Below are 57,671 nucleotides of genomic sequence, written 5' to 3'. Positions count from 1 at the left end.
ATAGCAATCGCCGCCCTTGCAGCATCGGCATACACACGCACGTCCACATACTCGTCGTTCACTTGGGTAACAGGCGCGATGATCAAGCGGCCTCCTGCCAGACCCGGGGCGAACAGTAATGTCGGGCTCTTACCTACGCGCTTATCCACGTGGGCACCGTGCTGAGCCAATAAACTGATCTCATCAAAACCTATGGTATCCAGATCTGGCGTTACCACCACAACCGCATCCCAGCCTTCACCATCAAAAATAGCATTTTCTGCTTTTACATCAACGAAGTTAACTTGAAACATGACCCATCCTTTTTCATTATTGTGTCTGCATTATTCCCGCTCTATCGCCTAATTACCAATCTAAAAGTGGTATCGAGACCCTCTGAAAAATCCGAACTGGAAACTTTGGCTGCCAGCGTAACAAAAGCCTGTGATGCTGAGATTAATTGGCTGCGCAGAATGTGCTAGAATGGCCGCAAATTTGCCCTATACCCACAAGACCTTATGAGGGACACTTCTGTGACAGCTTTAAGTCAGTTATACCCACAGCCATTATGGCAATGGTTTGAACAAATCTGCGCTATTCCCCACCCATCTAAGCATGAGCAAGCCTTAAGCCAGCACATTCAAGCGTGGGCAAAAAGCAAACAACTTGCCGTCGTTGAAGATGCCGTTGGCAACTTGATCATCCGCAAACCGGCTACGCCTGGAATGGAAGATCGTAAAATAGTAGTCATTCAAGCCCATATCGATATGGTGCCGCAGAAAAATGCCGACAAAGTACACGACTTCACCCAAGATCCTATCGAAGCTTATGTCGATGGTGATTGGGTTAAAGCCAAAGGCACGACCTTAGGTTCAGATAACGGTATCGGCATGGCATCGGCGCTGGCCATTTTGGGCTCTGATGACATCAAGCACGGTCCATTAGAAGTGCTACTGACCATCGATGAAGAGGCGGGCATGACGGGCGCCTTCGGTTTACAGGCGGGCATGTTAGACGCAGAGATCCTGATCAACACAGATTCTGAGCAAGAAGGTGAAATTTACATGGGCTGCGCCGGTGGCGTCGATGCTCAAATCACCCTGCCTATGGTGTGGCAAGCGTCTGAGCAAAGTTACTCTGCCTTTAGCCTGCATTTATCTGGCTTAAAAGGCGGTCACTCTGGAGTGAACATTCACTTAGGTCGCGGCAACGCCAACAAGTTATTGGCGCGTTTCCTATTTGAAAATGCAGATGATTTAGCGTTAGAGCTGACACAATTTAGCGGCGGTTCATTGCGTAATGCGATCCCACGTGAAGCCAACATCAGCTTTATGTTGCCAGAAGAAAACGTCAGTGCCTTAAACGAAAAAGTCGCTGAGTTTGAAGCGCTTATCCGCACTGAACTCGCCATTGCCGATCCTGATATGCGTTTAGTGTTAAACACTATCCCCACGCCGAAACGTGTGATGAGCGAAAACAGCCAAAATACCCTGATCGATTTGCTACATGTGTGCCCGAACGGCGTGATCCGCATGAGCGATGAAGTCGAAGGTGTCACTGAAACCTCACTCAACGTAGGCGTTATCAGCACTGATGATGAACAAGTCACTATCCTGTGTCTTATTCGCTCACTGATTGATTCTGGCCGTACTCAAGTCGAAGGCATGTTAACTGCGTTAACTAACTTAGCCGGAGCCGATATCGATTTAAGCGGCGCTTACCCAGGTTGGAAACCAGATAACAGCTCACCTGTGATGGCGATAGTACGCGAAACCTATCAAGACATTTACCAAAAAGAGCCAGTGATCATGGTTATCCATGCCGGTCTCGAGTGTGGTCTATTCAAGAAACCTTATCCAGAAATGGATATGGTCTCGATTGGCCCCACGATTCGGTATCCACACGGACCAGATGAGATGGTGAACATCACCACAGTCGGCCAATACTGGACCTTATTATTAGCCGTACTCGAGCGTATTCCAGTTAAGGCGTAACGCCCGAATGATAGCCTAGCTCACTCAATTGGCACTTAATTCAAGGCCACATCTGCTCAAGTCAGATGTGGCCTTATTTTTTATCGCACCTTCTATTTGTGTGCAGAAATGCCATTGATAAAATTTTTATGAAAGAACTGAATAACTTGAATTTTCTACTATAGTTGTTCTGTCTAACCCGAACGTATTTTTGCTTGTCGCGCTTTTAGAGATAGCCGCTTTCCCCTTCAATACAGTGACCTTAAGGAATAGAGATCATGAAATTTGGTAAAATCTTGTCAGCCGCCGCACTACTGCTCAGCAGTAACCTCAGTTTCGCCGAAGAAGTCCCCCAAGCCGTTATCGATCTAGCCGATTCACTGATGCCATTAGGTAAAGAAGTGGTGCTGGTGAATGCCGTTAAAGCGCAAAATGCTCAAGGCAAAAGTTTAGATTCGATCAAAACATTAGATGAAAAATGGATCGCCACCGCAGGGATTGATGACTTTATGTCGTCCTTGATGAACAACGAAGCGGCCAAGTTTCTCACCACCTTCGAAGCCAGCCAACCTTACTACCAAGAAATTTTTCTCATGGATAATCAAGGTGCTAACGTCGCCATGACCAGTAAAACCTCAGACTACTGGCAGGGTGACGAAGATAAATGGCAAAAATCCTTCGCCAATGGCAAAGGCGATAAGCACATAGGTCCAGTCAAATTTGACACTAGCTCCCAAGCTTATCTGGTACAAATTTCGATACCCGTCATGGATGGCGATGCCGCAATTGGTGCTATCACCATAGGGATCAACCTAGATCAATTCGGACTCTAATAGCCAGAGAACGCCAGTGATGGGCCGCATCCGCTTTTATTCAGTGGTTATCGCGGCCCTCACCTTTCAATGCATCAATCAAGGAGGGCGTGACTATGGAATGGTATAAAGATCTTTCCGTTAACCAGAAACTGACTTACCCGAGTCTGCTACTCGCTGGCGTAGTCATCTTCGCCTCTTCAACTGGCATCTTAGGGCTTAAAGCATTAAATAACAGCGCAAATACGCTCGCACTCGAATACTTACCGAGCCAATCTGAACTGCTGCAAGCTGATAAAGAGCTTTACCAAGCGCAAGTCGCCGAACGTAGCCTGATGTTCGTTAACGTGGGTACGGACTCCTATAATAGCCTTCTAAAACAGCACACTAATAGTATATCTCTGGTCAAAGAACACCTTAATCAGTTTGCTGGTGTGACCACTCGTCCCCTCGCAAAAGAAAAACTCAATGAATTAAATCGCAGTTTCGAGGTATGGCGAACCACTACCTCTGAAATCAGCAATCAGCGCACCCAAAATGGCCGTAACGGTCGTACGACCGCCATTGATCTGAGCTTTGGCCAAGCAGCGACGCAATTCGAGCAGCTGCATCAAAATATTAATCAGCTAATCGATGACTTAAACAGCAATACGGCAGCAGCTGTCACCCAAGTGGATGATGACGCCTATCGTGGGCAGCAGATGCAGTTAATTGCTTTAACGATTAGTATCCTGATCTGCATTCTGTTCATCGTTGCCTTGCCTAAACTCATCAGTAAGCCGCTCGCAGTTTTGCTGGCGAAAATCCACGATATTACCGATGGTGATGGTGATTTGACCGAGCGGGTCCAGCTAACCTCTAAGGACGAACTGGGCGACCTTGCCAATGCCTTTAATCATTTTCTCGATAACTTACATGGCATTATCTCGCAGTTTAAACAATCTACTTCGGAGCTTAATGTCGCCGCCGAAGGACTAGCCAAAACCAGCGCCACGGCAAAACATACCTTGATGGATCAACAGGCAGCCACCCACAGAATCGCCGATGCCAGTGATCACATTGCCGCCTCAGTGCAAGAAGTGTCAGTCAGCGCCAGTCATGCCGCCGATGCCGCGAAACAAGCCGATATCTTTACCGCAGATGGCCAAGAAAGAGTGAAAAAAACCATCAATGTAATTCGAGAACTTGCGGGGGATGTAGGCTCGGCAGAAATGCAAATCAACAAACTCGAACAAGAAGGCCAACATATCGGCCGCGTGCTTGAGGTGATCCAATCTATTGCCGAACAGACCAATCTATTAGCCCTTAACGCAGCAATTGAAGCGGCGCGAGCGGGCGAGCAAGGACGCGGCTTTGCTGTGGTTGCCGATGAAGTGCGATCTCTCGCCTCTAAGACCCACCAATCCACTGAAGAAATTAAATTGATGATCGCCAATGTGCAAAATGGCACCCAAAGCGCTGTGGCGGCAATTAATATCGGTAATGAAAAGGCCATTTCGAGCGTCGAAGCCGCCAGTAATGCCGGTGAAGCCCTAGCACATATTGCAGAAATGGTGAGTCAGATCAGCGAGATGAATAATCAAATCGCCCTCGCTGCCAAAGCGCAAACCACTATGGCCAATGAGAGTCATCAAAATATTCAACACATTGCCGAACAGTCGGAGGACAGTTTACGCAACACTGATGAAATCTACGCCGCAAGCGTACAACTCTCGTCAATGGCGGGTAACCTCACGGCGCTGGTCAGTCGTTTTAAACTGTAATTTGTCGAGAGTGAAAGTTTTTATATAAGTTACCTTTTGTAAATCTGTGATGTTTGAAAAGTCCCCTTTACCGAATAAGGGAGCATAAACCTGTCGCAGTGATTATCTGAATTCAGGTGCTCCCTTATATTTAAACAGCAAAGCTAGCATCGATTAGCAGCGCTTAACCACTAAGCCTCTTGTCGCTCGTAGATTGACCAACATAGGTAACATCAGCGCGAGGATCACTATCAGCATCCCCACCAATTGCATTTCCGTTACCGCCTGCCCCATGGTTAACGCCGTTAATGCCGCAAAAACGGGCACGAGATTAAAAAAGACCGATGCCTTAGCGGGGCCAAGCGCCTTAACCCCGTTAATCCAAAACAGATAACCGAGCACAGTGGCGAATAAACCTATATAGAGCACGCTAGAAAAAGCCGTTGCCGACAGTCCCATCAACTCCAGCCAAGGGTGAAACTCACCTCGGCCAAGCCCAATCACGGACATAGACACACTGGCAGCTATCATACTCAGCAAGGTAAATGGCAATACAGGCAACCAATGGCCGACCCGTTGCGAACAAATGGTATAACCACTCCACGCCAACATGCCGGCGGCAATCATCACATCACCTTGGTTAAAACTGAAATTGAGCAACTGCTGCACACTGCCGTTGGTGATCACTAGCAATACGCCCGCCAATCCGCCCACTAAGCTAAACACTTGTTGTCTGCTGAGCCATTCACGCTGTAATAGCGCGTTGACGATTGAAGTCACCAGCGGACTGAGCGCCATAATCAAGGCGCCATTGGCGGCAGAGGTGTGCTGCAGCCCATTAAATAACGCCAGATTTAAGCCGCCCACACCAATCACGCCCACCAGCGCTATGACAATGTATTGCACCAAACTCAATTTGGGCCAAGCCTGACGAGTAAAAACGATATATAACGCCAGAGTCACCGCCGCAATGGTAAAACGCCAGAATACGAGGGATTCCCCTGACATCTCCTCCAGCACTCGCTTAGCAATGGGAAACACACTGCCCCAGCTAAAAACGCAAATCAGTAGACAAACGAATGTCATGTAAGGTGTATGGGATTTCATATCGGACTCTAGGGAGGTAATTGGGATTGAGCTTAGTTTATAAGTTTCATATATTATTAAAACCTACAAGATTGAGAGCTTAAATTCCAAATATGAAACTTAATTATTCCTTAGACGATATGCGCTTATTTTGGGTGGTGGCACAACAAGGGAGCTTTAAGCTCGCGGCGCAACACTTAGGCATTCCACCTTCAACCTTAAGTCGTCGAATCAATCTGTTAGAACAATCATTAGGCCTGCGTTTACTGCACAGAGATGCCCATAGAGTCAACCTTACCGCTACAGGTCAGCGTTATCTCGAACGCTGCGGCCCGCTGTTTATCGAGTTAAACCAGGTCTCCGGTGAGTTGCATGCGGACAAACATCAAGCGGTTGGCAAACTGCGGATCTCGGCGCCCATCAATACAACCTATCGCTGGCTAGGTGAATCACTCAACGCCTTTCAACGGCATTATCCCAATATCGACATCGATTTAAGCCTGTCGAACATGAATATCGATGTCAGTGAAAACGCCATCGATATCGCCTTTCGAGTGGGTGAACCTAAAGATCCCGATTGGATTGCAAGGCCGCTCACCACGATTAGCTTTGTGCTTTGTGCCAGCACATCGGCAACCCAGTGGCATGCACTGCAAGCCATAGAAGCACTCGAACAACATCCAGTTATCATCGCAAAGCCCGTAAAAACATGGCGCTTACAGCACAATATCACAGGGCAAGATTTCGAGTTTGAGCCGAGGGGGAATATCAAATTAGCCGTCGATGATATGGCGATCGCCAGTCAGGCTGTGGTGGCGGGACTCGGTATTGGACTATTGCCCATCAGCATGGCGAGTGAACAGATACAAAGCGGCAAGCTCGTTCAAATACTGCCAGAATGGCAAGGTATTCCGCGCACCGCCTACTTGATGTATCGCGATCGGGACAACTTACCCTTGCGGGTCAGACTGTTAATTGATTTTATGTTGGCAAATCCACCCGAGGCTTATTGAGCCATTCAGGTATGAGTCTGCGGCGTATCGACTCAGTAAACGCCTAGAGCGCTAAATCAAGCTGAGTCTGGGCATTTGGGATTTCGGGCACTGCGAGGATAGAATCGGCGAGGCCGACCGAAATACCTAATAGGCGAATGCCGCGACCCTCTTGCCTTGCCATCGCCTGTGCGAGTAGATCATAAAACATCACAATCGAGACTTCATCGCTACGATGCTCGATAGTGGTTTGTTTGAAATCATTAAACTTGAGTTTGACCACTTGCTTGTGAATTTTGCGCTCTTTAGCGCTGCGGCTCAAACGTAGGGCTAATTCTTGGATCAATCCCGGCATTACTTGTTGGCACTGCTCTAGGCTATAAATATCCTTCGCCAGCGTAGTTTCAACACCCACTGATTTACGCTCTCTGTCGGCGGAAATGCCCCGCTCATCGATGCCTTGGGAACGCTCAATCAAGACGCCACCAAATTTTCCGAATCGCGCCAATAACTCAGGTTTAGAGTAGGCTTGCACATCACCACAGGTATTGAGCCCAAGCGAGGAGAGCTTTTCGGCGGTGACTTTGCCGACACCGGGAATTTTACGTAGCGATAAGGTTTTAACAAAATCAGGCAGTGTTTCTGGAGTAATCACATATTGGCCGTTTGGCTTATTCAGATCCGAGGCAACCTTAGCTAAAAACTTCACTGGTGCTATGCCAGCCGAAGCAGTTAACCCAGTTTCGACTAAGATATCGCGGCGAATAGCCTGCGCGATCAAGGTTGCCGAGCCCTTATATTGTTGGCACTCACTCACGTCTAAATAGGCTTCATCTAAAGAAAGCGGCTCAATCAATGGGGTATAGCGGGAGAAAATTTCACGAATTTGCAGCGACACATCTTTATAAACCTGCATCCGCCCAGGAACCAAAATGAGATCGGGACACAACTTAAAGGCATAAGCAGTCGCCATCGCCGAACGCACACCGAATTTACGTGCCTCGTAACTGCAAGTGCTAATAACACCACGACGATCGCTGCTACCGCCCACGGCTAAAGGCTTGCCACGATACTCGGGAAAGTCGCGCATTTCCACTGCCGCAAAATAGCAGTCCATATCGATGTGAATAATTTTTCGCACGTTGAATTCCTCCAACGCCAAAATACTGTATATAAAAACAGTAATCAAGTGTTCGTCATCAATTTAGCGAGGATCGTGCGGGAAACCTAAAATTAAAAGGAGCCTAAGCTCCTTTTGTGAGTGCACTATGAGTGATGCCGTGATTGAGCTGATGGTCAGTGAGCAAATAGTTCACTGACCAGCTCAGGCTTAAATCTTAAATTGGCCGATATTGCGAGTAAGTGCGCGGGTCATATCCTCAAAGCCTTGCAAGCTTTGCGATAAGTCCTGACTCGAAAGCAAAGACTGATCCGACAATCCCCGCACATTATCGACATTGAGCGCCACTTCCTCGGCCGCCACAGCTTGCTGATCGATTGCCACGGTTATTTCAACCGTTTGCTGTTGGATTGACATAATCGCCGTGGCAATATCATTCAGTGCCGCTTCGACTTGGGTCGTTAAGTCTTGCCCCGCTTTCGCTTGTTCGACGCCCGATTCCATCACTTGCTCAGCCTGCAATGCACTCTGTTGCAAAGTTTGAATAATACCTTGAATGTTGGCGGTAGAGTCTTGGGTACGCGATGCCAGCGTGCGCACTTCGTCGGCCACGACAGCAAAACCGCGACCTTGCTCACCCGCACGCGCCGCTTCAATCGCCGCATTCAATGCCAATAGATTGGTTTGCTCGGCAATATTACGGATCACACTCAAGACTTCACCGATTTGCTCTGAACTATTGCGTAAGTGTTTAATCACTTTCGCCGCGGAAATCACTTGCTCTGACAGCGCCTTCATCCCTTCGGTCGCACGGGAAACAATCTGTGTACCGTCGTGGGCTTGAGTTTGCGCCTTCTGGGCAAAATCATTGGCACGCTGGGCACTGACAGCCATTTCTTGGCTGGTTTGCGCCATTTGCGTCGCGGCGGTGGCAACCGAATCTATCTGCTGCTTTTGCGATGAGACCGACGACACGGCTAAATCACAGATTTGCCGCGCATCAATAACGCCCGAGCCCACCTCTTGGGTTAAACTGCGCGTATCCAACAACATGTGCTGCACTTTCTCGGCAAAGCGGTTAAAGGCATCGCCAAGTTTGCCTAACTCATCTTCTCGATCCATCAGGATACGTTTTGATAAATCACTGTCACCTTCGGCTATATCTTCCATCGCATCCAATAACTTAGCCAGTTGACGTCTAAAGGGTAGCAACATCAACCATACCGTCACGCCCATGAGCAGCATGATACCGATGGCGACCATACTGGCATTCCAGAACGCAGCGGTCACTGGCGCTTCAATCACTTCGTGGGGCAACATAAAGGCTAAGTGCCACTTTTGTTTGGGATAATCACCGCCCACAGTCACAAAGCTCACCCGCTGGGGCACGCCATTGAACGTGACGTTAGCAAACCCTTGCGCTTCCCTTTGCATCTGTTGTCTTAATGCCGAAAACCCTGAGGTCTGCTTAAACTGAGTGTCCACTTGATTTGCCAAAGAACCCGGCGGGAAACGTTCTGAAAAACCAGGGAAATACACCAACTTGCCTTCGTCTGTCATCAAGAAAGCTTGGCCAAAGTCACGGTATTTGATCGGTGCCAGCAGGGATTTACCAATAGTATCAATCAAGATATCCATGCCGCCGATGCCAATCAGCTCACCATTGACAGCATAAACAGGGGTTTTAACCGTGGCAGAAATTGAACCATCGTTCGCATCGACCGCAGGATCGCCAACAAACAAGCCACGCTGGTCAATCGCCTCCTGCCACCAAGGTCGTTTGTTGGTGTAGTAATCTGGGTCGCCATCGAAGCGGCCATTAAGGTCAAAGTACTCGAAGGTATTGGCCGAGCCAAAAAACACCGACTTAACATCGCTATCGCGATCGGAGAAAGACTTAAAGTAACCAATAATGTCTTGATACTGGCGATCAGCCGCGAGATGACTGCCACGGGCGTGATACTGAGTAAACCATTTGACTAAACCCGGCTCGGCAAATACTGAATGGATCACTTGGCCCTTAGCAATAAAGTAGCCGCTGATCTCATTGGCTTTTAAGGCAACCAGCGCCGAAATATCCGCATCGACTTGCTTTCGCGTGTTATCACTTTCTTTTGTCACCAACAAAGCGGCGACTAAGGTAAGCAGTACAGCAAGCGCACCAACGATAGTAACCACTAACTGCAAACTTAGAGAACGTTTCATATATCCCATCAATCTTCCCGTCTGGCTGACCAACAACTTAACAATATGGCTCGCAAAAATAGTTTTACACGGTAACAATTTTTACCTGTTAACAACAGATGAAATCGCCATAAAAAACGTAAATAAGTATTTGTAAAGAAAGGATATTGAACGTATAACAGGATTCGCTAAATTTAAGGCGGATTGCAGAGGATGAGTTTGTAGAGGCAAAGTTTTACAGTCAGATAGACTATATAGGGATTCGAAAAATAGGAAGCGGTAGAAATAAGATCAGCGAGTTAGCCTCGCTGATCTCGATTTAGCGATTACATCTTAGTTTGCATGTAGTTTTGCAGCCCGACACGGTCGATAAGTCCGAGTTGTTTTTCGAGCCAATACATGTGGTCCGACTCAGTATCGTCGAGTAACACTTCGAGGATTTCGCGGGTTTGGTAATCTTGCTTCTGCTCACACAGGGCAATCACTTGGCGCAAATCGTCCGCGACCTTGTACTCGTAGGCGAGATCATTACGCAGCATCTCTTCCACATCTTTACCTATGTTCAACGCCTCACGGGCGGCAACATTGGGCGTCCCTTCGAGGAATAAAATACGCTGTACTAATTTGGCCGCATGGGCTTTTTCATCATCGGACTCATGGGCGATGCGCTCATAGAGTTCATTCAAGCCCCAATCTTCGTACATATGGGCATGGACAAAATATTGATCCATTGCCGAGAGTTCTCCCGTTAGGAGTCGATTTAACGCATCGATGACGTCTTTATCGCCTTTCATATCCCGCTCCTATTGGTCGCTAATTTGCGATTGAAGATAATTTTGAATACCGGTTAGCGTAATGAGCTCTTGCTGCGACTCAAGCCAATCTAAATGCTCTTCCTCATCTTCGAGAATGTCTTCCAGCAGATCGCGGCTCACATAGTCTTGCTCGGTTTCACACAGGCTAATGGCATCACGCAGCAATGTAAGCTGCTCTTGCACCATGGCCAGATCGCAGTCGAGCATTTCTTGGCTATGTTCACCAATACGAAGTTTCTCGAGTTGCTGCAAATTTGGCAGGCCTTCCAAAAACAGTACGCGCTCGATGAGCTTATCGGCGTGCTTCATATCTTGGATGGATTTTTTGTATTCGACGTGATTTAGCTTCTCAAGGCCCCAGTGCTTAAACATGCGGGCATGGAGAAAATATTGATTGATGGCGGTCAACTCACAGGTAAGCACCCGATTCAGTTGCCCAACCACTTTAGGATGACCTTTCATAAGTTACTATCCTTGGTAAGCGTGAAAAGATTGATCTAAATCAAGCTTCTAGCCTAGTACAATTCAGCGGCCAACTCAAATTATCTTTATATTTCACCTACTTAATGATAACAACCATTCTCATTTCCGCTTAGATTAGCGCGCTATCTCCCTCATATCCCAAGGATAAATTTAAGTGAATCATCTAGGCTGATAAGTTTCAGGCAAAAAAATAGCCTCCAGATGGGAGGCTATTGTCAAAACAGACGATGTAGAGCATGTTAGATAATACGGTCTTTTGTTAACTTCTCACGACGCGCTTCTTCAGCGGCCATACGACGTTTACGTTTGTCACAAGGGTCATCACAATCGCACGCTTTCTCAATCCCTAGAACACCTAAACCGCCACAACTTCCTTCAACGGCTTTGCGCTTGATGAGATAACCAATCGACATGAGCAAAAAGAATAATAACAAAATCACAAATGCCGCGATAAAAGAGGTCATGGTTTACTCCAAAAACTAAATAAGGAAAGGCTTGAAGGCGTCGCTATAGTAGACCTTAAATCCGTCGCCTTGCTTTTCGATAAGCATTATCGCCAAGTGTTCCTTCTTGGCAAGCTCCAATGATGCTTCTGTGCCCAAAACCATCATAGCCGTCGCAAAACCGTCGGCCGTCATACAATTTTGATGCAATACGGTCACGGATGCTAGCTTATGATTGATTGGCAAACCGGTACGCGGATCAATTATATGGGTAAAACGTTGGCCGTCTTCCTCATAATAATTACGATAATCGCCTGAGGTCGCCATCGCCATCGTACCTGGTGAGATAACCTGCTGTACGGCTTCAGAACCGTCATCGGTCGGTTGCTCTATGGCAACGCGCCAAGAGCTGCCATCGCCTTTAGCACCTTTAATGCTGAGCTCACCACCAATTTCAACTAAATAACCAGTCGCGTGATATTTATCAAGAATGGAAGCCACTTTATCAACCCCAAACCCTTTGGCAATCGACGATAGGTCTACGTATAAATGGGCGTTGTGCTTAGTTAGACGGTTACCTTCAATGGAAAGTTCACTAATACCGGTTTTGGCTTTTGCCGCATCGATATCGGCCTGAGTCGGAACTTTCGTTGGACGCTTATCTGGCCCAAATCCCCACAGGTTAACTAAAGGACCTAAGGTAATATCAAGTGCCTTATCCGTCACTTGATATAAGCGTACTCCCTCTTGCACCACTTTGATGGTATCCGGTGAGACTTCAACGCTTTGCTCCAATGGCAACTGGTTGAAACGGGATAACTCTGAATCAGGGCGATACGTCGACATCTGGTCATTGACCAGCTCAAGGGCTAAATCAATTTCCGCTTGAAGTAACTGCGCTGTCGGCATCTGCTCATTCGGCACGACTTTAATATGGTAAGTCGTCCCCATAGTGCTGCCCGCTAACGAAATGACTTCGTTCTGCTTAGAACAGGCTGAAACAAAAAAGGCCAGCCCTACGAGGACTAGCCAGTTAAATGAATGCTTTAGTGCTGAGGTATTGATCTTTAAGGTCTGAAACATAGTGACCTACTACTCTTATTTGGGCCCTTAAATGCAAAAGTTGCAGATGAGAGATTATCCTCAACATCTGCAACTTTTCTATCTAGGACTAATGAACATTAGCCGCCGAAGTCATCCAACAAGATGTTTTCGTCTTCGACACCAAGATTTTTCAACATACCAATTACGGCAGCGTTCATCATTGGAGGTCCACACATGTAGAACTCACAATCTTCTGGTGCATCATGGTTTTTCAGATAGTTTTCATACAATACGTTATGAATAAAACCTGTGTAACCATCCCAGTTATCCTCTGGTTGAGGATCTGAAAGTGCCACATGCCATACGAAGTTATCATTCTCAGCCGCGAGGCCGTCGAAGTCTTCTACGTAGAACATTTCACGCTTAGAACGTGCACCGTACCAGAAGCTCATCTTACGTTTAGACTGAAGACGCTTCAGTTGGTCGAAGATATGTGAACGCATTGGCGCCATACCCGCACCACCGCCGATAAACACCATTTCTGCATCGGTATCTTTCGCGAAGAATTCACCGAATGGGCCAGAAATTGTCACTTTATCGCCAGCTTTTAAGCTCCAAATGTAAGATGACATCTTACCGCAAGGTAGAGTCAGGTTACGTGGTGGAGGCGTAGCAATACGCACGTTCAGCATGATAATACCGAACTCTTCTGGGTAGTTAGCCATTGAGTATGCACGGATAGTTTCTTCATCAACCTTAGATTCAAGATTGAAGAAACCGAAGTGTTCCCAGTCGCCACGGTATTGTGCAGGTACGTCGAAATCTGCATATTTAACATGGTGAGCAGGTGCTTCGATTTGAATATAACCGCCAGCACGGAATGGTACAGATTCGCCATCAGGAATTTGCAGCTTCAGTTCTTTAATGAAAGTGGCTTTGTTATCGTTAGAGATAACTTCACATTCCCATTTCTTGATACCGAAGATTTCTTCGTCAAGCTCGATTTCCATATCGTTCTTAACGTTAACCTGACAAGAAAGACGACAGCCTTTACGGGCATCACCTTTGCTAATGTGGTCAAGTTCTGTTGGCAGAATATCGCCGCCGCCAGACTTAATCACTACGCGACATTGGCCACATGAGCCACCGCCACCACACGCACTCGATACGAAGATACCGCTGTTAGCCAAAACGCCTAACAACTTACCGCCTGCACCGGTTGTAATAGCTTTTTCAGGATCGTCATTAATGCCGATCGTGATGTCACCGCTAGCCACTAACTTAGACTTAGCGAATAAAATCACTAATACCAAGATGAGGACGATAGCAGTAAACATACTCACACCGAGGTAAACCTCGAGCGGAGTAGATTTAAAAATACCAAGAATATCCATTAACTTATCCTTAGAAGGTCCAATTCAAGAAGCCGTTATGTGTCTCTTACAGAGACACACCAGAAAACGACATGAAACCTAAGGCCATCAAACCAGCGGTGATAAAGGTAATACCTAAACCACGTAGGCCGTTAGGCACGTCGGCATACTTCAGCTTCTCACGGATACCGGCCATCAATACGATAGCTAATGCCCAACCCACTCCTGAGCCGAAACCAAACACCACACTTTCGCCTAACTTGTAGTCACGCTCAACCATGAATGATACCGCACCGAAAATCGCGCAGTTCACTGTGATCAAAGGTAAGAAAATACCTAATGCGTTGTACAAAGGTGGAAAGTACTTGTCCAGTGCCATTTCCAGAATTTGAACCAAAGCCGCAATCACACCGATGAAGGTAATGAATTTCAAGAAGCTTAAGTCAGCTTCAGGTGCGCCAGCCCAAGCAAGTGCACCAGGAGCTAGCAGCCCTTGATAGATAACTTGGTTTGCTGGGACAGAGATAGTTAACACTACAACTACCGCAATCCCTAGGCCCATGGCTGTGGTGACTTTCTTAGACACAGCCAAGAAAGTACACATACCTAGGAAGAAGGCCAGTGCCATGTTTTCAATGAAAACAGAGCGAATTAACAGGCTAATATAATGTTCCATCGCACTTACCCTTTTGCTTCAACTTGCTCTGGCTTATAGGTACGAATAATCCAAATCAAAACACCGATCAGGAAGAACGCACTCGGAGGCAGTAGTAGCAGACCGTTTGGTTGGTACCAGCCGCCATCAGAGATCTTGTGCAGGATTTCAACACCGAACAGAGAACCGTTACCAAACAGTTCACGTACGAAACCAACAGCTAATAGAATTGCACCGTAACCTAAACCGTTACCGATACCATCCATAAAGCTCATCATTGGCGGTGTTTTCATCGCGTAAGCTTCGGCACGACCCATTACGATACAGTTCGTAATAATCAGACCGACGAATACCGACAGCTGCTTAGAGATCTGATAAGCATAAGCCTGCAGCAATTGGTCAACCACGATTACCAAAGAGGCAATAATGGTCATCTGTACGATAATACGCACACTGCTTGGAATATGATTACGGATCATTGAGATAAACAGGTTCGAAAACGCAGTTACCGCAGTTAACGCCAACGCCATTACCAGTGCAGTTTCGAGCTTGCTCGTTACCGCTAATGCACTACATACACCAAGTACTTGTAAAGCAATCGGGTTGTTGTTGACTATAGGTCCGGTCAGAACCTGTTTCAGTTCTTTAGCGTCAGACATTAGTTGAGACCTCCATTGCGTGCTTTTTCAATGAAACTCGCAAAACCTTCTTTCCCTAACCAGAATGTCAGTGAATGTTGCACACCGTTACTCGTTAAGGTTGCGCCAGATAATGCGTCTACACCGTATTCAGTGCTAGCAACAGCTGGGTTTTTCGTTACGCTGATAGCGAGTTTACCTTGCTCATCAAATAACTTTTTGCCATGCCATTTCGCTTTCCACTGAGCATTTTGCACTTCGCCACCTAAGCCCGGCGTTTCGCCTTGCTCGTAGTAGACTAAGCTTTGCACTGTGTTTAGGTCAGCATCCATAGCAAGGAAGGCATACATAGTAGACCAAAGGCCATAACCATGGATTGGCAGAATCACACTGGTCAATTTACCTTGTTCATCACGAACGAGGTAAACCACAGCGTTATCCGCTACGCGTTTCACAGAAGCAATGTCGTTCTCAGGTACAAATGAGGTTTTCACATCACGAGACGCTTTACGTTGATCATAAGTGTCAGCATCAACACCATCAACCCAAGCACCCGTTTTCAAATCGACCAGTTTAGCTTCGATGTGTTTGTCGTATGTATCCAGAATTTGCGCTTTGGTGACCTTGCCAGCTTTAGTATCGATAAGACCAGCGGCTTCCAGAATGTACTTTTGCTTATCGAGCAGTTTATTTTCTGCTTGAGTCGGTCTCAGTAACACTGCTGCAGTAGACACAAATATCGCACAAATTAGACATAGGCCAACGACGATAAATAAGGTTCTGCCGAACGAATCTTTATTACTAGCCACGGGCAATCCTCCGCTTGATATTTGCCTGAACCACGAAGTGGTCGAACAATGGCGCGAACAAGTTAGCAAACAAAATTGCCAACATCATGCCTTCAGGGAATGCAGGGTTAATCACGCGGATAAACACAGCCATTGCACCGATCAAGATACCGTATGCCCATTTAGCTTGGTTAGTGAATGACGCTGACACAGGGTCTGTCGCCATAAACATCATGCCAAACGCAAAACCACCTAACACTAAGTGCCAGTACCAAGGCATTGCAAACATTGGGTTAGTGTCGCTACCGACAACGTTCAGCAGAGTAGAAATGGCAATCATACCGACCATTACACCGCCAACGATGCGCCATGAAGCGATACGCGTGTAGATGATGACCAAACCACCTAACAGAATCGCTAATGTAGACACTTCACCCACTGAACCTGGAATGAAACCGAAGAACGAATCCCACCAGTTTTGGTTAATTGCATAATCTAATGTGCCCGCTGCTGCTTGGCTCAGTGCAGTCGCACCTGAGTAGCCGTCAGCCACAACCCATGAGGTATCACCCGACATGTTCAACGGATAAGCGAAGAACAGGAAGGCACGACCCGCTAGTGCTGGGTTTAAGAAGTTACGCCCTGTACCACCGAACACTTCTTTCGCCACGACCACACCGAAGGTGATACCCAGCGCCACCATCCATAATGGGATAGTTGCTGGCAGCGTTAAAGCGAACAGGATAGAGGTAACGAAGAAACCTTCGTTGACTTCATGACCACGGATAGAGGCAAACAGCACTTCCCAGATACCACCGACGGCGAAGGTCACCGCGTAGATAGGTAGGAAGAAACAGGCGCCATACCACATTAGCGCAGGCCAGCCAGAGTTTGCCGTCAGTTCGGTACCGAACATGCTGAACAAGCTCACTTGCCATACGTCAGGGGTAGCAAAACCAGCCACTAAAGCTAATTGAGCTTGTAAACCTACGTTGTACATACCCACGAACATCGCTGGGAAAGCACAAGCCCAAACCGTAATCATCATACGTTTTAGGTCGAGGTTATCGCGAACGTGGGTTTTGCCCTTGTTCACTTTACCTGGGGTATAAAAAATTGTGTATGCCGCTTCGAATAGGGCATAAAACTTTTCGTATTTACCGCCTTTTTCAAAGTCGGGTTCAATACGTTCGAAAAAATCTTTCAAGCTCATTAGCCTTCCCTCTCGATCGTATCTAAACAGTCACGCAGATATGAACCGTAGTCATACTTGCCTGGACATACGAACGTACACAGTGCGAGATCTTCTTCATCTAACTCTAACGCGCCTAACGTAGCAGCACCGTCAAAGTCACCTGAAATCAAGTCACGCAACAACATAGTAGGAAGAATGTCCAATGGCATTACACGCTCATAGTTACCAATTGGCACCATAGCGCGGTCTGAACCACCTGTACTGGTCGTCATACTGAACAGACGAGAAGGAGCAAGATGTCCTAAGAATGCACGAGTGATAGAATATTTGTCTGAGCCTGGTAATACCCAGCCTAAAAATTCTTTCTCTGTACCTTCTTCTAACAGACTTACTTGAACATGGTAACGACCTAAATACCCTTGTGGGCCAACGGCTGTACGACCATTCAGAACAGAGCCTGAAATCAGACGAACATTGCCATCTAAGGCTTCACCTGCGGTTAATTCAGTCATGCTCGCGCCCACAACAGTGCGTACGAGTCTTGGCTTAGCCGCTTTAGGGCCTGCGATCGCAATAACACGTTCGGTATTGAGTTCACCCGTCGTGAATAGCTGACCAATTGCTATTACATCTTGGTAACCAATATGCCAAACGGTACGTTTTGCAGAGGCAGACAATAAGAAGTGAATATGAGTACCGACTAATCCTGCAGGGTGCACACCGGCAAATTCTTCAACTTGGGCGTTTGCGGCAGGAATATCAGCGCCAGGCGCTTTACAAAGGTAAACTTTACCGTCAGTAAGTCTTGCTAAGACCTTAAGACCATTAGCAAAATCTTCTTTATGCTCACGGATCACCACAACGGGATCAGCGGCAAGAGGTTGAGTATCTATTGCGGTTACAAAAATACCAGCAGCAGAAGAGTCTACAGCAGGAACTTTGCTAAAAGGACGAGTACGCAAAGCAGTCCATAAACCTGATTCGATCAGATTGTCACGGACTAACTGCGAGTCGAGCGTATCGAGTGCAGTGGCATCATATTTAGCAAAGGCAACGCTTTCGTTTCCTTCCACTTCAATGACAACAGACTGCAGAACACGCTGGGCGCCCCGGTTAATGTCTAATATAGTACCACTGGCTAAAGCCGTATATTTAACGCCTAAATTCTTCTTATCTTCAAAAAGAACCTGGCCTTTTTGTACTTTATCGCCCACTTTGATTTTCATCGTTGGACGTAAGCCAATATACTCTTCACCCAAAGTAGCTACATGTTTAATGGCTGGGCCATTATGGATAACTTGCTCTGGTCCGCCTGCTATAGGCAGTTCCAATCCTTTCTTAATTGTAATCATATCCACAAGCACTACGTTTGAAGGAAAGACAATGCGCCGCGTTCCTGCTAAATACTTAGGTTTTAAACAAAACCTACTGCATTGAGCTAGCGCAGATTTATCACAGAAATGCGATCGCAATCACGCTGGTCGCGCGCATTTTACCCCAATTGACTTGGCATCGCCACGAAAATTATAGGTGATTTCAAACCTAAAATACGGATTGAAAAGAATCATGCGCTACGGCGTTCACCTTCCGACCTAGTGACTGATCAGAAAGAGAGAATATTACGGCCACTGGGTACTATAGCATTAATAATTAAAGATTTAATTTAGCAAAAAGTCGAAACATCCACTAAACGCGTATTAAATCGATCTTATTTGTTTCAATTGATTTAAATTCAAACGAAATAAAATTCAACTTAAAAGCGCCATTGATAACCTAAATAGCTAATACGTCCATTTTCCGATCGAATTCCACTATTTGATGCTGTTGTGACTAATGTCTCATCTAAGAGGTTTTCTATCCGAAAATAAATCTCATGGTGACGGTTAAAATGATAATTAGCCGCTAAATCTACCCGCCATTGTGCGGCGACAGACTGTAATTCGGCGCCGAATTGGCCCATTTCGCGCTCCGATTGATAAAAGACATTCGCATGCAGTTCATATTCGTCATATTTCATCCCAGCACTCAACTGCAGTTGCTGCTCGGGTAACCAGGCCACCCTATCGCCAGCCACGACGCAGCCTTGGATTTCGTTGCAGCTATTGGTTTGATACTCGGCATTCGAATACTGATAATTCAAGGCTAAAGGCAACTGCACACTGCCCAGTTCCCATTGATAGCCAAGATTCAGCTCAACCCCTTTGGTCAGCACATCCACAACATTGCCTTGAACCCACAAACGACTGTCGGCACATTGGGTATACGCATCGCAATTGACATGCAGATTATCAAAATCTTGGACGTAGGTTTTGATATCAGCACTAAAACGCTCGCTGGCATATTGGGCGCTGACTTGATATTGCAGCGACACTTGCGCCTCTTGCTCAAGATTCCCCGCACTCGCGGCGGTCCATGAACGTCGAATATCCGTACTAAAGCGCCAATCTCCAGCATGATATAAAACGCCAAGCTGTGGCATCCAATCGCTGTCAGAAAAATCCGCCGCTTCGAGTCCGGCATAGGCTAAATTGACCTTGCGATTGACGTCCACTTTTTCATAGGCAAGCGCGAGCTTTAGCTGCAATCCGTCCCAATTAAACAAGGAGTCGATGGCCGAAGTGAATGCCGTCGCATCATCGGTATAAGCCAACAGCGCATTGGGTGCTTCACTCACTAAACTCAAGTCCTGCTGCCATAGACTCTGCTGATCGCCAAGGTGCATCTCGGCTTTATCCGTATGGTAACGGGCGCTATAGCTAATTTGATGAGCGCCATACTGATTCACTGACTCAGTTTGTACCCCAAAGGAGCTAAAATCATTGTCTTGTTGTAACGAGGCGACCGCGACGCCATCGACTGTCGGCTGCCGTTCAAATGCGGCCAGCGCAGCTAAACTCTGGGTATCGAGCATTTGCCCATCAAACTGATTAAGTTGATTTAATTGCTGCGAATAGGATTGATAATAAAAGTCCGTGATGACCTTATGCCCACCACTTAACGCAACTTGGTGTGACAATTGATACTTATGGTGTCGCCCTTGATGCTTATCTGCCGCAGTGGCCGAATACAAACTCATAGGGTCTTGTTGCCAATCTGCTGGTGTTAAGCCGAGTTGGGAGCGATAGCTATCATCATCGAGGAACTGATAGGTAAACTCAGTCACCTGTGGACTTCTGGCACCTAATAAACTCGCAGCATTGATTTTAAATAAGATATCAGTGGTTTGGCGGTCAGTATCTTGACCATTGAGTAAGTGATCGGCGCCGCTACCATCACTGTAGTTAACCGCGAGTATCATGCCGTATTCTTTTTGCTTCACGCCCCAATTCACATCGACACTGTAGTCAGCATCCGTATTGCCTTCGAGCGTTACCTTACTGTTTTCCGCTTGCTCGGCTACAGGTAAGGTTTGATAACTCACCACCCCAAACGCCCCTTGCCCACCAACCGCCATATTCGCCATTGGCGTGACAGTAACACTCTGTTGTTGCAGTAGATTGGGTAATAGTTGTAATTGCGGTGCAGAATAAGGCGCAGGTGAGAAATACACTCTATCTTGCAATACGGCCACGCCTTGACTCGCGCTGCGCATACTAATGCTTGCTGGATTTCCGTTAAGATCCGCAGGTAAAACCGTCAAAGCCGTTAACTGGCCTAACGCTAAGCTGTCAGCAGTAGAGTGAAATGTGTCATTGAGCTGGTTCAGTTCAAGCATTTGACTGTGGAAATCATCGGCGAACGTTGTGTTAGAACAGGCAAGTGATACAGAAATTGCACAGAGTGATACTGTGAAGTAACGACTAGGCATACCAAGCTCCCAAAAATTTTGTTAGCGTACGGTGTTTTTGTTATTAACTTGTAAAATAGCTGAATTTGTTTGAAAAAAAAAGCGACTCTCGTCGCTTTCTCTCATTAACTTCAGGAAACTGAATTTAATGGCTAGGCACTCTTACACAAGTAAGAGTGCAAACCGTTACAGATTACCTAGAATTTCGTCGCTTAATTTCAAATCATCATTGCGATTCACACTTACGCCAGCCGCAATAATATTACGGGCGATATCTTGTGCCTGCTCTAATGAATGCATCTCATACGTACCACATTGGTATTCGTTCAGCTCAGGGATTTCAGACTGCTCAACCACTTTAAGCACATCTTCCATCGCAGCTAACCACGCATCGGCCACTTGGCGCTCAGTCGGCTCACCAATCAGACTCATATAAAAGCCGGTACGGCATCCCATTGGAGAAATATCGATGATCTCAACATTGCTACCATTTAAATGGTCACGCATAAAGCCAGCGAATAAATGTTCCAGAGTGTGAATACCACGCTCACTGAGAATATCTTTATTCGGTGCGCAAAAACGTAGATCAAATACCGTAATCGCATCGCCCTTTGGCGTGCTCATGTGCTTAGCAACACGAACTGCTGGGGCATTCATTCGAGTATGATCGACGGTAAAGCTATCAAGTAATGGCATAGGGATCTCCAAATTCTCAGGGCGACATCAACGCCACTGTAACTGTCTATTTATGGCTTGCAAGCATAACACCAAATGAATTACGCCGATAACAAGATAATTTAAGATGAAATCATCTCATATAAATCAGCTGTTAATGTGACAGTGAGTGCTAAAAACAGCACGCATTTAGTGTTGACGCTGTTGGCTGTAAGCATCCTCAGATATTTTATGATACTGGCGCACACCTTGCTCGTAGGCGTGATAGGCGGCGTACACTTTGCGCATTAAGGGATCTTGATTAGCTTGCTCTTCAATCACTTGTTTCGAGATTTTCTCAAGTTCCAACAACACTTTCGGTGGAAACGCCTTAAGCACCACCCCTTCATCATTCACTAAGGTTTCAAGGGCGGCCACGTTTTGGGTCGTGTATTCATCGAGCATATCTTGATTAATGGCTCTCGCCGCGACTTTAACTATGGCTTGTAAATCTTGAGGTAAACTCTCGAAGGCGGCTTTATTAATCAAGAATTCCATATTAGAACCCGGCTCATGCCAACCAGGGTAATAGTAGTACTTCGCCACTTTATGTAGACCAAAGGCAAGGTCGTTCAATGGCCCTACCCACTCAGCCGCATCAATCGAGCCTGTTTGCAATGCACCATAGAGTTCACGCCCCGCCATATTCACAGGAATAGCACCGACACGCTTTAATACTTCGCCGCCCAAGCCCGGCATGCGGATCTTCAATCCCTTAAAATCAGCAATCGTATTAATCGGTTTATTGAACCAGCCGCCCATTTGCATGCCCGTATTGCCACCCGCGAGGGGAATGATGCCAAAGGGGCGATACACTTCATCCCACAACGCCATGCCACCGCCGTAGTGAAGCCAGCCGTTCATTTCCTGCGCCGTCATACCAAAGGGAATCGATGAAAAAAACTGCGCCGCGGGTGCCTTGCCTTTCCAATAATAAGAAGCGGCATGGGCCATTTGAATTTTACCCTGACTCACACCATCAAATACGGCAAACGCTGGCATTAACTCACCCGCGCCATAAACCTGGATCTTTAACCGACCGTTAGACATGTCATTGACTAAATGGGCAAAGCGTTCTGGAGCCATACCTAAACCGGGGAAGTTTTTGGGCCAAGAGGTCGCAAGGCGCCATTCAATAGCGGGAATAGCTTGGGGGTCATCCGTTGCGGCATGGGAAACGGCTACGCTTTGCGCGTCACTAGCTGCTGGATTACAACCGCTCAGCCCCATCAGCAGCATTAAGACGAGTACACTCCCAAACTTACGCATTTTTAATACTCTCCCTGACATCAAACGAGCCCATGGTTCTAACAGACGTGAACATGCTCTCAGGACAGAGCTCCGCAATCGCATCACCCAAACCCTTAAAATAGAACATATTGTTAACACAGAAACGCCTATAGGGAAACCAGAAACTCGGGCAAGGAAACCAGAAACTCGGGCAAGGAAACCAGAAAATAGCCTTAGTTTGACCTAAAACAAAAAGCCACTCGATGAGGAGTGGCCTTGGGTTCTAAGCTAATTAACTTTGTAGAGCTGATTAATTAGTCTATTGATTAACTGCAATAATTTTTAATTAACCGCGACAATTTGGCGTATTAGGCACTTGTGCATTCGCATCCCATTCACTTTGAGTGAAAGTGTGAATTGACAGTGCATGTACGCCATTAGCTAGCTCATAGGCTAAGTGAGTGTTAACCAATCGATGACGGGCCAAGAGGCGTAAACCATCAAACTGCTCGCTCACGAGCACAACTTTGAAATGGGTTTCTGAATTCGGTGGCACATGGTGACGATTACTTTCGTTAATCACTTCTAAGTGCGTCGGCGAGAAGCCTTCGGTTAACTTCTGCGTGATAGTGTTAGCCACTGTGCCCTGCGCATGAGTATTGGACATATTCGAGTCTCAGAATGGGGAAATCCAGTGGCCGCAGAGTACTGCTTCAGGTGGAAAAGATCAAATTCACTTATTCAGTTTGCTGATCTACGACCACATTATATCTCACCTTATTTGGCAGGCAGTCCGCAGCCACAAACAGTTAACAGTAGGCATTTAACAACGGGCATTTAGCCATGGAAATTAACGATGAGTTGTCTAAAGGTGTAGTTCCAGCGGGGCTCTTTTACTTTCAAGCGTTTAGGTAAGCTGTGTAACCAGTCGTTTTGCATGGGCCAATGCATGATCAGCAGATCGCCGCTGTGCAAACTGATGTTGTACTTGGTTTGGCTGTGTTTATGCTTAAACACAAAATCCCGCGTGGCGCCTAAGGTAATAGACGCAATATGGCTACCATGGGCAATTTCTGGTTCATCATCGCTGTGGGCTCCCATGCAATCTTTACCATCTGCGTAGCGATTGACTAATACCCCATTGCTGGTCAATCCATAATCCCGCGTTAACTTTTCCCTCAACTTATGGGCATATTTAGGCCAAGGTAAGGCGCGGATAAACAGTCCTGAATATAAATAGTCGCAGCCCGAGTCGCCAAACCACACTTGCTGGCGGGGAATCGCGTGAAACTGACCGAAGACTTGGATTTCGGGGCGACTTAAGGAATAAGTCTGTGCTTCTTTCATCAGCGCCGCTTGCTGCTCAGCATTAAGATAACCCCGCACTAAGGTGATGGGCGGTGTGGGTTGCTCAGCTTTTTTCGAACCTTGTTCGGCCATGCTCAAACTTAACTGCAAATCAGGATCCGACGCTGCATCAAACTCAAGCTCAAGTTCAGAAAACAAGTCAACCCTTTGGCCGCCACCTTGATTGTCACTCTGGTCACGCTGATTATTATCTTTGGTCATCATCTTGCTTGTTCAGCACCCTCTCCTATCCGGCCGTTTAATTACCGCTTCGTCCACAGCAGGACTGCATTTAGGACGATACATTAGGCCTATATATTAGGGCTATATATTAGGGCTAGACATTAACCCTTAATGCAGAGCCGTCGCACTGCGCCATGAAATCTGCGATAATCTGCACCTTACTTTATTGGCGCAGTGTGGCACATGACAACACAATTTTCAGTAGCGGGTGTTGAACTCGAACTTTTACGGTATCCAGCTCAGCAGGAATCTAATCTTCAAGCTTGGGATGCCGCCGATGAACACTTACTCAAAAGCCTTATTGAGTCAGAGCAAGCCGCCGTGCCAACCGCCATTATCAACGACAGTTTCGGCGCCTTAAGCTGTGGTGTATCAAAACTGAATCCAAGTTGGCCACTGTGTGTTGAAACCGATGCCAGAACCAGCTTTTTAGGCACAGAGCAAAACCATGGCCGCAATCAGTTGCCGCTGGGTAACCTGCAATGGTTTACCAGTCGCGATACCTTGCCAGAAAACTTAGCCTTAGTATTGATGAAGTTGCCTAAAAACTTAAGCTACTTTGCCCACCAGCTAACACGCTTATCGCAAGTGTTACCTGCTGGCACTCGCATATTAGTGGCAGCCAAAGCCAAATCGATTAATGGCGCCTTGCTCGATGTCTTTGCTAAGCATTTAGGCCCAGCAAGCGCTAGTTTAGCGTGGAAAAACACCCGAGTAATTACCTGTGTCAGTGATGGCAAACCAAGACCATTAGCGAAAGAAGTGACTTGGGCCGTACCTGAATATCAACTTGAGATCAGCAACTTAAGTAATGTGTTCGCCGCCAACAAGCTCGATATTGGCGCACGCATCATGCTCGAAAATCTGCCGAAAGGGGATTTCAAGTCGATTGTCGATCTCGGCTGTGGCAATGGCGTGCTGGGACTGCGAACCGCACAGTTATTCCCTGAAGCTGATATCCACTTTATCGACGATTCCGAAATGGCGGTCGCATCAGCCAAGGCAAACTGGGCTCGTAATCAATTACCGACAGATAAAGGCCACTTCTATTGGGACGACTGCATGACGCATCTGCCAGAAGAAGTGCAACCGGATCTGGTACTGTGTAACCCGCCCTTCCATCAAGGTGAAGCCATTACCGATCATATCGCGTGGCAGATGTTTTTAGACGCTCGCCGCCGCTTAAAAGACGGGGGGATTTTACATATCGTCGGCAACCGCCATCTGGCTTACCATGTGAAATTGCAGCGCTTATTTAAAAACTGCACCACAGTCGCCTCCAACGGTAAATTTGTGATCCTGCAGGCGCAAAAGAAATAACCCTGCCACTATTTAGTACTTTAATCAGAGCCAGCAATGTCTGGCTCTTTGTTGAACTAAACCCGCTAAAATATTGTTCTACACCACTATCAGCATTTTTCCACATTCGCTATGGCTAGCCGAAATCCCCTGTCGCAAGTACAATCCAATTGCAAAGGTGCTTAAGTCCTTAAATTCTTAAGCGCTGAATGTTTTTAAGCTATTAGGCACTTAACTAGGATTGAGATATGCCGTTAAAGGATGACGTCGCCCAACTAAAAGCTGAGCTGGCACAATTACAGTCGCTGCATTTATCGCAGCAATCTTCGCTCAGCCGTCAATTGGCAGAATTTTCAACTAAGCTCGATACCTTAAGTCAGCAAATTGCGACGGAAGACGCCGCTGATACCACTGTCAGTATGACAGCGGGTGCTGCATCGATTGCGGCAGTGGTTCCCGCCACCGATAACGCGCCCACATTAACCTATGCGATACACACACCAATCCTTGAGTCCACTCCCGTAGCGCCAGTTCCTGTAGAACCCAACCCATGGCAGCAAAACGCTGTGCAAGGAGACCCTTGGCAAAGAAACACCAAAAATACCTCCGCAGAACAAGTCGCTAAAACCGAATACCAGGCGCAGGGCCAACAACTGAGTGATGAAGTCAAATTACAGGCAAGCGTGCAAGTGGCGAGTCAATTTGATGATCTGTTATCCCAAGTATTAGCGGCCATCATGGCGCCCTTTGGCGCAATTACCGAACAAATCAAATCTTTCTACCATCATTATCAAGCCAAGGAATTAGGCCCGGTCTTTTTGATGACAGTCGCGGGGATCATCACCCTGACCTTAGGCTTTGGTTACTTACTGCAATATTCCATCAACCATTGGTTTTCAGAACTGGGCAAAGCCCTACTCGGGTTTGCCAGCGCGAACGCTATCATAGCCGGCGGGATTTTTATTCGCCAAAAACGCACGGGCATGGCGGACTTTGGTTCTGGGATAGTCGGATTAGGCCTTATCCTAAACTTTCTCTGCGCTTACTTTATTGGGCCGTATTTTGAAATCATCCCCAATAGCGCGAGTTTTATCTTACTGTTATTGATCACTCTGGCAGGTTATGGTCTGTCGATGCGCTTAGATGCCAAAGTCATTGCCGTCATCGCCTTAGTCGGCGGCTCGACCGCGCCTATGATGCTGTTATCCCAAAGCTATGCGCCGTTGCTGTATCTGCCTTATTTACTGCTTATTGGAATTGGCGCCCTTGCCCAAAGTTATAAGCTTAAGTGGCCGTTATTACTGGAAATCACCGCGCTGCTGCACATTGGCTGCATCGAAGCCTTTAGCTATTTTGTGCCACTGCCACTCACCGACTTTGGCGGTGGCAGTCTGCTGGCGCTTTTCAGTATTAATGCGACCTTTTATCTCTACGGCATCACCGGCATACTATTTACCCAGCAGTTTGCCCATCAAGATAAACAACCAAGCAACACCCTAAGCCATCGCATGCTCGCTTTGCCAATAGCATTGCTCGCCTTTGTGCTATTCGAATTAACGCAATTTACTGAGTTTGCAGGGGAAATCTTTGCGGTCAACGCGCTGATTTGTGCTGCCCTCTATTGGCAGCTAAAAAGCCGCTTAGAAAAAGCCCGCAGCGGCTTATTGTTAGTCTTTGCAGGAAGTTTTGCCGGATTTGCAGCGCTGTATTTACTCAGCCATGATTTCCTCGGCTTAGTCTTACTGCTCGAAGCCTTATTACTGTTATGGATTGGCACCAAAGAAGAACTGATTTCAGTGCGCGCCGAAGCCTATGTATTACTGCTAATGGGATTAGGGTTAAATGCGTTTAGTGTGCTTGATAGCATGGCACTGTTAGAATCCAGCATATTAGATGCCTTGGCAATTTCAGCTTTGTCGGCCTTTGGCGTTTCGCTGATCGCACTGGCCTTAAGTTGCGCCGCCTTAGTCTTTGCCATTCGCCTATTAACATTCACCCATGCGCCGCTTTCTGCGTTAGAACATCAGCTTTGCAGAATATTAAAAGAACTATTAAGTGGTTTTTATGTGGCGACAATTATCCTCGCGGCTTACCTTTTGAGCAGCGATTACTATCTCGCTATCTTGCCGCTAGTCAGCCTATTACTACTGTACTTAAGCGCAAAGGACAAACTCGTTGTCAGCGAATTTGCCGCTTGGCTCTTGCTATTACCGCTGCTCTTTAAGGTTGTTGAAGGCATAACGCTCGCGGACAGTTTTAGCTTTAGCGCCCAGCCGCTCATGGCCAAACTGGCACGAATTGAGTTATTTACCGCCTTACTCTTGGCCCATTATTGGTATCGCCGCCACTATAAAGATGCCCTATTTGCCAAAGCCGCTTATAGCATGCAAATCTTCTGCTATTTGCTGCTGCCGCTTATTCTGCTGCCTAAAGTTATCCGCAACTATTGGGAATATACCGCTATTGCCCTCTGGCTGAGCACCTTTATGAGCCTAGGTTTAGCCTACTTTGTTAAACATAAGAGTTTGAACATAGAAGCCAAAATCCTCACTTGGCTAGCGGTTCTGATGACCGCCTCGCTATGTCTTATTCACGTTTGGCAAGGACTCGCGGCGCTGGTTATTGGTGCCCTCTTTATGGGCTTCACCCTGCTTCGTTATCGCCAATTACCCGAGACATGGCGCCCCTTACTGCAACTTCAATGGCAACTAAGCCCTTATTACTTTGCACTGGTATTAGCCGTGATCGTTTATGGCTTTAATCATTCAGAGCTCGTCGGAATAGCCATGACAGCATTGGCCTTAAGTGGTTATTTTGCCTTGCTTATCCAAAAAGGTTTAAGCAAAAGTGCTGAAGGCCAAGACTCGCGTAGCATGAAATTAAACCTAGTAACCGAAATTCAAGCCGCAATAAAGGAAAGCTATCATCTCGCCTACGGCCTAACGTTAGGCTTAGCCCTGTTGCCCATCATGCTGCATTTTGAAATCACACTCGGGCTCAATCGTGATAATGCCTCGTTTGTGTTAATCGAGTTTTTATCACTGGCACTCCTAGCAAGGCTTATCTTGCAGCACGGCGTAGCAATACGCTTGCATAGACGTATCTTACCGTTACAAGGACTTAAGTGGGGCTGGCATCTACTGCTCACCTTGAGTTACTTCATGTGGAGTTATAGTTTCGATAACATGATTGCCGCCCCACTCAGCGCGATTTTATTAGTTATCCATGGCAGTGTGTTGATGTTTATCAGCTTAAAACCACAAAATGCCGATATGATCCGCCTCGCCGCAGGGCTATTTATCCTATCGACGCTCAAGGTGCTATTACTGGATATGGCGTCCTTCGAGCTAGTGCAAAAGGTCATTGCCTTTATGCTGATCGGGGTTATTTTACTTACCGTTTCTTACTTCTACCAGAAGGCGAGAAATCGATTGCAGCAAGATTAACATCGTTTTAAAAGCACTAAAAAAGCCGCCATCGAATTGAATCGATGGCGGCTTTTTACTGTTAACGATTTAATAAATCGATGGGGTATCAGCTATTCGACATGGGCTATTCGATAAGAACTACTTGCTCACCAGTGCCTTATCTAGCGCCTGCGCCACATCGTTAATGATGTCGTCAATATGCTCAATCCCAACCGAGATACGGATAAGATCTTCTGACACGCCCGCCCGTGCCAGTTCATCGGCATCGAGCTGTCTGTGCGTGGTACTCGCAGGGTGACAGGCCAAAGATTTCGCATCGCCGATGTTCACTAAACGCAGGATCATCTGCAGCGCATCGATAAAACGTCCGCCGGCAATTTTACCCTCTTCAGGCGTGGCCGCTTTAATCCCAAAGCTGATGATCCCAGAAGCTTTTCCGCCAGTGATCTTGTGGCAATTATCCTGATAAGGGCTGCTCGGCAAGGCGCCGTAATTCACCCAACTCACCGCCGGATGCAACACCAAATATTCGGCTAATGCTAGCGCGTTCGAGCAATGGCGCTCCATTCTAAGGCTTAAGGTTTCAAGGCCTTGCAACAGTAAGAATGCGCTGTGCGGTGACAGTGCGGCGCCGGTATTACGCAGCGGTACCACACGGCAGCGACCAATAAATGCTGCGGGGCCAAAGGCTTCTGTATAAACCACGCCATGATAAGAAGGATCGGCTTGGTTGAGTAAGGCAAATCTTTCCTTATTGGCGACCCAATCAAACTTGCCAGAATCGAAAATCACCCCGCCAATGGTCGTGCCATGGCCACCAATATATTTGGTTAAAGAATGAATAACGATATCGGCGCCATGCTCAAACGGGCGACATAACACTGGGGTTGCGACCGTATTATCGACAATTAAAGGTACGCCATGCTTATGGGCAATCTCGACTAAACGTTGTAAATCAACAATATTCCCCGCGGGATTACCAATTGATTCGCAGAACAAGGCCTTAGTTTTGTCGTCGATCAGCTCATCGAGGCCTTCAAAATCATCGAAGGCCGCCATACGCACTTCTACGCCTTGGCGCGGCAGCGTATGGGCAAACAAATTGTAAGTGCCGCCATAGAGCTGACTGGTGCTGACAATATTATCGCCAACTTGAGTCAGGGCTTGAATCGCATAGGTAATCGCCGCCATACCCGATGCCACGGCCAGCGCACCTATGCCGCCTTCAATGGCTGCCAGACGTTGCTCTAGCACGCTAGTAGTAGGATTCATGATCCGCGTATAAATGTTACCTGCGACTTTCAAGTCAAATAAATCAGCACCATGCTGGGTATCATCGAAGGTATAAGAGGTGGTTTGATAGATAGGTACCGCGGCCGCTTTCGTGGTCGCTTCTGACTCATAACCGTAGTGTAATGCCAGTGATTCAAGCTTCATTTTGCCTTCCTTCAACAGAGTGCTGTCCTTGATCCAACCAAGAGGATTGCACAAGATTTGTGCATGTTCAACAAGCTAACAGATAGACATCTGGAAGTCTAAAACTTTTTTAACCTCAGCATTTAACTTCTGACCGAAAACCCTAAACAACAAAGCGAGCTAACATAACAGGCTCATATAAAAAGCTAACCTAACGAGCTAATATCACGAACTAGCGCGAATAGTTGCGGATAAGTTCGGCCAGCACCACGACAGCAGAGACGATCTCTGGCGAGCACTCGTATGAGGCATTCAAGCGCATAAAATGGCGGAACTCGACCTGATTACTAAAGAGATTTCCGGGAGCAATACTGATCCCGCGCTCAATCGCCTCAGAATAAATTTGTGTGGCATCCATGTGTGCAGGCAGCGCTAACCAGAGAAAATAGCCGCCCTGTGCAAAGTTAACTCCCACAGACTCGGGCAGATGCGCGCGCAATAACTGATACATGGCCAATTTGCGATCGGCTAACTTTTTACGTAACTGCTTCAAATGGCGCTCATATTGTGCCGACTGAATAAAATCGGCGATGGCAAGCTGCATGGGCGCGCTGGTCGATAGCGTCGACATAACTTGCAAGCGTTGTAACTGCGGCGCATGCAGTCCCGCCGCCACCCAGCCGACACGATAGCCTGCAATCAAAGACTTAGAAAATGAGCCACAGTGCAACACCCGTCCTTCGGTATCGAAGGCTTTTACAGGCCTTGGCGCACTGGAGTCGACATAGAGTTCTTGATAAACATCATCCTCAATCAAACTGACCTTATGCTCATTTAGTAACTGATAAAGTGCCTGTTTTTTAGTATCCGACAAGCTACAGCCAAGGGGATTTTGATGTTGACTCATCAACCAGCAGGCTTTCACTGGGTAGGTTTTTAACACTTCCGCTAGCGCCTCAAGATCAATGCCCTGTTGTGGATCCGTCGCGACCGCAATGGCCTTAAGCTTAAGCCGCTCAATCGCCTGCATCGCGCCATAAAAGGTCGGGGATTCAATGACTACCCAATCCCCCGCTTGAGTTAGGGTCGCTAAACTCAAGTTCAGCGCCTCCATGGCGCCCGAGGTAATGATGATTTCATCGGGTGAAATGCTCATACCCAATTTGGCATAACGTTGGGAAATCGCCTTACGCAGCCCCGCATTCCCCGGCGGTAAATTATCGGCGGCAAAAGACGGTGACATGTGCCGAGTGACCTTAACTAACGAGCGCGCCAACGCTTGCTGCGGGAATAAACTGGGATCGGGAAAACCTGAGCCAAAGGGCACTATGCCCGCCTGTTTTGACGCCTGCAAAACAGAGAAGACGAACTCGTTAATATCTACTTTATCAGAGAGATAAATCTGCCGCTGACGGTCGGGATAGCGAAAGGTTTCTGGCTGCGGCGCCACTAAGTAGCCCGATTTTGCCTGCGCCGTAATCACGCCTTGGCTTTCCAATAGCTGATAGGCATTAAGCACTGTCATCAAACTCAAACCCGAATCGGCCACAGTTTGGCGCAGCGACGGCAACTTGTCCCCCGCCTGCCAGACGCCTTGGGCTATTCGTGTCTTTAATTCCTGCGCTAACTGTTCGTATTTCGCCATCTGTTATAGCCAAATCAACATATTCTGTGTCTGTTATAGCTAGCTTATCCCATGCTCTAATGGCACACAAGCTTTCACCGCTGGGCCAATATTAGGCTCAGTGGACACTGCATTAATGAATGCCTTTGTAACGAGACTCTTATCTCTCGAGGAAATTATGTTTGATTTTGATGCCACTGTACTTGCTAGGATCCAATTCGCTTTTACTATCTCTTTTCACATTATTTTCCCCGCCATCACTATCGGCCTCGCCACTTATTTAGCGGTATTAGAAGGCTTATGGTTGAAAACTGCGAATCAGGTGTACCAACAACTCTATCAATTTTGGTCGAAGATTTTTGCTATTAACTTCGGCATGGGCGTGGTCTCTGGCATTGTTATGGCCTACCAATTTGGTACCCATTGGAGCGCGTTTTCCGCCTTCGCGGGCAGCGTGACTGGGCCGCTACTGACCTATGAAGTGCTTACCGCCTTCTTCCTCGAAGCGGGGTTTCTGGGGGTCATGCTATTTGGTCAGCAGAAGGTCGGCAAAAACCTGCATTTCTTCGCCACTTGCATGGTCGCCACGGGTACGATTATCTCGACCTTCTGGATCTTAGCTTCAAACAGCTGGATGCAGACGCCCCAAGGTTTTGAAATTGTGAACAATCGCGTTATTCCTGTGGATTGGTTTCAGATAGTGTTTAACCCTTCATTTCCCTATCGTTTAGCCCATATGACAGTGGCGGCCTTTATTTCGTCGGCTTTCTTTGTGGGCGCATCGGCGGCTTGGCATTTACTCAAAGGTAACGATACACCCGCGATCCGCAAGATGTTGTCTATGGCGATGTGGATGGCGTTAATCGTCGCGCCATTACAGGCTGTGATTGGTGATTTTCATGGTTTAAATACCCTTGAATATCAACCTGTAAAAGTAGCGGCGATGGAAGGCCATTGGCGTAATGAGGGCGATAAACCCACACCGCTGATCTTGTTTGCCATTCCTGACATGGACGCAGAGAAAAACCACTTCAGCCTCGAAATCCCAGGGCTGGCGAGCCTGATTTTAAAGCACGATTTAAACAAACAAGTGCCAGCCTTGACTGAGTATCCCGCCGAGGACAGACCCAATGTGTTGTTAGTGTTTTGGAGTTTTAGAGTCATGGTCGGCTTAGGCCTATTGATGATTTTTGCCGGACTGTGGAGCGCTTATCTCAGACGCAAAGACAAACTCTACAGCAATAAACACTTTCTGCGTTTTGTCTTGCTGCTCGGCCCCGCAGGACTGCTCGCGACACTAGCGGGCTGGTTTACGACCGAACTTGGCCGCCAACCTTGGGTGATCCAAGGATTGATGCGCACTCAGGATGCCGTATCTTCCCACAGCGTTACCCACCTGAGTATAAGCCTAGGGATTTTCATCGTCAGTTACTGCGGCATCTTCGGCGTGGGTTATAGCTATATGATGCGACTCATCCGCAAAGGGCCAGATATCGCGACAACAAGCCATTAATTTTAAAGTAAATAAATCTAGTTTTACTTATTCAATCTTAAACATATTTAAGGGCTCACCATGGAATTCGATTTACCCTTGATTTGGTTCGGGATCATCATTTTTGCCACCTTAATGTATATCGTGATGGATGGCTTTGATCTCGGCATAGGCATACTGTTTCCCTTTATTCACAACGAGGACGACAGGGACATTATGGTTAATACCGTCGCCCCCGTTTGGGATGGTAACGAAACCTGGTTAGTGCTCGGCGGCGCCAGCCTGCTCGGTGCCTTTCCCCTCGCCTATGCCATAGTGCTCGAAGCGCTGACTATACCGCTGCTCATCATGCTGCTGGCACTGATTTTTCGTGGAGTGGCATTTGAGTTTAGATTTAAGTCAGGCGCAGAAGCTAAACCCTTTTGGGATAAAGCGTTTATGTTCGGATCTATCACGGCCACGTTTTCACAGGGCGTAGTGCTGGGGGCGTTTATCTCGGGCATTTCGGTCAGCGAGCAGCAATTTAGCGGAGGTAGTTTCGATTGGTTAACGCCCTTCTCACTCTTCTGTGGATTTGGCCTTATGCTGGCCTATGCTTTGCTCGGCGCGACTTGGCTGGTGAAAAAATGCCAAGGCGAGCTTAAGACAATCATGCAACAACTCGGCAGAGCACTGACCTTATGCCTGCTCATGACCATTGGCTTAGTCAGTTTATGGACGCCTTTTGTGCAGCCCAATATTGCCCTGCGCTGGTTTAGTTTGCCGAATTTATTCTATTTCGCCCCAGTGCCAATACTGGTATTAGCCTGTGGCTGGGCCTTGATGAAATCCTTGCGCCGCAATGATAACTATCAGCCATTTCTGCTCACCTTATGCCTAGTTTTTTTAGGTTTTAGTGGACTAGGGATCAGTATCTGGCCGCACATTATTCCCCCCAACATCAGTCTTTGGCAGGCGGCAGCGCCCGATAGCAGCTTAAGCTTTATGCTCGTCGGCGCGCTGATGATCATCCCACTGATTTTGGTTTACACCTTTTGGAGCTACTACGTATTCCGCGGCAAAGTGACTAAAGATGCAGGCTATCACTAGCGATTGCTCAGGTAAGACATTGCCCAAAATGCTGCCGAAGCGACTCGGCCTAGGCAGCGGACTCTATTTAAACGGCGAGTTCACTTTAGACAGTGAATTCCATTAAGGCTTCAATTCAGACACTGGTTCAATTCAGACACTGGTTGAATTGAGACACTGACTAACACCTTGGAGATAAACATGACGACCCCAACTAAATCCCTCACCTATCGACTTGGCTGGTTAGTGCTCATTTGGTGTACAAGCGTCAGCTGCCTGTTCCTCGTCTCCATGTGCATTAAAATACTGTTGAAAGGCGCGGGATTAACCACCTAAGTGGATACTCAGTACTTTACAATTTTAAACGCGCATATTAAGGCTTAATTCAGTTAGCTTGCATAGCATAGCGTTAATATATACTTAAGCATCACAATCACCGAGCTAAGGTATTATTCGAGCGTACATTGTGAGTGAGTGTATTATTTGAGTCAGCTATTTAAGTGGATTAGTGTGCTATTTACTTAATGCGTATTTTAACGCTAAGCTACAGTGCTCGATTTATTTTACGCGTGCTAGGATTAAATTGACTAAGGTTAGCGTTAACATCAACAAAGTTAATTTAGTGTTAAATCCGGATTTTACTGTTGATAAGTATATTCAGTAATATAAGCTTGGCCAGGCTTGCATTATTTTTTCACTTGACCTATGGTATCAACCAAGCAAACATGGTTTATTTAGTTAACACTTTAAGCTTAAGTTATTCGCCATATTGAACTATTAAAAAAGCAATCCATCACACACACTTTTTGACTGGAGATGTAAAACTATGTTTATCACTGCATTTTCATCACTATCTTCCCATGTATTAGCTAGCACTCTTAGCTCAACGTGCTGTTTGGCTAAATCATTCCGCTTCTCTCTCAAATTCCCAGTCTAAGCCGAGCGTCACTCGCGCTCGGCAGAACTTTAATACTCTGGTTAAATAAGCACTGAATACAGTTATTCCTCTTTTAAAATTCTTTGCTTGTACTTTTACTTGGTTATTTCAGAGGCGGAAATGGCATATTCATTTTTTAGCGGTCTATTTCAGAATTTTATTCTAAAAACCGAAACCTATTATTTACAGAACAGTTTTAATGCCTCACTGCGCCCAACCGCTTTGGCTGGGGTGATTAGCAAGCTTGAGCAACTCAAGCATGATACGGCGAGTGATAAAGTGACTGTAGGGCGGGAGATCCGCTTAGTTAATCTGCAGGATCAGCAAGAGTATCAAATTGAACTCGTGTATCCACCAAAGCACAAACCCTGTGCAGGACGCTTCTCTGTTATATCCGATTTAGGCGTCAGCTTACTTGGGCGGTCAAAGGGCGAACTGGCTGAAGTGAGTATTTTAGGCAAGCCGGTGCTATTTATGATTAAAGATGTCAGCCTAGCGAAAAAACCTAAAAAAGCTAAGTAGCCAGCTGATTCAAGTAGCGTTATCTTTAATGGCCATTTAGCAGCTTATGCCCGAATTCAACTCCGAAGTTCGTTCAAGTGTTAAGCCATTTTTAGATGACGTATTTTAAAGATAAAGTGTGTTCAACTCCGTGACAACATGCTTCAACTCGCTATTAGCGGCGGCTTCTAGCGGTATTTTCAACAGAATACAATAAGAAGGAATGTTATTTTGAAGTCATTAACTGGCCGCGTTATTTATTAAAGACAGCTATTAAATGAATTTGACACCGTAATTAACGCCTTTTGCCACTATTTACACTAAGTCATGGCAGCGCTTTAAGGTAAAACAGCAAAAGGGTTAAGAGGTTTAGGTTCGGCGCCTCAATCGTTAAATTCATTTTTATGTGTCCTTTATAAATAAACCGACTCAATTTAAGCCTGAAATAAAAATTGAGCCCAACTATCGAAACCGAATTGCGGCGCGGATTCGGATAGTGACCTTCACTTTGGAGTCTATATCTATGAGTAAAGAAAAAAACAAAAAACCGCCAATGAAAACCTTAAAAGAGAAGCGTCAGGATAAACTGAACCGCCAAAAAGCATCCGACTAATTTATCCAACAATGTAAAAATCCCTTAAATCCTCTCTTTAAATAGGCCGAAAATAGGGTGCTAAATGCTTTGGCACCCTATTTTATTTCTCGGTTTTATCAGCTTATCGCTTCACAACACCGACTAGCGTTCGACTTAACACACTGTCATTTTTCAACACACTAAGCTTATATGCCATCACGCTAAACTTATGCGCCATCACAATCGACGGCGATACTGCTCTGGCGAGCACTGGGCATACTTTTTAAACATCACGATATAAGGTGAGGTTTGGTTGTAGCCGAGCGTTAATGCCACCTCTTTTATAGCCAGTCCCTGACGCAGCAATTGTAATGAATAGATAAACTTATGCCTTTGCCTTAACTCGGTAAAACTCATCCCCAGCGCTTCTTGGCAACGACGGGCTAAGGTACGCTCTGTGGTATGTAATTCACTTGCCCAAGATTTAAAGGTCTTAGGACTTGCGGGATCGGCTTCGAGTGCCAGCAACAGTGGCTGTAACAGTTTATCTGAAACGGTGGGCAAAAATTGCGGCAGGGCTTGGCCGATAGTGAGCTGATCGAGCAAAACCTCAACGAGGCGCTTATCCGCCGCCGAATTTGCCACTCGGACTTGCCGCTCCCGCAGATCGTTCACGATCGATTGGGCAATAGGAGTCACAGCTAACAAACAGGTCTCTAGGGGAAACGCCGCAGCCCGCTCGACAACTATGTTCATCGAACAATAATGGATACTGCGCCGAGTGTAACTTTCATGCTCTATCCCCGCAGGAACCCAAATCGCATATTGCGACGGCGATAAAAACCGTTGCCCAGCGGCATGTAATTCCATGATGCCACCGCTGATTAACTGCAATTGTCCCCATGTGTGTTGATGCTTGGGCGTCACCGTATTAGGCAGGAAAGCTTCATAGTTAAAAAAGATATCCGCAAATGGCTCTTGCTCTGCCGTGAGGGGATGGTAAACCGTACGCATTTTGTCTGTCCTCAAAGCCTTCTAGCTCAATACATTCTCTCGTTTAATAGTGCTCAAGTGGTTTAATCGCACTGAAGCAATCCTGATTTAATAGCACTGGTTTAATCGCGCTCAAGCGATTTTGCTATCCCATAGCACTCTGTCCGCCGGGGAACTGACCTTGTCTGATAAGCGATATCTATATCATAACCGACCATGGATAATTGCCAGCAATTATTATCTGGATGCATAAGTGCTAGGTCATAAGCAGAGTCTCTCATTCTCAGTCACTAATTCTCAGTCACTCATGCTCAGTCATTTAGAGTTAGCCATGTAGACTCAGTCGCTTATGTTCAGTCATTCATGCCCAGCCACGTAAGCCAGTATCGAAAGGCAAGATCATGTTGTATTTGTTCCCCCTGTTGGCCGTATTAATTTGGGCAGGTAACTCGATAGTTAACAAGCTCTCATTTGGGATTATCGATCCTGAAGCCATAGCGTTTTATCGTTGGTTTTTCGCTATGTTGCTGTTAACGCCCTTTGTCGCGGGTCGTGTGTGGCAAAAGCGCCAAGTGATACTGCCGCTGTTACCTAAGTTCGCGACTTTGGCCATGCTAGGTATGGTGCTCAACCAGAGTCTGGCTTATTTTGCGGCGGCCACCACCACGGCGACAAATATGGCATTGATCACCTCACTCGTGCCCATGATCAGCCTGTTTTTAGCCGTGCCCTTACTCAAACAGAAGCTGTCGCCATTAGCCTTTGGTGGCACGCTGATCTCCCTCGTTGGCTTAATTTTTATGCTGAGTCACGGCGATATGATGAATCTTGCCATCGGCGTCACCCAAGGTGATTTGCTGCTGCTGATCAGCGCCTTTGTATATGCACTCTATGGCGTATTACTGAAACGCTGGCAATTACCACTGCCCACTTGGGAATCGGTTTATATTCAAGGACTCATAGCTGTATTTATGCTGACTCCGCTGCTGTTCAGTAGCCCGAGTATGGCGATCAGCACGCAATCGGCACCACTGATACTGTATGCGGCAGTTGCGGCCTCGCTGCTCGCGCCATGGGCTTGGATCAATGGCATCAGCAAACTCGGTGCCGATCGCACCAGCGTGTTCTTTAATTTAATGCCGATTATTGCGGCGATATTGGCGGCCATTATCCTAGATGAAACCTTGGCCATTTATCATTACATTGGCGGCTCTATGGTCATCATGGGCGTCATGCTAGTGCAGATAAAGCCTAAGCCTAAAGCCATACCCACCTTAGCTTGCCCCGAATAACATAAGCTAAAATATCAATGCCCTGGCTGCACAGTCGGGGCTATTCACCTTCGTTCAATGGACACAAAACTTCTCACCGAATCCCATCGCAATTTACTGCATGTAAAAGCAATTTCATAAATAACGGCTAAGCTATTTATTAAGTTATTAATGGAGATGTTCCTATGTTTAACAGTATTCGCGTTAAGTTTTCGCTGATGTTTGCCATTATGGCGACAGCGCTCATTGTTATGGCCGTCACAGACGCCATGCAAAGCCGTGCGACGGTAAAACAGATGCAAGAATTCAGTCAGTTATTTAATCCTGCGATTTCGGCAATTCTCAATGCAGACCGCGATCTTTACCAAGCACAGCTCAGTGAAGAAGTGTTATTAAGGGAAGAATTATCAGCCGAGAATCGCAAGAGTGAGATTGATAACTGGCAAGAAAACGTCGACCAAGCCCGTGACCGAATGGGCGAGTTTAAAAAAATCCTTAAAGACCACCTGCTCGTACTGCAATCCACCAATGGCTTTGAAGCGCAATTTTCCCTTTGGTATCAAGCCTCATCTGAAGTCATTAACGCAGTCAAAAGTAACGACTTTGCGCGGGCGAAACAGCTCCACGAGACCAAATCCAAGCAAGAATTTAAGGCCTTAAGAAGCATCTACAATGCGGCGGGGGAAGCGGCCGATAACCGCGTAAAAGAGCTAGACTTACAAGCAACTGAACAGGCAACCACCCAAACCCAAATATCCCTCACCATAGCCAGCTTAGTGGCCATAGTCGCCCTGTTGATTGCCTACTTTGGCCCTAAAATCATCGTAAACGCGATTAAAGATATCACCAGCAGGATCAATGACATTGTTGATGGTGACGGTAACTTAACTCAGCGGATCCCCATCAAACGTCAGGATGAAATCGGTGAGCTTGCCCATGCCTTTAACTTATTTGTAGAACAATTGCAGCAGATGGTTATCTCGATTATTGGTCAAACCAAGGATGTAAGCCACACCGTTGAAAGCCTTGCGACTAAGTCCACCACCACAATCAACATCAGCCATGAACAAGAGCAGTTTGTGGATACCATAGTCACAGCAGTCAATGAAATGAGTGCGGCCGTAAGAGAAGTCGCCAGCAACGCCCTGCACACGGCGACCGAAATCACTAAGGTGAACGACCAGACGGTTGAAGGTAAAAATATCCTCGCCCAGTCCGTTAATCATATTCAGCAACTGTCTGAATCGGTTAAGAATGCCGTGACTGTTATTGAAAAACTCTCAGTCAATTCAGCCAATATTGCCTCAGTGCTCGATGTGATCCGCTCTATTGCTGAGCAAACTAACCTGCTCGCCCTTAACGCGGCCATTGAAGCGGCGCGCGCTGGCGAGCAAGGCCGCGGCTTTGCCGTAGTCGCCGACGAAGTGCGTACACTGGCGAGTCGCACCGAAACCTCGACCCAAGATATTCAGCGTATGATTGAAGAGTTACAACGCGGCGTAAATGATGCAGTTAAAAGCATTGAATCGGGAGCCAGCCTGACCACATCAACCGTCACCCTCGCCAGCCAAACCCAAGATGCATTGGATGAAATCCTAAACTCCACCTCTAAGGTCAGCGAGATGTCCACTCAAACGGCAACGGCGACCGAAGAACAGACCCATGTAACCGAAGAAATTAACCGTAACTTGACTGAATTATCCGATAAAACAAGATACTGCAACTTAGTCATTCAAGAGACCCAACAAATCGTCGTCAACACTAAGGCTATTTGCAGTAACCTACAAAAAGAAGTGGCGCGATTTAAAGTCGCCTAAGCTGACAGATTGCTAACGATACATAGTTAGCAACAAGCGGTTAGTGACAAGCGGTTAATGACAAGCCGCTAGCAACAAACAGCTAAAACGAAAAGAGTGCCCAATAAAGGCACTCTTTTTAATAGAAATAATTTAATAGGAATCATGCGAAATAAAGCCTGAAAATAACACAAGCGCCACTGCCGTATGCATCTTACGAATAACGGTAAGGATACTAACCCCATAACGGTACGATGCTAGGCCCATAACGAGACCAAGCCCAAGTGATATAGCTTCACCCAGTAAAAACGCGAATAACGGTACGAACCTTTAATACTAACTTACGGTAACTATTGAATTTCTAATTCACGAACCTGCAAAAAAACAACCAAAAGATACATCAATCAAAACTGACTAATCGACCACCTAAGTGGGCAATTTTGTCAGCGGCGGAGTCAGAGCTTAGGTAACCCGCAACCTTAGTCAACGCATCCGCGCGCCAAGCAAAGGGTGCACTCACACTGACAATACGCTCACTTTCAGTATCGACATTTACATCAGTAACATTGCCCGTGGGCAGTAATAACGCAGGATAATCATGGCTTAAGGTTTGTGACACCCGCGAACTTGCCAGCGCCATATTGCTCACGCAGATCTTTTGGCTCAATCCCAATGGGCCACGGCAGAGCACATTTAAAGAGGCACTGCCAAAGACTTTTAAATCGCCACCGGCATTGACCCAGCCACCGCAGACGCCCGCACGGCGCAGCTCACTCACCGCCATATCGACCGCATAACCTTTGGCTATGCCATCTAAGGTCAAAATGAGTGGCCTAGCTAATCTCACTTGATTATCTTTTATTTCAATATCTTGCCACTCGCCTTGCAATAGTAAAGGCATACCAAGATAGGCAGGCAAAGCGCCGCGGGACATCATTTCCCCGCCGACGGTACAATTGAACAAGTTGTTGCTCGCCTTGCCTAGCCACTTAGCTAACTTGAGCACTCGTAAACTGTCTTGGCTTACACGAATCCATGTCCCCGGCTGGCGATTAAGCTGATTTAACTCACTGTCTTGCTGATGAAAACTCAGTAACCGACCAATATGCGTCACACGCGAAAAAGCCGCGCTTATAGCAGTTTCCAAGGCTTTATCTTTAAGTTGTGCCTCACCGCCTTGATGTGGCAGTGACTCGGCAGCGATTTCCACCAGCGTCCCGAGTAATGGCTTAGCGCGACGTATCATGATAATACCTACTGTGGTAGTAAGATCTGAGGGATCAGCAATAAACGCTTCATCCAGTTAAATTTAAACAAAGCACTAAGAGGAATTAACATAATTTGTGCGGATTCTAGTAAAGTCTCTACTTCAATACAAATTGTTATCATTATTTTTTATGGGGATTTTAGATGGTTAACACCGTTTTACATTTAAAAACAATAGATTGCTTATTAAGGCTTTGTTAAAGTTATTTGACGTGCCATTGCTATGGCAACGCTGTACAAGCGAACTCAGTCAATACGTCCTCAAATGAGCCCTATTGATTAATGCCACTCATCATTTACGTTATTTATGCTGGCTTACCCATCAACAACTCAAGCTAAATGGGGCGATAAATAGCCAGCTTATCCCATCACCCCGGGCCACAGCTTAAATTTTACGCTATTCTATTCAGTTGCAATACACTCTAAATCAGATAAAAACCCGCTAACTTAACCTGAATGCAAACTGATAACACATTGATTATAAATTAAAATGTAGACTGAGCCTCATCTTATACAACCTATTAATAACCTAGCGATCACAACGGAAGTAAAAACATCTAGACGTCTAAATTGACAGGTTAGCAGGGATCAAATATGCTTTGCCTCAAGTTGCTAAGATACGATGCCGAAGCGACACTAAATTTAAGCGAGTTTGACTGCTTAGGATCCAGCGGAAAGAACTCTAAGCGAAAGAGAGATAACATTTGAGCAATCCAACACCAGCAACACAGCACAGCCCGGCATCTTTCATTGCCCTGTTGCCATTATTTGTTTTCCTTGGTCTTTTCATTGGCGCGGGTGTGTATTTCCAAAGCCAAGGTGTCGACTTCGCCTTCTATCAATTACCAAGCGTTATTGCCATTTTACCCGCGATTATTCTGGCGTTGATTTTATCAAAGCAGAAATTGAATCAATCGATTGATACCTTCATTGGCGGTATTGGCCACAGCAACATTATTGCGATGTGTTTGATTTATCTATTAGCAGGCGCCTTTGCGGCGGTCGCTAAAGCCACTGGCGGTGTCGATGCCACCGTTGCTTTGGGTTTATCACTGATCCCATCAAACTTGTTGTTACCCGGTTTCTTCGTGATTGCGGCCTTTATCGCAACAGCCATGGGGACATCAATGGGCACCATAGCTGCTGTCGCACCCATCGCCCTCGGCGTGGCCGACCAAGCGCAAATCGACTACGCCCTGATGGCAGGTGCGGTCATGTCTGGCGCCCTATTCGGTGACAACTTATCGATTATTTCAGATACCACGATTGCAGCCACCCGTACTCAAGGCTGTGATATGAAAGATAAATTCCGTGAAAACCTGATTTTCGCTATCCCAGCATCACTGCTTACCTTGTTAGCCTTTGTATTTGCAGGCCAAGGCCAGGCGGAATTAGCGACGCAGAACATAGATCTCATTAAGGTCATTCCTTATCTGACCATTTTGATCTTAGCTGTAGCGGGTCTGAACGTATTTGTGGTCTTAACCTTAGGTATCTTATTAGCAGGCGCTACGGGTCTGTATACTATGGATTACGGCGTGATCCAATTTGGTAAAGATATTTATGCTGGCTTTAGCAATATGCAGGAGATTTTCATTCTGTCTATGCTGGTCGGTGGTTTAGCGGCACTTATGCAGCAACAAGGTGGTCTTGCCTTTGTTAGCAAACAGATTGAAAAGCTGATCACGCGTTTTTCAAAGGCACAAGGTGAAGCCTCATGCCGCGCCGCAGAACTGGGTATGGCTGGCATAGTCGCAGTGACTAACACTTGTGTGGCCAACAACACGGTTTCTATCGTTGTGACCGGTGATATTGCAAAAGACTTAGCCGAGAAACATGGCGTGAGCCCAAAACGTGCCGCCAGCGTCCTCGATATTTTCGCCTGTATTATCCAAGGTTTGATCCCGTATGGCGCACAAGCCCTACTGATCGCCTCGACCTTTAGCATCACCCCATTGGCTGCGGTATCACACGCTTGGTACTGTATGATTTTAGCCGTAGTGGCCGTTGCGATTGTGATTTTCCGTAAACGTCATTAATAAGTCGCACTGTATTTATCGCGTGTTAAACAGCAGGTTGAAATAGCTAATTAAGATGCTGATAAGTACAATTGAAGGAGCCGAATTCGGCTCCTTTTTTTATGTTTAAATTCATCAACCTTGGATTGATATGCGCCTCGCAAAATACCTCGCCCAGTGTGGCATAGGCTCACGCCGTGAAGCCTGCCGTTTGATTGAGGCCGGGCGCATCACACTCAATGGCCATATCGCCCGCCACACAGATCCCATCCGTTTGGACGAATCATTAAACTGCCTCGACAGTATTGAGCTTGATGGCGCACCCATCACAAAAACCGAAACACTCGCCTACTGGATATTGAACAAAGCCGTAGGTACAGATTGCCGTCTACTTGAGCAGGATGAAACGAGTCTCATACGCCTACTTCCCAAAGCGCCAAGACTCTATCCCGTCGGCAGACTCGATAAAGATTCCCGCGGCCTACTGCTATTAACTAATGATGGCGAGCTAACTCATAAACTCATGCACCCCAGTTTTGCCCACAGCAAAACCTACCATGTGCGCCTCGATAGGCCATTCACTGATGAGTTTGTTGAACAAATGGCCAGTGGAGTACGTTATAAAGACCTACAAACCCTGCCATGCCAAGTCCGCCGTCTCAGTTCGGACAGCTTTGAAATCGTGCTGACTCAGGGACTAAATCGACAAATTCGGCGCATGTCCAGCGCCTTAGGCTATAAGGTAATTGACTTACAGCGCGTCGCATTAATGACATTAACGCTAGAATCCTTAGCCGAAGGAGCGATGCGGCCACTCACCCCACAGGAAGTTGCAGTGCTTAAAGCCACAGTCACAATTTAATGGCAGACAAATCGCGAATGCCCTCAAGCAGCTAGCCTCAATTTGAGACAAATGCCCGCGCGAACAATATTTTCCAATGAACGCCTCTGAAGCTAGAAACGCCCGAGTCATCTCAGGCGTTTTTGATGGAACGAAGATAGCCTTTCAAGCTGATAACCTTGAGCTACTTTTTATCCGAACGAAGCACTAACTCCACTCTGCGATTCAATTTTTGTCCGGCGTCATTAGTGTTGCTGGCCACTGGGCTGTACTCCCCGTTACCGTGGGCGGTTAATTGGGCCGACGGAATTTGAAACCCGTCACTCAACTGCTTAATCACAGCTGCGGCGCGCCGCTCCGACAGGCTTTGATTGTAACTCCGCTCGCCCTTGTCATCGGTATGTCCGACCACATAGAAACTCAGTGCCGGATGCTGCTTAAGATAGCTTGCGAGTACGTCGAGTACAGGTTTGGACTCAGGCAACATACGCTCACTGTCATAATCAAACAGCAATCCCTCCAACGTCGCCTTGCCAGTTTGGCTAATCGCATCAGTCAAGGCATCGAGATTAATCGCCACACGATCATCCTTCAGAGTAGAAAGCTCCATTACCCTAAGCGTAGTATCGGCAGGTGTGCCATCGAAATATCCTTGGGAATAGATATCGAAGTAAACATCGCCCTTTGCGTGACTAAGCTTAAACAGCTGATACTCCTGCCATTCGTCCTCTTTATCGTCCTTGATTAATTTGATGGCATTAATCAGGCTATCATCGTCGCCGCAAGCCGTGCCTTTGCAATGGAATACCCGCTCTGCTGCCAGCTTTTGTGCTGCGGCGGCATAATTGCTGTTGATTTCAAACAGGGAATAGCTTTCAGGCATGCGGTAGATTATCTGGGTGAGTTTGGCATCCAGCGACTTGGTCTGGTAGTCAGCTCCGGCAATGCCCACAATCACAGGCACCTGCGTAAAATTGGTTTGCTTATAGTGAGCAATGTAACTGCCAGGCATACGCCCCAGCAAAGGGTGATCTGCTGAGTCTTTGGCATCGTCACTGCCCATATCTTTAATCTCAACCTCATTTTGCGCCTGTTGCAAAAAGCTGCTACTTGCCTTAATAAGGTCTAGCGGCTCAGGAATAGCCTCAAGGGTATCGACCTGCAAATAGGTGTACCGGCCCTCACGGTTGACGGCATAGATACTGCTGTAAACATCACCGCCAGCGCCTTTCATTTTTGCCGCCACGTAAGCACTGTGATAGTCGGCATTCACTTCTCTAAGCGGCTTTAGTTGTCTTTGCATAGCTTGCCCGTCGCCGCAGGATGCTGCCGTGCAATTAAATAACACTTCGGCATTAAGCTTTTTCAGCTGAGCCAAATAATTATTGATAACATGCTCAGGACTATAACTCTCGGGAAGCTCAACGCTTTGTCGGGTCAACCGCCCAGACACTGGCAACGCGGTGAATTTGTCACCATTCACTGCGGTGATGAGCTCAAAGGGCGTAAAGTGGATACGCTTTTCTTCAGGAGATTTGGAGTCAGAGAAGGGAGTAAACAGCGATTCAGCATTCACCGCAAAAGTGGCGATACCGCAGGTCGCGGTCAAAAATACAGCACTCAATAACGTCTTATGTCCCATAAAAATCCTTTTCTGTGGGGAATCTAGCTTTCGCGAACCAACTAGGGTCTGTTGATCTTTCGAGAGTGATTTTTAGACAGCATGGCAAGACGTTATAATTTGCTTCGCCAAAAGTAACCATAACCTCAAGCCATGCCAAGACTTATGCTAACCGATGCACGCTGGGAAAAGCTATTTCATTTAATGAAAAGCACAGGCCGTGTTTATGACAAACCTGAACATAGACAAACATTCGAAGGTATTCTTTACCGGCTTAGAACAGGTATCCCTTGGCGAGATTTACCTAAAGAGTTCGGTCATTGGAGCACGGTCTTTAGACGGTTTCATTTATGGTCTAAGAAAGGCGTTCTAGCACATTTATTCAAGGCCTTAGCCAACCTTGCTGATATAGAATGGGTCTTTATTGATGGCTCGATAGTGCGGGCTCACCAGCACAGTGCAGGTGCAGCGACGCTAAATAATGAGAGTATTGGTAAAAGTCGAGGCGGTAATTCAACCAAAATTCACTTAGCCGTCGACAGCGGAGGATTACCGATTTATTTCGAATTATCAGAAGGCCAAAAACACGATATTACACACGCCCCCAGCTTAATTGAACACCTGAAGCAGGTTGATACCGTCATTGCAGATAAAGGTTATGACAGCGATGCATTTCGTGAACTTATCGCAAATAAAGGCGGGAAATCTGTTATTCCAAGGCGCCGCTATAAGAATACACCTCAAGAAAGAGTCGATTGGTGCTTATATCGGTATCGACATTTAGTGGAGAATGCTTTTGGAAGAATTAAACATTATCGAGCAATATCAACAAGGTATGACAAGCTAGCAAGAAATTACGCCAGTATGGTGTCACTGGCGTTTATGTTAATGTGGCTGCCGATGTATTGCTGAACACCATTTGTACAGCAAAGATCAACAGACCCTAGATAGATAAAGAAATAGTGATGGGATAATACGATAAAAATTTTTACCTAGGTATTAAACGGCATAAAAGTAATACTTTTTATTGAAAAGGAAATACAGAAAATACACCGAAGAAATAAAGAGAGAAATATAAAGCCCCCCATCTTTCAATAGCACACAGAAGTGGAGATGCCGCGATCATACGAATATGAAAGAGCAGCTCTGCCGCTAACGGTCACAGTTGCAACAATGCCAATCCTCACTAACCCTATCGCTGCTCGTTCAGCTAAAAAGCTATTGCCCCAAAGCTTGCCACGGTTCGAAGGTCAGCTCTTTGCTGTCTGATAATTTGAGATACATAAAGTAATGGGCACCCAAAAGTAAGACCTGACCATGAGGGATTACAAAAATCATTGCACTGAATCAGACTTGTCTAGTCTGGTTCACGCGTGAACGCGATCATTTTTCATGAGCGTCGGGCTAACCAATTTTTGCTCCAAAATCACTTAAGACAAATGTTCTGCGGCATTCTGCATAGCTAGGCTAATGCTATATCTAGAAACCACTTTAATCACACCTGAACTTAGATTTAATCTTCCAGCAATATTGGCCCTAATGAATACGCGCCAAGAGAAGCGAAAACACATTATCGTTTTATTGTTATTATTCAATGCCTTATATATGTTAATGTTTGTGGTGGAATCTTTTTTGAGGTATGCTTCGAAAATAGAAACTTAAATATTTAGGATGGCATTTGATGATGGTTACTATAATTCATAAAGCACCAGCGGACACTGAAGTAGAAACGTCAGAGGGAAAAATCACCATTAATGATGGTGAAAATCCGCTAGATATTCGTCAGTGGATGGCTTTAAAGATACAGCCTGGAATCCTAAGAAGAATTAAAAATGGATATATTTCCATAAAAGATACAAGTGTAGAAGAGGAAGCTATTAAGGAATTTAAACGTTCTTTTTTTGAGCAGTTAAAGGCTGAAGGGTATTCTTTAGTAAAAAAAAAGTTGGAATGTAGTAGTTATAAAGACTATGAAAAACTATTTGTTGAACAATGGCTTTCAAGTATGGAGGATGCTGCTATAGGAAGAAAAGAACAACGTGAAATAGATAATTTTCGTATAAATAATAGTTCAAAAAAAATTACATTATTTATTGCTGTAATAACATTTATAGGGGTCATTATAAGTGCCATTACCATGAGGAGCTAAAATATATTGTACGATGTAAAATCTGATTTCGGCGTTAAAGGGCATGAGAAATCATCTTGTATTATATTGGTCAAAAATCATTGTTTTCGTAACTAAATTTTCCAAAAATCAGCTGGCAAATCACCCAATATTAAAGTGAGTGTTTATGAGTTCTGCATTTAGCTTAGAAGAAAATAAAGAAATGTTAGAACCATGGTTGTGTGTTATTGGTTTAATTACAGTTATGTGGTCAAGTGTGGAGAGAAAAATTGATGAGTGCGTAGTTATTATCAAGTCAACCAAAAGTAATGGCAAAAAGCTAATGAAGTTGGCTGACAAATTAAACTATATAAAAGAAAATTTACCAAAGGATATATCTTGTATATCAGACCTCGATGAGATAATTCGACTGACAAAAGGTACATCACAAGTTAGAGATATATGTGCCCATGGTGTGATTGAAAATTATGATGCCGATAAAATGAGCATAGGCAAAGTTCAAGGCCGATCTGAAGACTATCATGTGGAAATGTATACATTTGACAAAAATCAGTTGTCTTTGGCTGGTAATAACTTGAACTATGTATTTGAAACTTGGGAGCTCATTGCTTCTGACTTACATAAATTGTGTTGAAAAAAGCTAACTAATTCACGACTTAGTCCAGTGTTATAATGGTCAATTTGCCTATAAATCGTGCCCGTGAATCACTCTACACCAGACTGATTCACGCCAACCGCTAAAACCCGCTCTAGCGCCCCATTTACGGCTATTCTGGGGCGGTTTTTTCCCTTAAGATGAATCAAATCTCTAGAGAACTGATTCATGTCCCTGTTATGCCTATTCCGACTGGTTATATCGAGCATTGATTAGTTTGCAGCCAAACGAAGCATTACTAATAGAATAGCTAATCCGAATCTGGCTCATAAGGGTGAATTATCTAACAAGGTTTTGTCCCAAAGCTTGCTAGGTATCTCCTTCATACAGACTGGTTACACTAGTGCCCAAAAGGTGAGCAATGGTGATTGGCGAGACGACCGTCCGCCCCATGGACGGGGCGGTCGAGCATCCAAGGATGGACTTGCTGCGTGTCGACGAGTCAATGCCATGGCAAGCCTATATACGTGGATACCAACCAATGCTAGCCCACTAAAAACTAAAGATGCAGGTCCTCCGGCACTACTTTCCAACACATTTCAGCCCCCAAAATATGTTGCGTATATTTTTCAATCCACAAGTTACGCTAATGCTAAAAAGTTGAGCTAATGCCATGGCGCACCTATCAAAGCTGCAATCTCAATAGCTATCAGCAAGGCCTTGCATCAAAAAATAGCGATAAACCCAGTGAGTTTATCGCTATTTTATTGTCTTGTTATCGCTGCATTCAAAGAGCGCTAAATTGCGCTTGAATGCCAGTAATCCTAATAACGCTAGGCTGCATCATTGCTGATGCGGCAATGGCTTACTTAACGATTTCCATCTCGGCTAATAAATTGTCGGCATGGTCTAAATATTTCATTACCCACAACATATAGCGGCTATCTACTTGGATAGAACGGTTGATGTTATCGTCATACGCCCAGTCACCGATAATGCTTTCATACACACCATCGAACAGCAGACCGACTAATTCAGCGCGGCCGTTTAGGGTCGGTGAACCTGAGTTACCGCCCGTGGTGTCCAACGTCGACAGGAAGTTAACCGGTACAGAATCGATGGCTTTCACATAGAAATCACCGTATTGCTTCTGCTTAATCAGCTCTAACTCTTTTTTCGGCGCATCGAAAGGATCAACACCTGTGTCCTTTTGCACTATGCCTTCAAGGCGAGTGAATGGCACAGCCACTAAACCGTCTTTTGGCGAGTAGCCTTTCACATGACCCACAGTGACACGCAGGCTTGAGTTCGCATCGGCATACACTGGCTTACCTTGCTCAAGATTGTAAGCAATGATGGCATCCATGTACTGAGGACGCACTTTCATCAGCTCGCCATCCAGCTCTTTTTCTTTCTTTTCTTCAGCCATATCTGTGTCATACATAGCCACGGCGAATTGAATGAACGGATCTTTAGAGGCTTTAAAATCGGCAACGGATTTATCCATCCACGCCAGACGCACGTCTTTTTTGCCTAACTCAGTTTTGGCGTACATTTTGTCTAAGGTTTTCGAAAGCTTAGCTTCGTTGAACTTTTTATCGATACCAAAGGCTTTATCCAATGCGGGTAAACGTTTGTCTTCTGGCAGTGCGGCGTAGCGTTTCAGCATATCGAACAACACGGCTTTATCTACGCTTAGGGCATAACGACGGTCGATACGCTCCATGCTCGCTTTAAGACGAGTCATATCACGCTCTTGGAAGCCCGGTTCACGCTGCATATCCGGCAGTTGTTTCTCGTTCGCTAAGCGATACAAGCTGCGCGCCGTTGGCAACATAGTCGTGCTACCTATGTAGCTTAAGATCATGTCACGCTCTTGATGCGCTTTACTCTTGGCAATTAACGCGTCTAATTCTGCTAGGGTTTTGCCGTATTTCGCTTCACGGCTGCTGTCTTTAGCGATCCACGCTGCAAGCTCAGCTTCGCGGGCTTTACGGTCCGCCAGCATGGTGGATTTGCCATAAAACTCGATCATTGAGGTGAAGTTTTTCGCGTAGTTTGCAAGGCCAGCAATTTGACTCTCGTACTTAATACGTTCGTCACTGCCCTCTGGCGCGGTATCTTTAATGATCTCAATAAAGCGCTCGCGCAATAACTTACCTTCTGGATAAGCCCACTCGAACTGATTTTGTACTTCATTGGCGGTGCGATATCGGTTGGTGCGACCTGGGTAGCCAGCCACCATGACAAAATCGCCATCGCTCACGCCTTTAGCCGATACTTTTAAGAAGCTTTTTGGTTCGTATGGTACGTTATCGCTACTAAAATCGGCAGGTTTGCCCGCTTTAGATACATAAGCGCGATAGAAAGAAAAATCGCCGGTGTGACGTGGCCACATCCAGTTATCGACGTCGCCGCCGTATTTACCCACGCTAGCGGCTGGGTTATAGACTAAGCGTACGTCGCGGATTTCCAGTTGTTTAACCAGATAATATTCAAGACCGCCGTGGAAGCTATACACTTGGCAACGGTAGCCGTCTTCTTTTTCACATTCAGCCACTAAGGCTTTTTCTTGGCTTTCAACGCCTTGATAGAAGTCACTGCCCATTTTGCCTTCAAGCCCGCCTTTAACGCGCTCGGTCACATTGGTCACATCTTCGGTCACATACACACGTGAACCCGGTGTGGCAGGTAATTCATCGGCGAAGGCCTTAGCTAAAAAACCATCTTGCAGCAGGTTTTTTTCTGGGGTGGAGTTGTATTGAATCGCACCATAGGCACAGTGATGGTTAGTGACCACCAAGCCTTTTGGCGATACGAATGACGCGGTACAGCCACCAAGGCTGATCACTGCGTTCATTGGGAATTCAGTGAGTTTTGAAATCGATTTGGCATCAATTTCTAGCCCTTTTGCTTTAAGCTCATCGGCCATAGCGGGCAGCTGATGGGGCTGCCACATACCTTCGTCAGCCTGAGCGCCAAAACTGGCGGCCACGGCAACTGTGAGTAACCATTTTTTCATTGTGTTAAGTCCGTTTTATGTGAATGAAGCCACGCGCAAGCTGGGCCATGTTCTCGTTTTAATCGTGTTGTTTTTATCTTAAGTCACTGTATTAAAACCCAGCATCACTCGCTTTAAAACCTAAAAAGCAAAAAGTCAGGCCGGGGCCTGACTTTATCACATCGGATACACTTTATAACAGACTCAGAAAAATTCGCTTACAAAGCAAATACATTCCATCAGCTACATTCCATCAAAGTTACCCCGCGGCGTTCGCTACAATGCTGACGCTAGCCGCGAGCTAAATACCAAGCCGTTAGATTGCAACAAATAGCTGCGCGCCCACAATCACAGCGCCTAACAAACCTGCCATCACTAAGCCCGCAGAACCACCCGACACTTGATAACCGCCCGGTTGTGTTTGGCGTTGACGCAATGCCATCACAATTGGCAAGAAGATGATCATCACCACCAATGGCACGGCTGCGAATCCCAGTACCGCCACAAAGCCTTCTGGCAGATAGAGCGCACATAACACTGGCGGAATGAAGGTTAACAGCCAGGTCTGCATACGGCCAGCAAACGTCTCTTTGGCGCGGGTTAATTCGGCGACAAAGTCATACAGGCTTAAGGTCACCCCTAGGAATGAGGTCACTAGGGCTAAATCGGCGAATAACGAAATACATTTGCTGATCCAAGGCGTATGGGCAATATCCTGCAATGCCGTCACCAGTGACGGTAATGAACCTTCAAAACCACTGACTTCATAGCCGCCTACTGTGCCTAAGGTCACCAACAACCAAAGCACATAACAAGCCAGTGGAATCGTCGAACCGATTAACAATACCTTGCGCAGTGAAACTGCATCACCATCCAGATAACGCACTAAAGTGGCGATACAAACGTGGAAACCAAAAGAAGTAAACACTACTGGAATCGCCGCCATCCAACTGCTGGTCATCGACTCGGCAATCGCGCCCGTTGCCATGCTGGCAATACTGACTTCAGGCAGGAGAAATAACACCACAACCACCAGCAGTAAAATCATTAACGAAAACAGGAAGCGGGACACTTTATCGACCCAAGCCACTCCGAGCGCCGCAAATCCGCCGAGCACTAGGGTAAACAACAATACGGCGACTTGATTATCGAGCACAATATCAAACATGTTCTTCGCTTTAAGCACTAATAGCGATGACCCACCGGTGAGATAAGCCGCAGTCAAAGCAAATAATAAACTTAAGAAAGAAGCTCCTTGAATTATTTGACCTTTTTTACCCAGTAATTTACCCGTAATAGCATGCACGTTATCGCCCACACCAGTGCGTAAGTTAATTTCGAGCATCAGTAATGAGGTATAGGCAGAAACGCCCCAAATAACGACGAGTAACACTAACGCTGGAATAATACCTAAAGCCGCGGTGGCTAAAGGTAAGGCTAACATACCTGCGCCAATGGCCGTCCCGGCAACGATGGCGATCGAGCCTAACATTTTTGAATTCACACAATAGTCCTGTTCAATGATTAATTATTATTTTATTTGAGTAAGATTTGAACCGATAAAGCCTTGCGTCTTAAATCGAAATAAGCAACACATCACTTAAAGCAGCTTCAAAAAGCATCCAATCGGATCTCATTCCTGCAGATCAATTGGCCCCAATAGCTTTTGAATATTTCAACCCAGTAGCCATTGAGGCTAACTAAATCGGTTGCATAAAAGTGGCATGACTTTCAATTGTGATAATCCTAATAACAACATAGGTAAAATAGATAGTTTGGGACATTAACAGAGCCAAACCCAGTGGGCAAGCCAGTTGTGAACAAAGATAAGTCGCGCACTGTACGGTAACAACTTAATAGCGCTGTGGTAAACGAAAACATACAAGCCAACAAAATCGCTACCTTTGTTGGAAATACGTGGGATGCCGCATTGTGGGTGAATCGAGGTAAAACGTATATTTTGACTGTCGCGAACGCGCTGAATATGGGCTTAAACATATTCGCTGTGTTTAAGCCCAATCACATCATGTTGAGAATCGATTAACTCAACATGTTAATTTACAGCTCAGTCCACGCCATAGCCCAAGAAGCGCCAACACCTGGCTCAAATCCTGTGGCAGAAGCCGACCACTGCATGCAATAGCCGCTATAGGGGAATGGCTTACATTGATACACTTTGCCATTTTTAGGCTGTAACACTGTGGTGCCTGCAACGTAACCTTTCACCCCTTCAGGGAAAACAAAATCCGCTTCCGGCGTTGGTGCTTGATCCTTTAAGAAGAGATCAAAGTTCTGCTGAATAACATCACCTTGTTTAGGCTCAGCTTTAACCTGCAAGTGATAATGCCCTGCTTTAGGCGCAACCACGTCTAACACTAAGCTCGCGCTGGTATTGTTAACGGTTTGGCTGACAAAACCGGCAGCTGTGCCATCGTGGTTAAACAAATACGCTGACACTAACATTTCAGCATTGCTAGTGACGTCAAAACGAACCTGCGCTGCGCCGTCGATAATTTGATAATCGTCGGCAAGTGAAGTGACTTCTAAGCTGTTGCCCGGTGCGGGCGCCAGATCAAATCCCACTTCGACACGCTCAATACCTGAAGTCGTCGCAGTAAAAATGTCGTTTTTGCCATACACAGGCTCAATAACACCTGATGCATTTTTTTGTCCCGCTTTTAACTGAGACTGCTGGGCATTAATCGCGCTCGCTAATAGGAAAGGCCAATTTTGTTTATCACCTTGAGTCGCATCGCTAATGGTAATCACTGTTTGCTTAGCCGGTTGCTCACCATTGGCATCGAACACTCGGGTCATCACTTTATCGCCCGCCTTGAGATCGAGTGACGGATTGATGTCGCCCACATCGAGCCATTCACCCGGTATAACGGGACCTGAATCTAAGTTCACATCGATAGCATTGTAGAAACTGTTGGTGGTATCGCCCACTTCCCACACGGCTAGAATCACTTGATAACCGCTGCGACCTTCTGGCACATAGCAGTCATGGGTCACTAACTTAGGCGGCTGCACCATGCCACCATCGACTACGCAGAATGGCGCTAAGTCAAAGCTCGCACGGCTTAAAGCTTGGTTTTGATTCCAATCTTGGCGAGTTAAATAATAACGCCAATTGCGGGTGACATGATTGGCAGTGAACTGCCAACTGAACTTATTCCAGCCCGCTTTAATATCTGTCTTTGACCAACGGCTGGGACTCTGTTCATCTAAAGGCGAGAAAGCACCATTACCCGCACTCGCCAGTTTGCCATCCGCAGGACCTGACTCAGGAAAACCCGATGGTCCTTCAACGCTTTGCGGTTCCCATTGCACCGCGCCACAGTTGGCATTGTTGCCGGTTTTGCAGGCATAGGAACGTGACTCTGGCGCCACAACATAACCGTGTGCCTGTGCAGAAATACTCACAAATGTATTTGCCGCCATCACTGCGGCGGCCAATAAACTCAATTTAGAAACAGGGGAAAAAACAGTAGGATTTGCCACTTTAATGCACTCCATTTGCACCCATCTTCGCCATTATTGGCTTGGGCTTAGGTATAAAAGTGGTATTTGGGCAAACAACAGCATTAAACAGCAGTCGTTTATCTTTCACAGAAATCGAATTCTGCGGCAACTCCGCTATCTTAGTTCACTAAAAAATCCATTTACAACCTTAGACCGGAAGCTTTGCGTCCTAACTTTTCAATTAGTTTGCCAAATACGGTAGGTGTCATCGAATCACTACGAGTTAACAATATGTAATCAAGTAGAAATGACCTGGCTAAATTAGCAACAAAAGACAACGCTGTCAAAAAATTAACCCATTTACATTCAGATAATTACAGAATGTTGCGCGGTATTTTTCTGACACCTGTCAAACATCCATTCGTGCCTACTGCGATAAACTCGTGCTTGAAACCGAAGTTCACTTAGGTATAATGCCCACCTCGCTTCGGGGGAGTAGCTAACTGGATTTCGAGCCATCGTCATCTAGGGTGAACATCAACATACTTGGCCACACGCCATGGTGTTCACAGCAAATCATCGATTTGCCCAGCAAGACCTGAGCACAATGACTGCACCTAGGGGTGGACGGTTTATTGTGCTTATGTCTTAACCACCCCTAAAGGATCACACTTGGAAGCCCTACTTGCATCAACCTTTACGGTTGCTATTGCCGAAATTGGCGATAAAACTCAATTACTTGCACTTATTCTCGCCGCAAGATTTAAAAATAAAACCGCCATTATTTTAGGCATTTTTCTGTCAACGTTATTCAACCATTTTGCCGCCGCGTGGATTGGCCAATGGGCGATTAACTGGGTCAGCCCAGATCTTGCCCGCTATTTAGTTGCCGCGTCATTCTTCGCGATAGCCCTTTGGGTGTTAATCCCAGATAAAGTCGATGCCGAAGAGAGCCGTTTCTATAAAATGGGCCCCTTCCTCGCCACCTTCATCCTGTTTTTCATCGCCGAGATGGGGGATAAAACGCAAATCGCAACGGTAGTGTTAGCTGCAAAATACGATTCATTAACTATGGTGGTTGCAGGTACAACCTTAGGCATGCTGCTTGCCAACGTACCTGTGGTGATCGCAGGCCATTTCAGCGCCGAAAAATTACCTATGTTGTGGATACACCGCGGCTGCGCCGTATTGTTCGCACTCTTAGGCGTTGTCACTCTGTTGTTCTAATACCAATCGTAATAAATATCTGTTCATTCAGCGGGAGTTCAACGCGCTTTGGACAAGGCGAAGGCTTGAAGGCATAGTGGTGCTCTGTCTAAAGCCTTAAACGCAGTATAAAGCGCGTTGCCATGCCGTTAACATCAGCCGCCCTTCGGGAGCAACACAGGCATCCCACTCCTGTGTTGCATTGACTTAAAAGGGAATAACCATTTCTGCGTCAATGCGCCTTGGATTGAAATGCCTGTGAGGCTCTGAACTGATTAGATATTTAATGTGATTGGTATAAATGCTTTAAAGCTTGAATTGCCGCAACAAAAAGGCCAGTGATAAACATCACTGGCCTTTCTACTTACGACGGTTTTATTGAGATAAACAGTGTCGACTTAGAAGCTTAACTTCTTAGAAACGCAGTTTATAATCCTAATGCCGTTCTAATACGTTGACCGTAATCCGCATCGGCTTGTTCGAAATGT

General features: G+C 46.3%; 46 protein-coding genes and 1 riboswitch (2 of these 47 running past the window's edge). Of the genes, 18 read left to right on the top strand and 28 right to left on the bottom strand.

Going from position 1 to position 57,671, the window contains the following annotated elements; genetic code table 11:
* On the bottom strand, positions 1–293 hold the beginning of the coding sequence (locus tag DYH48_RS03025) for a M17 family metallopeptidase (RefSeq protein WP_115334015.1). The gene continues 1,246 nt to the left of window position 1, outside the view; only the first 293 of its 1,539 coding nucleotides appear in the window; its start codon is at positions 291–293; the stop codon falls past the left edge of the window.
* 219 nt (positions 294–512) lie between these two features.
* Between DYH48_RS03025 and DYH48_RS03020 the strand changes: the two genes are divergently transcribed.
* The 3 genes from DYH48_RS03020 to DYH48_RS03010 all read left to right on the top strand — a co-directional run bounded on the left by DYH48_RS03020 (position 513) and on the right by DYH48_RS03010 (position 4,527).
* Positions 513–1,973 (top strand): aminoacyl-histidine dipeptidase, encoded by a 1,461-nt coding sequence (locus DYH48_RS03020; RefSeq protein WP_107403936.1) that lies wholly within the window; start codon positions 513–515, stop codon positions 1,971–1,973.
* A gap of 257 nt (positions 1,974–2,230) precedes the next feature.
* A complete protein-coding gene (locus DYH48_RS03015; protein WP_006080485.1) occupies positions 2,231–2,785 on the top strand; it encodes a cache domain-containing protein in 555 nt (184 codons plus the stop codon).
* A 95-nt stretch (positions 2,786–2,880) separates the two neighbouring features.
* Positions 2,881–4,527 carry a methyl-accepting chemotaxis protein gene (locus DYH48_RS03010; protein ID WP_115334014.1) on the top strand — a complete coding sequence of 549 codons (1,647 nt, stop codon included), beginning with the start codon at positions 2,881–2,883 and terminating at the stop codon, positions 4,525–4,527.
* Positions 4,528–4,680: 153 nt separating this feature from the next.
* Here the strand turns inward: DYH48_RS03010 and DYH48_RS03005 are convergent, their stop codons facing one another.
* Positions 4,681–5,613 (bottom strand): DMT family transporter, encoded by a 933-nt coding sequence (locus tag DYH48_RS03005; protein ID WP_115334013.1) that lies wholly within the window; start codon positions 5,611–5,613, stop codon positions 4,681–4,683.
* A 92-nt stretch (positions 5,614–5,705) separates the two neighbouring features.
* On the opposite strand from DYH48_RS03005, the gene DYH48_RS03000 reads away from it, so the two are divergent.
* Entirely contained in the window at positions 5,706–6,605 is a 900-nt protein-coding gene (locus tag DYH48_RS03000) for a LysR family transcriptional regulator (protein WP_115334012.1), read from the top strand.
* A gap of 43 nt (positions 6,606–6,648) precedes the next feature.
* Here the strand turns inward: DYH48_RS03000 and dinB are convergent, their stop codons facing one another.
* From dinB to DYH48_RS02915, 17 genes are all read right to left on the bottom strand, one after another.
* On the bottom strand, positions 6,649–7,725 hold the full coding sequence (dinB, locus tag DYH48_RS02995; RefSeq protein WP_113939875.1) for a DNA polymerase IV: 1,077 nt from the start codon (positions 7,723–7,725) through the stop codon (positions 6,649–6,651).
* A 189-nt stretch (positions 7,726–7,914) separates the two neighbouring features.
* A complete protein-coding gene (locus DYH48_RS02990; protein WP_115334011.1) occupies positions 7,915–9,918 on the bottom strand; it encodes a methyl-accepting chemotaxis protein in 2,004 nt (667 codons plus the stop codon).
* A gap of 296 nt (positions 9,919–10,214) precedes the next feature.
* Positions 10,215–10,682: a bacterioferritin gene (gene bfr, locus DYH48_RS02985; protein WP_011845997.1), complete on the bottom strand. Its 468-nt coding sequence runs from the start codon at positions 10,680–10,682 to the stop codon at positions 10,215–10,217.
* 9 nt (positions 10,683–10,691) lie between these two features.
* Positions 10,692–11,165: a bacterioferritin gene (bfr, locus tag DYH48_RS02980; protein ID WP_011845996.1), complete on the bottom strand. Its 474-nt coding sequence runs from the start codon at positions 11,163–11,165 to the stop codon at positions 10,692–10,694.
* Between the two features lie 260 nt (positions 11,166–11,425).
* Positions 11,426–11,650, bottom strand: a complete 225-nt coding sequence (nqrM, locus tag DYH48_RS02975; RefSeq protein ID WP_006080474.1) for a (Na+)-NQR maturation NqrM — start codon at positions 11,648–11,650, stop codon at positions 11,426–11,428.
* 15 nt (positions 11,651–11,665) lie between these two features.
* Positions 11,666–12,712: an FAD:protein FMN transferase gene (locus DYH48_RS02970; RefSeq protein ID WP_115334010.1), complete on the bottom strand. Its 1,047-nt coding sequence runs from the start codon at positions 12,710–12,712 to the stop codon at positions 11,666–11,668.
* Between the two features lie 98 nt (positions 12,713–12,810).
* A complete protein-coding gene (gene nqrF / locus DYH48_RS02965) occupies positions 12,811–14,067 on the bottom strand; it encodes an NADH:ubiquinone reductase (Na(+)-transporting) subunit F (protein WP_006080471.1) in 1,257 nt (418 codons plus the stop codon).
* Between the two features lie 46 nt (positions 14,068–14,113).
* Positions 14,114–14,722: an NADH:ubiquinone reductase (Na(+)-transporting) subunit E gene (gene nqrE, locus DYH48_RS02960; protein ID WP_006080469.1), complete on the bottom strand. Its 609-nt coding sequence runs from the start codon at positions 14,720–14,722 to the stop codon at positions 14,114–14,116.
* A gap of 5 nt (positions 14,723–14,727) precedes the next feature.
* Positions 14,728–15,360, bottom strand: coding sequence for an NADH:ubiquinone reductase (Na(+)-transporting) subunit D (locus DYH48_RS02955; protein WP_006080467.1), 633 nt, complete (start codon positions 15,358–15,360; stop codon positions 14,728–14,730).
* A complete protein-coding gene (locus DYH48_RS02950) occupies positions 15,360–16,148 on the bottom strand; it encodes a Na(+)-translocating NADH-quinone reductase subunit C (protein ID WP_115334009.1) in 789 nt (262 codons plus the stop codon). The genes DYH48_RS02955 and DYH48_RS02950 overlap by 1 nt, the downstream gene beginning before the upstream one ends.
* Positions 16,141–17,340, bottom strand: coding sequence for an NADH:ubiquinone reductase (Na(+)-transporting) subunit B (locus tag DYH48_RS02945; protein ID WP_006080463.1), 1,200 nt, complete (start codon positions 17,338–17,340; stop codon positions 16,141–16,143). Before DYH48_RS02945 ends, DYH48_RS02950 begins: the two co-directional genes overlap by 8 nt.
* Entirely contained in the window at positions 17,340–18,674 is a 1,335-nt protein-coding gene (locus tag DYH48_RS02940; protein WP_006080462.1) for a Na(+)-translocating NADH-quinone reductase subunit A, read from the bottom strand. The genes DYH48_RS02945 and DYH48_RS02940 overlap by 1 nt, the downstream gene beginning before the upstream one ends.
* A 401-nt stretch (positions 18,675–19,075) precedes the next feature.
* Positions 19,076–21,130: a TonB-dependent receptor domain-containing protein gene (locus DYH48_RS02935; RefSeq protein WP_115334008.1), complete on the bottom strand. Its 2,055-nt coding sequence runs from the start codon at positions 21,128–21,130 to the stop codon at positions 19,076–19,078.
* Positions 21,131–21,295: 165 nt separating this feature from the next.
* Complete coding sequence (gene luxS / locus DYH48_RS02930; RefSeq protein ID WP_006080460.1) at positions 21,296–21,805, bottom strand: S-ribosylhomocysteine lyase; 510 nt, start codon at positions 21,803–21,805, stop codon at positions 21,296–21,298.
* Between the two features lie 168 nt (positions 21,806–21,973).
* Positions 21,974–23,092, bottom strand: coding sequence for a TRAP transporter substrate-binding protein (locus DYH48_RS02925; protein WP_115334007.1), 1,119 nt, complete (start codon positions 23,090–23,092; stop codon positions 21,974–21,976).
* 307 nt (positions 23,093–23,399) lie between these two features.
* The gene (locus tag DYH48_RS02920) at positions 23,400–23,720 is read right to left on the bottom strand and encodes a BolA family protein (protein WP_012090038.1); all 321 of its coding nucleotides are present in this window, start codon (positions 23,718–23,720) and stop codon (positions 23,400–23,402) included.
* A gap of 170 nt (positions 23,721–23,890) precedes the next feature.
* Positions 23,891–24,625 (bottom strand): alpha-ketoglutarate-dependent dioxygenase AlkB family protein, encoded by a 735-nt coding sequence (locus DYH48_RS02915; RefSeq protein ID WP_172481142.1) that lies wholly within the window; start codon positions 24,623–24,625, stop codon positions 23,891–23,893.
* Between the two features lie 201 nt (positions 24,626–24,826).
* On the opposite strand from DYH48_RS02915, the gene DYH48_RS02910 reads away from it, so the two are divergent.
* Complete coding sequence (locus DYH48_RS02910; RefSeq protein WP_115334006.1) at positions 24,827–25,963, top strand: methyltransferase; 1,137 nt, start codon at positions 24,827–24,829, stop codon at positions 25,961–25,963.
* A 227-nt stretch (positions 25,964–26,190) separates the two neighbouring features.
* Entirely contained in the window at positions 26,191–29,388 is a 3,198-nt protein-coding gene (locus DYH48_RS02905; RefSeq protein WP_115334005.1) for a DUF2339 domain-containing protein, read from the top strand.
* 120 nt (positions 29,389–29,508) lie between these two features.
* Here DYH48_RS02905 and DYH48_RS02900 read toward each other — a convergent pair whose 3' ends face one another.
* Both DYH48_RS02900 and DYH48_RS02895 read right to left on the bottom strand, forming a co-directional pair.
* The gene (locus DYH48_RS02900) at positions 29,509–30,807 is read right to left on the bottom strand and encodes an O-acetylhomoserine aminocarboxypropyltransferase/cysteine synthase family protein (RefSeq protein WP_115334004.1); all 1,299 of its coding nucleotides are present in this window, start codon (positions 30,805–30,807) and stop codon (positions 29,509–29,511) included.
* A gap of 211 nt (positions 30,808–31,018) precedes the next feature.
* The gene (locus DYH48_RS02895) at positions 31,019–32,431 is read right to left on the bottom strand and encodes an aminotransferase-like domain-containing protein (protein WP_115334003.1); all 1,413 of its coding nucleotides are present in this window, start codon (positions 32,429–32,431) and stop codon (positions 31,019–31,021) included.
* A 157-nt stretch (positions 32,432–32,588) separates the two neighbouring features.
* Between DYH48_RS02895 and DYH48_RS02890 the strand changes: the two genes are divergently transcribed.
* The 4 genes from DYH48_RS02890 to DYH48_RS02875 all read left to right on the top strand — a co-directional run bounded on the left by DYH48_RS02890 (position 32,589) and on the right by DYH48_RS02875 (position 36,429).
* Complete coding sequence (locus DYH48_RS02890; RefSeq protein WP_107948863.1) at positions 32,589–33,923, top strand: cytochrome ubiquinol oxidase subunit I; 1,335 nt, start codon at positions 32,589–32,591, stop codon at positions 33,921–33,923.
* 60 nt (positions 33,924–33,983) lie between these two features.
* Positions 33,984–34,991 carry a cytochrome d ubiquinol oxidase subunit II gene (cydB, locus tag DYH48_RS02885; protein ID WP_107948865.1) on the top strand — a complete coding sequence of 336 codons (1,008 nt, stop codon included), beginning with the start codon at positions 33,984–33,986 and terminating at the stop codon, positions 34,989–34,991.
* A gap of 180 nt (positions 34,992–35,171) precedes the next feature.
* Positions 35,172–35,306 carry a DUF2474 domain-containing protein gene (locus DYH48_RS02880; RefSeq protein WP_014620618.1) on the top strand — a complete coding sequence of 45 codons (135 nt, stop codon included), beginning with the start codon at positions 35,172–35,174 and terminating at the stop codon, positions 35,304–35,306.
* 721 nt (positions 35,307–36,027) lie between these two features.
* Positions 36,028–36,429 (top strand): GreA/GreB family elongation factor, encoded by a 402-nt coding sequence (locus DYH48_RS02875; protein ID WP_115334002.1) that lies wholly within the window; start codon positions 36,028–36,030, stop codon positions 36,427–36,429.
* Between the two features lie 790 nt (positions 36,430–37,219).
* Here the strand turns inward: DYH48_RS02875 and DYH48_RS02870 are convergent.
* Positions 37,220–37,996, bottom strand: coding sequence for an AraC family transcriptional regulator (locus DYH48_RS02870; RefSeq protein WP_115334001.1), 777 nt, complete (start codon positions 37,994–37,996; stop codon positions 37,220–37,222).
* A gap of 380 nt (positions 37,997–38,376) precedes the next feature.
* Between DYH48_RS02870 and DYH48_RS02865 the strand changes: the two genes are divergently transcribed.
* Positions 38,377–39,267, top strand: a complete 891-nt coding sequence (locus tag DYH48_RS02865; RefSeq protein ID WP_115334000.1) for a DMT family transporter — start codon at positions 38,377–38,379, stop codon at positions 39,265–39,267.
* Between the two features lie 164 nt (positions 39,268–39,431).
* Complete coding sequence (locus DYH48_RS02860) at positions 39,432–41,063, top strand: methyl-accepting chemotaxis protein (protein ID WP_006080439.1); 1,632 nt, start codon at positions 39,432–39,434, stop codon at positions 41,061–41,063.
* Positions 41,064–41,442: 379 nt separating this feature from the next.
* On the opposite strand, the gene DYH48_RS02855 is transcribed toward DYH48_RS02860, so the two are convergent.
* Complete coding sequence (locus DYH48_RS02855; RefSeq protein WP_115333999.1) at positions 41,443–42,288, bottom strand: FAD:protein FMN transferase; 846 nt, start codon at positions 42,286–42,288, stop codon at positions 41,443–41,445.
* Positions 42,289–43,012: 724 nt separating this feature from the next.
* Here DYH48_RS02855 and DYH48_RS02850 point away from each other — a divergent pair.
* Together DYH48_RS02850 and DYH48_RS02845 are read left to right on the top strand one after the other, a co-directional pair.
* Complete coding sequence (locus tag DYH48_RS02850; RefSeq protein WP_115333998.1) at positions 43,013–44,347, top strand: Na+/H+ antiporter NhaC family protein; 1,335 nt, start codon at positions 43,013–43,015, stop codon at positions 44,345–44,347.
* 130 nt (positions 44,348–44,477) lie between these two features.
* Positions 44,478–45,188 (top strand): 23S rRNA pseudouridine(2604) synthase RluF, encoded by a 711-nt coding sequence (locus DYH48_RS02845; RefSeq protein WP_115333997.1) that lies wholly within the window; start codon positions 44,478–44,480, stop codon positions 45,186–45,188.
* A 163-nt stretch (positions 45,189–45,351) separates the two neighbouring features.
* Here the strand turns inward: DYH48_RS02845 and DYH48_RS02840 are convergent, their stop codons facing one another.
* Entirely contained in the window at positions 45,352–46,809 is a 1,458-nt protein-coding gene (locus DYH48_RS02840; RefSeq protein ID WP_115333996.1) for an OmpA family protein, read from the bottom strand.
* Positions 46,810–46,941: 132 nt separating this feature from the next.
* Between DYH48_RS02840 and DYH48_RS02835 the strand changes: the two genes are divergently transcribed.
* The 3 genes from DYH48_RS02835 (at position 46,942) to DYH48_RS02825 (ending at position 49,550) form a co-directional block, all read left to right on the top strand.
* Positions 46,942–47,700 carry an IS5-like element ISSod6 family transposase gene (locus DYH48_RS02835; RefSeq protein ID WP_087486575.1) on the top strand — a complete coding sequence of 253 codons (759 nt, stop codon included), beginning with the start codon at positions 46,942–46,944 and terminating at the stop codon, positions 47,698–47,700.
* A 769-nt stretch (positions 47,701–48,469) separates the two neighbouring features.
* Positions 48,470–48,937: a hypothetical protein gene (locus DYH48_RS02830; RefSeq protein WP_107948877.1), complete on the top strand. Its 468-nt coding sequence runs from the start codon at positions 48,470–48,472 to the stop codon at positions 48,935–48,937.
* 145 nt (positions 48,938–49,082) lie between these two features.
* Complete coding sequence (locus tag DYH48_RS02825; protein WP_107948879.1) at positions 49,083–49,550, top strand: hypothetical protein; 468 nt, start codon at positions 49,083–49,085, stop codon at positions 49,548–49,550.
* 826 nt (positions 49,551–50,376) lie between these two features.
* Here DYH48_RS02825 and DYH48_RS02820 read toward each other — a convergent pair.
* The 3 genes from DYH48_RS02820 to gbpA form a co-directional block, all read right to left on the bottom strand.
* On the bottom strand, positions 50,377–52,533 hold the full coding sequence (locus tag DYH48_RS02820; RefSeq protein WP_115333995.1) for a S46 family peptidase: 2,157 nt from the start codon (positions 52,531–52,533) through the stop codon (positions 50,377–50,379).
* Positions 52,534–52,828: 295 nt separating this feature from the next.
* Positions 52,829–54,004 (bottom strand): aromatic amino acid transport family protein, encoded by a 1,176-nt coding sequence (locus DYH48_RS02815; protein ID WP_172481235.1) that lies wholly within the window; start codon positions 54,002–54,004, stop codon positions 52,829–52,831.
* Between the two features lie 566 nt (positions 54,005–54,570).
* Positions 54,571–56,016, bottom strand: a complete 1,446-nt coding sequence (gene gbpA, locus DYH48_RS02805) for an N-acetylglucosamine-binding protein GbpA (protein WP_172481141.1) — start codon at positions 56,014–56,016, stop codon at positions 54,571–54,573.
* Positions 56,017–56,138: 122 nt separating this feature from the next.
* A riboswitch (cyclic di-GMP riboswitch) is annotated at positions 56,139–56,238 on the bottom strand.
* A gap of 411 nt (positions 56,239–56,649) precedes the next feature.
* Here gbpA and DYH48_RS02800 point away from each other — a divergent pair.
* Complete coding sequence (locus DYH48_RS02800) at positions 56,650–57,204, top strand: TMEM165/GDT1 family protein (RefSeq protein WP_006080423.1); 555 nt, start codon at positions 56,650–56,652, stop codon at positions 57,202–57,204.
* A 406-nt stretch (positions 57,205–57,610) separates the two neighbouring features.
* On the opposite strand, the gene katB is transcribed toward DYH48_RS02800, so the two are convergent.
* Positions 57,611–57,671: the 3' end of a catalase KatB gene (katB, locus tag DYH48_RS02795; protein WP_115333992.1), read on the bottom strand. It continues 1,415 nt past the right edge of the window; 61 of the gene's 1,476 nt are visible here — the last part of the coding sequence; its start codon lies beyond the right edge, outside the window — the gene reads right to left on this strand; its stop codon occupies positions 57,611–57,613.

This window comes from Shewanella baltica, from assembly GCF_900456975.1.
Lineage (GTDB): Bacteria > Pseudomonadota > Gammaproteobacteria > Enterobacterales > Shewanellaceae > Shewanella > Shewanella baltica.
The sequence above is the reverse complement of the archived record's forward strand: the minus strand, read 5'-3'. Positions and strand labels throughout refer to the sequence as shown.

Coding starts and splice junctions, on each gene's coding strand:
- DYH48_RS02900 (WP_115334004.1), bottom strand. CDS start 30,807: ATGAAGCTTGAATCACTGGCATTACACTACGGTTATGAGTCAGAAGCG.
- DYH48_RS02865 (WP_115334000.1), top strand. CDS start 38,377: ATGTTGTATTTGTTCCCCCTGTTGGCCGTATTAATTTGGGCAGGTAAC.
- DYH48_RS02830 (WP_107948877.1), top strand. CDS start 48,470: ATGATGGTTACTATAATTCATAAAGCACCAGCGGACACTGAAGTAGAA.
- DYH48_RS02935 (WP_115334008.1), bottom strand. CDS start 21,130: ATGCCTAGTCGTTACTTCACAGTATCACTCTGTGCAATTTCTGTATCA.
- bfr (WP_011845997.1), bottom strand. CDS start 10,682: ATGAAAGGCGATAAAGACGTCATCGATGCGTTAAATCGACTCCTAACG.
- DYH48_RS02875 (WP_115334002.1), top strand. CDS start 36,028: ATGGCATATTCATTTTTTAGCGGTCTATTTCAGAATTTTATTCTAAAA.
- DYH48_RS02945 (WP_006080463.1), bottom strand. CDS start 17,340: ATGAGCTTGAAAGATTTTTTCGAACGTATTGAACCCGACTTTGAAAAA.
- nqrM (WP_006080474.1), bottom strand. CDS start 11,650: ATGACCTCTTTTATCGCGGCATTTGTGATTTTGTTATTATTCTTTTTG.
- DYH48_RS02940 (WP_006080462.1), bottom strand. CDS start 18,674: ATGATTACAATTAAGAAAGGATTGGAACTGCCTATAGCAGGCGGACCA.
- DYH48_RS02870 (WP_115334001.1), bottom strand. CDS start 37,996: ATGCGTACGGTTTACCATCCCCTCACGGCAGAGCAAGAGCCATTTGCG.
- bfr (WP_011845996.1), bottom strand. CDS start 11,165: ATGAAAGGTCATCCTAAAGTGGTTGGGCAACTGAATCGGGTGCTTACC.
- DYH48_RS02925 (WP_115334007.1), bottom strand. CDS start 23,092: ATGCGTAAGTTTGGGAGTGTACTCGTCTTAATGCTGCTGATGGGGCTG.
- DYH48_RS02815 (WP_172481235.1), bottom strand. CDS start 54,004: ATGTTAGGCTCGATCGCCATCGTTGCCGGGACGGCCATTGGCGCAGGT.
- DYH48_RS02860 (WP_006080439.1), top strand. CDS start 39,432: ATGTTTAACAGTATTCGCGTTAAGTTTTCGCTGATGTTTGCCATTATG.
- DYH48_RS02895 (WP_115334003.1), bottom strand. CDS start 32,431: ATGGCGAAATACGAACAGTTAGCGCAGGAATTAAAGACACGAATAGCC.
- DYH48_RS02915 (WP_172481142.1), bottom strand. CDS start 24,625: ATGATGACCAAAGATAATAATCAGCGTGACCAGAGTGACAATCAAGGT.
- DYH48_RS02835 (WP_087486575.1), top strand. CDS start 46,942: ATGCCAAGACTTATGCTAACCGATGCACGCTGGGAAAAGCTATTTCAT.
- DYH48_RS02855 (WP_115333999.1), bottom strand. CDS start 42,288: ATGATACGTCGCGCTAAGCCATTACTCGGGACGCTGGTGGAAATCGCT.
- nqrF (WP_006080471.1), bottom strand. CDS start 14,067: ATGGATATTCTTGGTATTTTTAAATCTACTCCGCTCGAGGTTTACCTC.
- DYH48_RS02880 (WP_014620618.1), top strand. CDS start 35,172: ATGACGACCCCAACTAAATCCCTCACCTATCGACTTGGCTGGTTAGTG.
- DYH48_RS02825 (WP_107948879.1), top strand. CDS start 49,083: ATGAGTTCTGCATTTAGCTTAGAAGAAAATAAAGAAATGTTAGAACCA.
- DYH48_RS03015 (WP_006080485.1), top strand. CDS start 2,231: ATGAAATTTGGTAAAATCTTGTCAGCCGCCGCACTACTGCTCAGCAGT.
- DYH48_RS03005 (WP_115334013.1), bottom strand. CDS start 5,613: ATGAAATCCCATACACCTTACATGACATTCGTTTGTCTACTGATTTGC.
- DYH48_RS02910 (WP_115334006.1), top strand. CDS start 24,827: ATGACAACACAATTTTCAGTAGCGGGTGTTGAACTCGAACTTTTACGG.
- nqrE (WP_006080469.1), bottom strand. CDS start 14,722: ATGGAACATTATATTAGCCTGTTAATTCGCTCTGTTTTCATTGAAAAC.
- DYH48_RS02955 (WP_006080467.1), bottom strand. CDS start 15,360: ATGTCTGACGCTAAAGAACTGAAACAGGTTCTGACCGGACCTATAGTC.
- DYH48_RS02820 (WP_115333995.1), bottom strand. CDS start 52,533: ATGAAAAAATGGTTACTCACAGTTGCCGTGGCCGCCAGTTTTGGCGCT.
- DYH48_RS02990 (WP_115334011.1), bottom strand. CDS start 9,918: ATGGGATATATGAAACGTTCTCTAAGTTTGCAGTTAGTGGTTACTATC.
- DYH48_RS03000 (WP_115334012.1), top strand. CDS start 5,706: ATGAAACTTAATTATTCCTTAGACGATATGCGCTTATTTTGGGTGGTG.
- DYH48_RS02970 (WP_115334010.1), bottom strand. CDS start 12,712: ATGTTTCAGACCTTAAAGATCAATACCTCAGCACTAAAGCATTCATTT.
- DYH48_RS02905 (WP_115334005.1), top strand. CDS start 26,191: ATGCCGTTAAAGGATGACGTCGCCCAACTAAAAGCTGAGCTGGCACAA.
- DYH48_RS03010 (WP_115334014.1), top strand. CDS start 2,881: ATGGAATGGTATAAAGATCTTTCCGTTAACCAGAAACTGACTTACCCG.
- DYH48_RS02890 (WP_107948863.1), top strand. CDS start 32,589: ATGTTTGATTTTGATGCCACTGTACTTGCTAGGATCCAATTCGCTTTT.
- DYH48_RS02920 (WP_012090038.1), bottom strand. CDS start 23,720: ATGTCCAATACTCATGCGCAGGGCACAGTGGCTAACACTATCACGCAG.
- luxS (WP_006080460.1), bottom strand. CDS start 21,805: ATGCCATTACTTGATAGCTTTACCGTCGATCATACTCGAATGAATGCC.
- cydB (WP_107948865.1), top strand. CDS start 33,984: ATGGAATTCGATTTACCCTTGATTTGGTTCGGGATCATCATTTTTGCC.
- DYH48_RS02845 (WP_115333997.1), top strand. CDS start 44,478: ATGCGCCTCGCAAAATACCTCGCCCAGTGTGGCATAGGCTCACGCCGT.
- DYH48_RS02840 (WP_115333996.1), bottom strand. CDS start 46,809: ATGGGACATAAGACGTTATTGAGTGCTGTATTTTTGACCGCGACCTGC.